General features: G+C 65.1%; 53 protein-coding genes and 1 tRNA gene (2 of these 54 cut by a window edge). 37 read left to right on the plus strand and 17 right to left on the minus strand.

Translation table 11 applies throughout. The features are described from left to right. The 5 genes from ACYQ4T_RS22110 to ACYQ4T_RS22130 form a co-directional block, all read left to right on the plus strand. Nucleotides 1–1,096, plus strand: partial view of an FAD-dependent oxidoreductase gene (locus tag ACYQ4T_RS22110; protein WP_459858768.1) — the 3' portion only. 161 nt of this gene lie to the left of the window's left edge; 1,096 of the gene's 1,257 nt are visible here — the last part of the coding sequence; its start codon lies off the left edge, out of view; the stop codon is at nt 1,094–1,096. Nucleotides 1,097–1,098: 2 nt separating this feature from the next. Beyond that, nucleotides 1,099–1,389: a sarcosine oxidase subunit delta gene (locus ACYQ4T_RS22115; RefSeq protein WP_459858769.1), complete on the plus strand. Its 291-nt coding sequence runs from the start codon at nt 1,099–1,101 to the stop codon at nt 1,387–1,389. Then, entirely contained in the window at nt 1,386–4,313 is a 2,928-nt protein-coding gene (locus ACYQ4T_RS22120; RefSeq protein ID WP_459858770.1) for a 2Fe-2S iron-sulfur cluster-binding protein, read from the plus strand. Before ACYQ4T_RS22115 ends, ACYQ4T_RS22120 begins: the two co-directional genes overlap by 4 nt. Before the next feature lie 2 nt (nt 4,314–4,315). Further along, entirely contained in the window at nt 4,316–5,047 is a 732-nt protein-coding gene (locus ACYQ4T_RS22125; protein WP_459858771.1) for a hypothetical protein, read from the plus strand. Between the two features lie 169 nt (nt 5,048–5,216). Then, the gene (locus tag ACYQ4T_RS22130) at nt 5,217–6,896 is read left to right on the plus strand and encodes a formate--tetrahydrofolate ligase (protein ID WP_459858772.1); all 1,680 of its coding nucleotides are present in this window, start codon (nt 5,217–5,219) and stop codon (nt 6,894–6,896) included. Here the strand turns inward: ACYQ4T_RS22130 and ACYQ4T_RS22135 are convergent. The 5 genes from ACYQ4T_RS22135 to hutC form a co-directional block, all read right to left on the minus strand. Continuing rightward, nucleotides 6,893–7,243 carry a hypothetical protein gene (locus tag ACYQ4T_RS22135; RefSeq protein WP_459858773.1) on the minus strand — a complete coding sequence of 117 codons (351 nt, stop codon included), beginning with the start codon at nt 7,241–7,243 and terminating at the stop codon, nt 6,893–6,895. The genes ACYQ4T_RS22130 and ACYQ4T_RS22135 overlap by 4 nt on opposite strands. Continuing rightward, nucleotides 7,240–8,730 carry a GMC oxidoreductase gene (locus tag ACYQ4T_RS22140; RefSeq protein WP_459858774.1) on the minus strand — a complete coding sequence of 497 codons (1,491 nt, stop codon included), beginning with the start codon at nt 8,728–8,730 and terminating at the stop codon, nt 7,240–7,242. Before ACYQ4T_RS22140 ends, ACYQ4T_RS22135 begins: the two co-directional genes overlap by 4 nt. Before the next feature lie 115 nt (nt 8,731–8,845). After that, nucleotides 8,846–10,714: a PAS domain S-box protein gene (locus ACYQ4T_RS22145; RefSeq protein ID WP_459858775.1), complete on the minus strand. Its 1,869-nt coding sequence runs from the start codon at nt 10,712–10,714 to the stop codon at nt 8,846–8,848. Nucleotides 10,715–10,808: 94 nt separating this feature from the next. Then, entirely contained in the window at nt 10,809–11,429 is a 621-nt protein-coding gene (locus ACYQ4T_RS22150; RefSeq protein WP_459858776.1) for a hypothetical protein, read from the minus strand. 180 nt (nt 11,430–11,609) lie between these two features. Next, nucleotides 11,610–12,329, minus strand: a complete 720-nt coding sequence (gene hutC / locus ACYQ4T_RS22155; RefSeq protein WP_459858777.1) for a histidine utilization repressor — start codon at nt 12,327–12,329, stop codon at nt 11,610–11,612. Nucleotides 12,330–12,415: 86 nt separating this feature from the next. Between hutC and ACYQ4T_RS22160 the strand changes: the two genes are divergently transcribed. Continuing rightward, complete coding sequence (locus tag ACYQ4T_RS22160) at nt 12,416–13,780, plus strand: formimidoylglutamate deiminase (protein ID WP_459858778.1); 1,365 nt, start codon at nt 12,416–12,418, stop codon at nt 13,778–13,780. A 284-nt stretch (nt 13,781–14,064) separates the two neighbouring features. On the opposite strand, the gene hutG is transcribed toward ACYQ4T_RS22160, so the two are convergent. The 4 genes from hutG to hutU form a co-directional block, all read right to left on the minus strand. Further along, a complete protein-coding gene (gene hutG / locus ACYQ4T_RS22165) occupies nt 14,065–14,862 on the minus strand; it encodes an N-formylglutamate deformylase (RefSeq protein WP_459858779.1) in 798 nt (265 codons plus the stop codon). Continuing rightward, entirely contained in the window at nt 14,859–15,425 is a 567-nt protein-coding gene (locus tag ACYQ4T_RS22170; protein ID WP_459858780.1) for a HutD/Ves family protein, read from the minus strand. Before ACYQ4T_RS22170 ends, hutG begins: the two co-directional genes overlap by 4 nt. Then, entirely contained in the window at nt 15,422–16,633 is a 1,212-nt protein-coding gene (gene hutI, locus ACYQ4T_RS22175) for an imidazolonepropionase (protein WP_459858781.1), read from the minus strand. The genes ACYQ4T_RS22170 and hutI overlap by 4 nt, the downstream gene beginning before the upstream one ends. Before the next feature lie 145 nt (nt 16,634–16,778). Next, a complete protein-coding gene (hutU, locus tag ACYQ4T_RS22180; RefSeq protein WP_459858782.1) occupies nt 16,779–18,449 on the minus strand; it encodes a urocanate hydratase in 1,671 nt (556 codons plus the stop codon). A 190-nt stretch (nt 18,450–18,639) separates the two neighbouring features. Here hutU and ACYQ4T_RS22185 point away from each other — a divergent pair, with 190 nt between their 5' ends. Further along, nucleotides 18,640–19,005 carry a hypothetical protein gene (locus ACYQ4T_RS22185; protein ID WP_459858783.1) on the plus strand — a complete coding sequence of 122 codons (366 nt, stop codon included), beginning with the start codon at nt 18,640–18,642 and terminating at the stop codon, nt 19,003–19,005. A 6-nt stretch (nt 19,006–19,011) separates the two neighbouring features. Here the strand turns inward: ACYQ4T_RS22185 and ACYQ4T_RS22190 are convergent, their stop codons facing one another. Continuing rightward, entirely contained in the window at nt 19,012–19,176 is a 165-nt protein-coding gene (locus ACYQ4T_RS22190) for a hypothetical protein (RefSeq protein WP_459858784.1), read from the minus strand. 326 nt (nt 19,177–19,502) lie between these two features. On the opposite strand from ACYQ4T_RS22190, the gene ACYQ4T_RS22195 reads away from it, so the two are divergent. Beyond that, nucleotides 19,503–19,637, plus strand: coding sequence for a hypothetical protein (locus ACYQ4T_RS22195; RefSeq protein ID WP_459858785.1), 135 nt, complete (start codon nt 19,503–19,505; stop codon nt 19,635–19,637). Between the two features lie 261 nt (nt 19,638–19,898). Here ACYQ4T_RS22195 and ACYQ4T_RS22200 read toward each other — a convergent pair whose 3' ends face one another. From ACYQ4T_RS22200 to ACYQ4T_RS22225, 6 genes are all read right to left on the minus strand, one after another. Next, nucleotides 19,899–22,973 carry a MexW/MexI family multidrug efflux RND transporter permease subunit gene (locus ACYQ4T_RS22200; RefSeq protein ID WP_459858786.1) on the minus strand — a complete coding sequence of 1,025 codons (3,075 nt, stop codon included), beginning with the start codon at nt 22,971–22,973 and terminating at the stop codon, nt 19,899–19,901. A gap of 59 nt (nt 22,974–23,032) precedes the next feature. After that, nucleotides 23,033–24,187 carry an efflux RND transporter periplasmic adaptor subunit gene (locus ACYQ4T_RS22205; RefSeq protein ID WP_459859200.1) on the minus strand — a complete coding sequence of 385 codons (1,155 nt, stop codon included), beginning with the start codon at nt 24,185–24,187 and terminating at the stop codon, nt 23,033–23,035. A gap of 336 nt (nt 24,188–24,523) precedes the next feature. Beyond that, a complete protein-coding gene (locus ACYQ4T_RS22210; protein WP_395022529.1) occupies nt 24,524–24,760 on the minus strand; it encodes a hypothetical protein in 237 nt (78 codons plus the stop codon). Between the two features lie 87 nt (nt 24,761–24,847). Continuing rightward, nucleotides 24,848–25,057 (minus strand): hypothetical protein, encoded by a 210-nt coding sequence (locus ACYQ4T_RS22215; protein ID WP_459858787.1) that lies wholly within the window; start codon nt 25,055–25,057, stop codon nt 24,848–24,850. A 2-nt stretch (nt 25,058–25,059) separates the two neighbouring features. Beyond that, nucleotides 25,060–25,650 carry a hypothetical protein gene (locus tag ACYQ4T_RS22220; RefSeq protein ID WP_459858788.1) on the minus strand — a complete coding sequence of 197 codons (591 nt, stop codon included), beginning with the start codon at nt 25,648–25,650 and terminating at the stop codon, nt 25,060–25,062. 89 nt (nt 25,651–25,739) lie between these two features. Then, on the minus strand, nt 25,740–25,964 hold the full coding sequence (locus ACYQ4T_RS22225; RefSeq protein WP_459858789.1) for a hypothetical protein: 225 nt from the start codon (nt 25,962–25,964) through the stop codon (nt 25,740–25,742). Nucleotides 25,965–26,121: 157 nt separating this feature from the next. Here ACYQ4T_RS22225 and ACYQ4T_RS22230 point away from each other — a divergent pair, with 157 nt between their 5' ends. Next, nucleotides 26,122–26,454 carry a hypothetical protein gene (locus ACYQ4T_RS22230; protein ID WP_459858790.1) on the plus strand — a complete coding sequence of 111 codons (333 nt, stop codon included), beginning with the start codon at nt 26,122–26,124 and terminating at the stop codon, nt 26,452–26,454. A 3-nt stretch (nt 26,455–26,457) separates the two neighbouring features. Here ACYQ4T_RS22230 and ACYQ4T_RS22235 read toward each other — a convergent pair whose 3' ends face one another. Next, a complete protein-coding gene (locus ACYQ4T_RS22235; RefSeq protein ID WP_459858791.1) occupies nt 26,458–26,847 on the minus strand; it encodes a GFA family protein in 390 nt (129 codons plus the stop codon). 142 nt (nt 26,848–26,989) lie between these two features. On the opposite strand from ACYQ4T_RS22235, the gene ACYQ4T_RS22240 reads away from it, so the two are divergent. The 28 genes from ACYQ4T_RS22240 to ACYQ4T_RS22375 form a co-directional block, all read left to right on the plus strand. Continuing rightward, nucleotides 26,990–27,066, plus strand: a tRNA-Asp gene (locus ACYQ4T_RS22240). Between the two features lie 260 nt (nt 27,067–27,326). Continuing rightward, the gene (locus ACYQ4T_RS22245) at nt 27,327–27,692 is read left to right on the plus strand and encodes an NADH-quinone oxidoreductase subunit A (RefSeq protein WP_459858792.1); all 366 of its coding nucleotides are present in this window, start codon (nt 27,327–27,329) and stop codon (nt 27,690–27,692) included. Further along, a complete protein-coding gene (locus ACYQ4T_RS22250; RefSeq protein WP_459858793.1) occupies nt 27,662–28,222 on the plus strand; it encodes a NuoB/complex I 20 kDa subunit family protein in 561 nt (186 codons plus the stop codon). The genes ACYQ4T_RS22245 and ACYQ4T_RS22250 overlap by 31 nt, the downstream gene beginning before the upstream one ends. Nucleotides 28,223–28,240: 18 nt before the next feature. After that, on the plus strand, nt 28,241–28,957 hold the full coding sequence (locus ACYQ4T_RS22255) for an NADH-quinone oxidoreductase subunit C (protein WP_459858794.1): 717 nt from the start codon (nt 28,241–28,243) through the stop codon (nt 28,955–28,957). A 2-nt stretch (nt 28,958–28,959) separates the two neighbouring features. Continuing rightward, nucleotides 28,960–30,138 carry an NADH-quinone oxidoreductase subunit D gene (locus ACYQ4T_RS22260; protein ID WP_459858795.1) on the plus strand — a complete coding sequence of 393 codons (1,179 nt, stop codon included), beginning with the start codon at nt 28,960–28,962 and terminating at the stop codon, nt 30,136–30,138. Then, nucleotides 30,135–30,755, plus strand: a complete 621-nt coding sequence (nuoE, locus tag ACYQ4T_RS22265) for an NADH-quinone oxidoreductase subunit NuoE (protein ID WP_459858796.1) — start codon at nt 30,135–30,137, stop codon at nt 30,753–30,755. The genes ACYQ4T_RS22260 and nuoE overlap by 4 nt, the downstream gene beginning before the upstream one ends. Nucleotides 30,756–30,757: 2 nt before the next feature. Further along, on the plus strand, nt 30,758–32,044 hold the full coding sequence (gene nuoF / locus ACYQ4T_RS22270; protein ID WP_459858797.1) for an NADH-quinone oxidoreductase subunit NuoF: 1,287 nt from the start codon (nt 30,758–30,760) through the stop codon (nt 32,042–32,044). A gap of 4 nt (nt 32,045–32,048) precedes the next feature. After that, a complete protein-coding gene (gene nuoG / locus ACYQ4T_RS22275) occupies nt 32,049–34,127 on the plus strand; it encodes an NADH-quinone oxidoreductase subunit NuoG (protein ID WP_459858798.1) in 2,079 nt (692 codons plus the stop codon). Continuing rightward, nucleotides 34,120–35,214 (plus strand): NADH-quinone oxidoreductase subunit NuoH, encoded by a 1,095-nt coding sequence (nuoH, locus tag ACYQ4T_RS22280; protein ID WP_459858799.1) that lies wholly within the window; start codon nt 34,120–34,122, stop codon nt 35,212–35,214. The genes nuoG and nuoH overlap by 8 nt, the downstream gene beginning before the upstream one ends. Then, complete coding sequence (gene nuoI / locus ACYQ4T_RS22285; protein ID WP_459858800.1) at nt 35,211–35,699, plus strand: NADH-quinone oxidoreductase subunit NuoI; 489 nt, start codon at nt 35,211–35,213, stop codon at nt 35,697–35,699. Before nuoH ends, nuoI begins: the two co-directional genes overlap by 4 nt. 19 nt (nt 35,700–35,718) lie before the next feature. Next, nucleotides 35,719–36,330 (plus strand): NADH-quinone oxidoreductase subunit J, encoded by a 612-nt coding sequence (locus ACYQ4T_RS22290; RefSeq protein ID WP_459858801.1) that lies wholly within the window; start codon nt 35,719–35,721, stop codon nt 36,328–36,330. Nucleotides 36,331–36,334: 4 nt separating this feature from the next. Beyond that, complete coding sequence (gene nuoK, locus ACYQ4T_RS22295) at nt 36,335–36,643, plus strand: NADH-quinone oxidoreductase subunit NuoK (protein ID WP_459858802.1); 309 nt, start codon at nt 36,335–36,337, stop codon at nt 36,641–36,643. 7 nt (nt 36,644–36,650) lie between these two features. Then, nucleotides 36,651–38,588 (plus strand): NADH-quinone oxidoreductase subunit L, encoded by a 1,938-nt coding sequence (nuoL, locus tag ACYQ4T_RS22300; RefSeq protein ID WP_459858803.1) that lies wholly within the window; start codon nt 36,651–36,653, stop codon nt 38,586–38,588. A 7-nt stretch (nt 38,589–38,595) separates the two neighbouring features. After that, a complete protein-coding gene (locus tag ACYQ4T_RS22305) occupies nt 38,596–40,131 on the plus strand; it encodes an NADH-quinone oxidoreductase subunit M (protein WP_459858804.1) in 1,536 nt (511 codons plus the stop codon). Nucleotide 40,132: 1 nt separating this feature from the next. Beyond that, entirely contained in the window at nt 40,133–41,584 is a 1,452-nt protein-coding gene (gene nuoN / locus ACYQ4T_RS22310; RefSeq protein WP_459858805.1) for an NADH-quinone oxidoreductase subunit NuoN, read from the plus strand. Continuing rightward, a complete protein-coding gene (locus ACYQ4T_RS22315) occupies nt 41,581–42,324 on the plus strand; it encodes a biotin--[acetyl-CoA-carboxylase] ligase (protein ID WP_459858806.1) in 744 nt (247 codons plus the stop codon). The genes nuoN and ACYQ4T_RS22315 overlap by 4 nt, the downstream gene beginning before the upstream one ends. Nucleotide 42,325: 1 nt before the next feature. Beyond that, nucleotides 42,326–43,099, plus strand: a complete 774-nt coding sequence (locus tag ACYQ4T_RS22320; RefSeq protein WP_459858807.1) for a type III pantothenate kinase — start codon at nt 42,326–42,328, stop codon at nt 43,097–43,099. An 86-nt stretch (nt 43,100–43,185) separates the two neighbouring features. Then, complete coding sequence (locus ACYQ4T_RS22325; RefSeq protein ID WP_459859201.1) at nt 43,186–44,781, plus strand: ribonuclease J; 1,596 nt, start codon at nt 43,186–43,188, stop codon at nt 44,779–44,781. Between the two features lie 35 nt (nt 44,782–44,816). After that, nucleotides 44,817–45,230 (plus strand): hypothetical protein, encoded by a 414-nt coding sequence (locus ACYQ4T_RS22330; RefSeq protein ID WP_459858808.1) that lies wholly within the window; start codon nt 44,817–44,819, stop codon nt 45,228–45,230. A 287-nt stretch (nt 45,231–45,517) separates the two neighbouring features. After that, on the plus strand, nt 45,518–46,837 hold the full coding sequence (proS, locus tag ACYQ4T_RS22335) for a proline--tRNA ligase (protein WP_459858809.1): 1,320 nt from the start codon (nt 45,518–45,520) through the stop codon (nt 46,835–46,837). After that, nucleotides 46,834–48,144, plus strand: coding sequence for a lipoprotein-releasing ABC transporter permease subunit (locus ACYQ4T_RS22340; RefSeq protein WP_459858810.1), 1,311 nt, complete (start codon nt 46,834–46,836; stop codon nt 48,142–48,144). The genes proS and ACYQ4T_RS22340 overlap by 4 nt, the downstream gene beginning before the upstream one ends. Beyond that, nucleotides 48,137–48,844, plus strand: a complete 708-nt coding sequence (locus tag ACYQ4T_RS22345; protein ID WP_459858811.1) for an ABC transporter ATP-binding protein — start codon at nt 48,137–48,139, stop codon at nt 48,842–48,844. Before ACYQ4T_RS22340 ends, ACYQ4T_RS22345 begins: the two co-directional genes overlap by 8 nt. Nucleotides 48,845–49,098: 254 nt before the next feature. After that, nucleotides 49,099–50,967 carry a PhoX family protein gene (locus ACYQ4T_RS22350; RefSeq protein WP_459858812.1) on the plus strand — a complete coding sequence of 623 codons (1,869 nt, stop codon included), beginning with the start codon at nt 49,099–49,101 and terminating at the stop codon, nt 50,965–50,967. A 158-nt stretch (nt 50,968–51,125) separates the two neighbouring features. Next, complete coding sequence (locus ACYQ4T_RS22355; protein ID WP_459858813.1) at nt 51,126–53,069, plus strand: PhoX family protein; 1,944 nt, start codon at nt 51,126–51,128, stop codon at nt 53,067–53,069. Nucleotides 53,070–53,241: 172 nt separating this feature from the next. Beyond that, nucleotides 53,242–54,462 (plus strand): DUF3047 domain-containing protein, encoded by a 1,221-nt coding sequence (locus ACYQ4T_RS22360; protein WP_459858814.1) that lies wholly within the window; start codon nt 53,242–53,244, stop codon nt 54,460–54,462. A 77-nt stretch (nt 54,463–54,539) separates the two neighbouring features. After that, nucleotides 54,540–54,989 (plus strand): DUF411 domain-containing protein, encoded by a 450-nt coding sequence (locus ACYQ4T_RS22365; protein WP_459858815.1) that lies wholly within the window; start codon nt 54,540–54,542, stop codon nt 54,987–54,989. Between the two features lie 80 nt (nt 54,990–55,069). After that, nucleotides 55,070–55,603, plus strand: a complete 534-nt coding sequence (locus ACYQ4T_RS22370) for a DUF488 domain-containing protein (protein ID WP_459858816.1) — start codon at nt 55,070–55,072, stop codon at nt 55,601–55,603. A 170-nt stretch (nt 55,604–55,773) separates the two neighbouring features. Continuing rightward, nucleotides 55,774–56,736, plus strand: the 5' portion of a protein-coding gene (locus tag ACYQ4T_RS22375) for a circularly permuted type 2 ATP-grasp protein (RefSeq protein ID WP_459858817.1). It continues 450 nt past the right edge of the window; 963 of the gene's 1,413 nt are visible here — the first part of the coding sequence; the start codon lies at nt 55,774–55,776; its stop codon lies beyond the right edge, outside the window.

The following is a 56,736-nucleotide window of genomic DNA, read 5'->3' on the forward strand; positions in this document are numbered from 1 at the left end:
CCGCAACCACGGGATCACCAATGTCTGCGTGCTGGAACGCGGCTATCTCGCCGGCGGAAACACCGCGCGCAACACCGCGATCATCCGCTCGAACTATCTGACGCCGGAAGGCGTCCGGTTCTACGAGGAATCACTTCGGCTCTACCGCGATCTCTCCCAGGACCTCGACTTCAACATCCTCTATTCCGAGCGCGGGCATTTCACCCTGGCGCATACCGATGCCGCCATGCGCACCAGCCGCTGGCGCGCCGAGGTGAACAAGCATCTCGGCGTTGATTCGGAGCTGATCTATCCGGACGACATCGCCAAGCTCTGTCCCTCGCTGAACATGAGCGACGACGTGCGCTACCCGATCCTCGGTGCGCTCTACCACCCGCCGGGATCGATCGCGCGGCATGACGCGGTCGCCTGGGGCTACGCCGCCCGCGCCAGCCAGATGGGCGTCGAGATCCACCAGCAGACCGGCGTCACCGGCCTCGTCATCGAAGGCGGCAAGGTGAAGGGCGTCGAAACGACGCGGGGCACGATCGGGGCGGGGCAGGTGATGCAGGCGGTCGCCGGCATGACTTCGGTCGTCGCCAAGATGGCCGGCTTCAAGCTGCCGATCCGCACCATCCCGCTGCAGGCCTGCGTCTCGGTGCCGCTGAAGCCCTTCCTGGACCAGATCATCGTCTCCGGCAGCCTGCACGTCTACGTCTCGCAATCCTCCCGCGGCGAGCTGGTCATGGGCGGCTCGACGGATCCTTACGGTCTCTATTCCACCCGCTCGACCCTCGACTTCAAGGAGGGCCTGCTCGGCCATATGCTGGAATTGCTGCCGATGCTGGGCGAGGTGAAGATCCTGCGGCAATGGGCAGGCATGGCCGACATGACCCCGGATTTCTCGCCGATCATGGGCCTGACGCCGGTTGAGAATTATTACATCGACAGCGGCTGGGGCACCTGGGGCTTCAAGGCGACGCCGGTCTGCGGCAAGACCATGGCCTACACCATCGCCAACAACAGACCGCACGAACTGATTGAGCCCTTCTCCTACGAGCGCTTTCTCACCTACAGCCAGGTGGGTGAAAAAGGCGCCGCTTCGGTGGGGCATTAGCCATGAAGATCATGAACTGTCCGCTGAACGGTCCACGCAACATCAGCGAGTTCGTCTGGGGCGGCGAAGTGAAGCCGATGCCCGACGACAGCAAGCTCAGCGACCGCGACTGGGCCGACTATGTCTTTCTTGAGAACAACACGGCGGGCGTGGTGCGCGAGTGGTGGTGCCATGTCCCCACCTCCTTCTGGTTCATCGCCGAGCGCAACACCGTGACCGATGAGATCGTGAAGACCTATCCGGCTTCCGAGGTCTTCAAGTCGCGCGTCGACTTTGCGGGAGCGAAACCATGAATGCGCCCGTATCCTATGGCGGCATGAACCGCCTGCCCAATCGCGGCCAGTTCATCGACCGGACGAAGCCGGTCACCTTCAGCTTCGAAGGCGCCTTCGTCGAAGGCTATGAAGGCGACACCATTGCCAGCGCGCTCTGCGCCAACGGCCAATGGATCGTCTCGCGCAGCTTCAAATACCACCGGCCGCGCGGCGTGCTGACCATGATCGGCCAGGACGCCAACACCCTGGTCCAAGTCGCCGACGAGCCGAACTGTCTCGCCGACAAGCGCAAGATCGCGCCGGGCCTGGTGGTCGAGGGCCAGAATTACTTCGGCTCCTTCGAGAGCGATGCCGGCCGCTTCGTCGAATGGGTCTCGAAATTCCTCCCCGTGGGCTTCTATTACAAGACCTTCCACGAGAAGCGCAGCTCCTGGAAATTCTGGGAACCGATCGTCCGCAGGATGGCGGGCCTCGGCAAGATCGACCCGCACGCGCACCATGGCTATTACGACAAGCAGTATCTCTTCGCCGATGTCGCGGTGATCGGTGGCGGGCCGGCCGGCATGGCCGCAGCAATCGAGGCTGCGAAGGCCGGCGGCGAAGTCATCCTGATCGACGAGAATCCGAAACTCGGCGGCTGCCTCAACTACGCGCGCTTCGACGAGAGCGGCGAGGCGGCCTGTAAGGCCGACGGCGACCTGCTCGGCGCGGTCAAGGCCGCGGCCAACATCAAGGTCATGACCGATGCGGTGGTGACCGGCCTCTTTGCCGATAACTGGATCCCGATCGTCCGCGGCCACCGCTTTTACAAGTTACGCGCCAAATCGGTGGTGGTGGCAACCGGGTCGATCGAGCAGCCGGCCGTGTTCCGCAACAACGACCTGCCCGGCATCATGCTGGGCTCGGCGGCGCAACGGCTGATCCATTTCTACGGCGTCCGGCCGGGCAAGCGGGCCGTGGTCCTCACCGCCAATGACGACGGCTATGCCCAGGCGATCGACCTGCTGAAGATCGGCAGCGAGGTCGCCGCCGTTGTCGATCTCCGCGAGGTGCCACCGGTGACGCCGCTGTCCTTTGCGGTGCGCAAGGCCGGCGTGCCGGTAGTGACCGGCTCGGCGATCCAGGAGGCCTACCACCACAACAAGGAACATGTGATTGGCGTCGCGGTGGCGCCGATCGTCGCCGAAGGCCAGCTCGGCGATCCGACCGCGAGCTACGACTGCGACTTGGTGCTGATGTCGACCGGCTATAGCCCGGCGGCGCATCTGCTGCTCCATGCCGGCGCCAAGTTTCAATACTGCGTCGAAAGCGCGATGTTCCAGCTCGACCATCTGCCGGCCGGCATCTATGCGGCGGGCTCGGTCGGCGGCGTGTTCAGCCTAGACCAGGTGTGCGCGGACGGCGCCCGGGCCGGCTGGCAGGCGGCGAAGCAGGCGGGGCTTTCGGTCGGCGCGGAACCAGCCAGTCCCGGTGAGATCTGCGCCGGCAACCAGACCCATCCCTGGCCGATCTTCCCGCATGCCAAAGGCGGCGAGTTCGTCGATTTCGACGAGGACCTCAAGTACGAGGACCTGATCAACGGCATCGCCGATGGCTTCGACAATGTCGAGCTGTTGAAGCGCTATTCCACCGTCGGCATGGGCCCGTCGCAAGGCAAGCACTCGGCCGTGGCCGCGGTGCGCATCGTGGCCCGCGAGACGGGGCGCGACCTGGCCTCGATGACGGTGACCACCCAGCGTCCGCCTTACACGCCGGAAAAATTCGGCCATCTCGCCGGCCGGATCTTCGATCCCGAGCGCCGCACGGCGATGCACCACCGCCACCTGGAGCTGGGCGCGCAGATGATGCCGGCCGGTATCTGGTGGCGCCCGGCCTATTACGGCAAGAAGGCCGACCGCGACAAGGCGATCCGCGAGGAAGTCCAGGCGGTTCGCAACAATGTCGGCCTGATCGACGTCTCGACCCTGGGCGGCCTCGACGTGCGCGGGCCGGATGCGGCCGAGTTCCTGAACCGAATGTACACTTTCACCTACACCAAGCTCGCGGTCGGCAAGTCGCGCTACGTGCTGATGACCGACCAGGCCGGCGTCATCACCGATGACGGTGTGGCCTGCCGCTTCTCGGAAGAGCATTTCTACGTCACCGCCACCACCAGCGGGGTCGATGCGGTCTACCGCTCGATGCTGCAATGGAACGCGCAGTGGCGGCTGGACGTCGATGTCGCCAACGTCACGGCCGCTTACGCCGGCGTGAACATCGCCGGGCCGAAATCCCGGCAGGTGCTGCAGAAGGTTTGCACTGGCATCGACCTCTCGGCCGAGGCCTTCCCCTATCTCGGCGTCCGCATGGGCACCGTCGCCGGCATTCCGGCACGGCTGCTGCGCGTCGGCTTCGTCGGCGAACTCGGCTACGAGATCCACGTGCCCTACGGCTATGGCGAGGCGCTTTGGGATGCGCTGATGGAGGCGGGCGCCGCCGAGGGCATCCGCCCCTTCGGCGTCGAGGCGCAGCGCGTGCTGCGCCTGGAGAAGGGCCATATCATCGTCAGCCAGGATACCGACGGCCTCACCAATGTCTGGGAAGCCGACATGCCCTGGGCTGTGGCGAAGACCAAGCCCTTCTTCGTGGGGGGCCGCTCGACCCAGATCATGGCGAAGATGCCGCTCATTCGGAAGCTGGTCGGCTTCACCCTGGACGATCCGTCGCTGCCCTGTCCGGAGGAATGCCATCTGGTGATCCGTGACGGCGCAATCGTCGGCCGGGTCACCTCCGCGGTGCATTCGCCCAATCTCGGCAAGGTCGTGGGCTTGGCCTATGTGCATCCCGATGATGCCAAGCCGGATGCGAAGATCGCGATCAAGATAGACGGCGGGCGGATGATCGAGGCGCGGGTCGTCGCGCTGCCTTTCTATGATTCCGAAGCCAAGCGGCAGGAGATGTGATCATGGCCCTGCCGAAAGTCTTCGCTCAGAATCAGATCCGCCGCTCGCCGATCTACCGCGAGACCCAGGCCGCCGGCGCCTTCTGCGAAGTGATCAACAACGCCGCCGTGCCGATGCACTATGGCAGCCCGGAATCCGAGCTGGTGAGGGCGCAGAAGATGGCGATCGCCGATCTTTCCGGCCTCCCGCGGACCGGCTTCAAGGGTGCAGGCACGGTCGACTGGCTGCAAGGGCAGGGGCTCGCCATCGGGCCCGACAGCAACATGGCCTACCGCCAGGAGGGCGGCGCCTTGGCGGCGCGCCTGGCGCCGACCGAGATCTTCCTGATCGACGGGTTGGATGCGACCGGTGCCCTGATCGAGAAGCTTAACGGCGCCTGGGCTTGGGGCACGGAAAGGCCCAGGACGCTGATCGGCTATCCGATGCCGCGGCAGGACAGCCATGCCTGGTTCATGATCACCGGTTCGGCGGCGCCGGAGATGTTCGCCAAGATCTGCGGAGTCGACCTGCGGCCGCACAAGTTCCGGCCCGGCCAAATTGCGCAAACCTCGCTGGCGAAGATGAGCGGCATCGTCATTAGGGATGATCGGGGGGCGATTCCAGGCTTCCACCTCTTGGCAGACGTCGCTTCCGCCGAGTATCTCTGGGGCGCCGTCCTCGACGCCATGTCCGAGTTCGGCGGTGCGCCGGTCGGGCTCCAGGCCCTGCGCCGGTTGGGCGAGGCCCAAACGTGACGAAGCCCTCATAGGGCTTTGCCATGATGGAATGGGCTGTGGCGGAAAAGCGACGGGAAACAGTCGCGGCCAGGCAAAAAAGGGTCACTAAAGCCCACTAATCTCTCGGCAATTTAATCGGCCGACCCGCCCCCAAATCGGCCCCATAGGGAAGTCAGGAGCGCATTCCATGAGCAAGAAAGTCGGCAGCGACATCGAGATCGCACGCCAGGCCAAGATGAAGCCGATCCGCGAGATCGCGTCGAAGCTCGGCATTCCCGAGGAGCATCTCATTCCCTACGGCCATACCAAGGCCAAGATCGGGATGGATTTCATCAAGTCGCTGGCCTCGAAGCCGGACGGCAAGCTGATCCTGGTGACCGCGATCAACCCGACGCCGGCGGGCGAGGGCAAGACCACCACCACCGTGGGCCTCGGCGACGGCCTCAACCGGATCGGCAAGAAGACCATGATCTGCCTGCGCGAACCCTCGCTCGGGCCCTGCTTCGGCGTGAAGGGCGGTGCGGCCGGCGGCGGCTATGCCCAGGTCGTGCCGATGGAAGACATCAATCTCCATTTCACCGGCGACTTCCACGCGATCGGCACCGCGCATAACCTCCTCTCCGCCTTGATCGACAACCACATCTACTGGGGCAACGAGCTCGGCTTCGACAGCCGCCGAATCCAGTGGCGCCGGGTCATGGACATGAACGACCGCGCGCTGCGCTCGATTGTCGGTTCGCTCGGCGGCACCGCCAACGGCTTCCCGCGCGAGGACGGCTTCGACATCACCGTCGCCTCGGAAGTCATGGCGATCTTCTGCCTTTCGACCGACATCAACGATCTCACCAAGCGGCTCGGCAATATCATCGTCGGCTATACCCGCGAGAAGAAGCCGATCTATGCCCGCGACCTCAAGGCCGACGGCCCGATGACCGTGCTGCTGAAGGACGCGATCGCGCCCAACCTGGTGCAGACGCTGGAGAACAACCCGGCCTTCATCCATGGCGGCCCCTTCGCCAACATCGCCCATGGCTGCAACACGGCGATCGCCACCAAGGCGGCGCTGAAGCTCGCCGACTACGTGGTGACCGAGGCCGGCTTCGGCGCCGATCTCGGCGCCGAGAAGTTCTTCGACATCAAGTGCCGCAAGGCGGGCCTGAAGCCCAATGCCGTGGTCATCGTCGGCACCATTCGCGCGCTGAAGATGCATGGCGGGGTGGCGAAGGAAGATCTCGGCAAGGAGAATGTCGAGGCGCTGAAGAAGGGCGCGGCGAATCTCGCCCGCCATATCGAGAACGTGAAGAAGTTCGGCGTGACCCCGATCGTGGCCTTGAACCGCTTCGTCGCCGACACCGATGCGGAACTGGCGGCGATCCGCCAGCTCTGCGCCGAGCTGGGCACCGAAGCATTCGAGTGCAACCACTGGGCCGAAGGCGGCGCCGGCACTGAGAAGCTGGCCCATGCAGTCGTGGCGCTCTGCGAGAAGCCAAACAAGTTCGCGCCGCTCTATCCGGACGAGATGCCGCTCTGGGACAAGGTCCGCACCATCGCCCAGAACCTATACGGGGCCCAGGGCATCATCGCCGACAAGGTGGTCCGCGACCGCTTCGCCGAGTTCGAGAAGATGGGCTTCGGCAAATATCCGGTCTGCATGGCGAAGACCCAGTACAGCTTCTCGACGGACCCGAATCTCAAGGGCGCTCCCTCGAACCACGTGGTGCCGATCCGCGAGATTCGTCTCTCGGCCGGAGCCGAGTTCATCGTCGTCATCTGCGGCGAGATCATGACCATGCCCGGACTGCCGCGCGTCCCCTCGGCCAACCACATCAAGCTCAACGAGCGCGGCGAGGTCGAGGGGCTGTTCTAGAGGCTACCCATTAGCGCGAAATAAGCGAGGGCGCAGAGCTCGGCCTGCGTCTTCGCGATCTGCCAGCCTTCGATCGTCACCACGGCGCCATTGCGGAAATCCTCTGCAATGGCGTCTTGCAGTTTATTGGAACCGCCGCCGAGGCGCTGCTGCAGGCTGCGCAAAACCGCCTCCGGTCGCTGTAGCGTCTGCTGCACCCAGGCCGCGCCCAGTCGGGCGGTGGCGTTGCGGTCCGCCAGTAGGGCCAGCAACGCTTCGCGGGCATCCGCCTCGTCCGCAAGGGTCTGCCGCGGCAGCGCCGCCAGCGCCGCGGCGCCGGCCAGGAGATGGCGTCGGGTGAGCGTCATCCGAACGAGCCTCCTTTGATGTGGTCCGCCATGCGGAGCGCCAGCGCCACGATGGTGAAGGTCGGGTTGACCGCGCCGCAGGAGGGAAAGACCGAGCTGCCGGCGATCAGCAGGTTGCCAATCCCGTGCACTCTGCCATTGGCGTCGACCACGCCTTGCCTGGGATCTTCGGCCATGCGGGTGGTGCCCATATGGTGGTTGCCCCAGCCGATCTCGTCATCGGTCCAGTTGGCGCCTTCCGGCAGCAGCAGCTTCACGGCGCCGCCCCAGGCGCCGAAGCCGCGCGCGAGAGCGCCGAGGTTGCGGGTCAGTGCGTCGCGCTCGGTGCGCGTCGGGCGCCAGGTCAGGCGCGACCGCGGCAGGCCCAAGGCATCGCGGTCCTGGCTCAACGTTACGCGGTTCTCCGCGGCGGGCACGGGCTCCAAGGCGCAGGCGACACCATAGATCATGCCCGTCCGCTCCGCATTCCCGCCGAGGCCCTTCAGCATGGCGATGATCGCGGGCTCGAGCGGCTCGGCGCCGGGCTTATGCGCTTCGTAGAGCGAGAGGCTGATGCCGAGGCCGTTGCTGCGCTGGAGATAGGCGTCCGAGGGCATCAGGATGGCGCGCATGCTGGCCTGATCCACGTCCGGCGTGTGGACGTAGTAGTAGGGAATGCGCGTCTCGTCGGCGAGGGCGATCGCGGCCACGTCGCCCGGCGCCGTCAGGTGCTCCATAAAGTAACGGCCGACCAGGTCGTTACCATTGCCCAGGCCCGCCGCCTGCACGCTGTTCGAGGCCAGCAGCAGTCGCGCGTTCTCGATCCCGCCGACCGCCAGGATGCAGAGCTTCGGCCGGATCTCGAAGTCGTTGCCGCCGAGGGTCGCGACCCTCAGCCGCTCGATCCGGTTCGCCGCTTCGTTCGGCAGAATCTCGACCACGTTGGTGTTGAGATAGGTCTGGACGTTCGCCGCCTTGGCGACGTCGTCGCGATAGACCGCGCCGAAGCGAGTGGGCGGGCTGTAGATGAAGAAGCGCGTCACCAGGTCATCGCCGGGCAAGGCGATCGGGGCGAGACCGGTGCGGGCTTCCCAGGGCTCCGGGTCGTCGAAATCGAAGGCGCCCAATTGGCAGATCGACTGAGCCCGACGGTAATAGGGCTCGAGATCGGCGCGGGTGATGGGCCAGGCGGGGATGCCCAGCGTGTCGCGGCCCTCGAAATCGAGCGGCAGCAGCGGCCGGCACCAGCCGCCCCAGTGGTTGGTGGTGCCGCCGAAATAACGCAGGCGCGATTCCGCCAGCGGATATTCCACGCCGACGCTCTCGCCTTCATAGAGCGCCTGGGTGTCGGCTTCGAGCTCCAGGCCTCCGCTCTCGATCAGCGTTACCGCGCGGCCGCTGTCGCGCAGCTCGCGGGCAAGCGTGATGCCGGCGGCACCGGCACCGATGATGGCGATGTCGGTCTCGATCACGCTGCCGGTGGGGAGTGTCCGTCCGTCGATGAACATCGCTGGAAGTCCGCTGCTGAATCAGCTCGGGACCTTAAGTCGATTCCATGACAGCCCGGTTGCAGCGGCGCGTTGCCGCAGCATGGCGTCCATGCCGTCGCAACATGGAACCGCGCTACTCCGCGGCGTCAAGCGTGGAGCGCAGGCGTTCCGCGAGCTCGGTCTTGCGATAGGGCTTGCTGAGCAGATTCTTCAGATAGGCGCTGGTCGCCCCATCCTGGATCGAGGCGCGGGCGAAGCCGGAGGTGAGCAGGATCTTGAGGCCGGGACGCAGCGCGGTCGCGGCCTCGGCAAGCTGGGTTCCATCCATGCCGCCCGGCATCACCACGTCGCTGAACAGCAGATCGACGCGCTCGTCGGTGATGAGGATGTCGATCGCTTCCTGGCCGCCCGGCGCTTCCAGCGTGTCGTAACCAAGATCGCGCAGCTGCCGCACCACGGTCTCGCGCACCTCGGTATTGTCCTCGACCACCAGGATCCGCTCGTTCGGCCGGGCCGCCGGCAGTTGGTCCGGTTTGCGCGTGCCGGCAGTGCCGGATTTGGCGAGCGCGCGCGGCAGATAGAGCCGGATCGTCGTGCCGCGGCCGGGCTCGCTGTAGATCTTCACATGACCCTTCGACTGCCGGGCGAAGCCGTAGACCATGCTCAAGCCCAGGCCCGTGCCTTTCGACGCCTTGGTGGTGAAGAAGGGCTCGAAGGCGCGGGCCAGCACCTCCGCGGTCATGCCGCTGCCGGTATCGGAGACGCAGAGCACCGCGTAGTCGCCGACCGCGACTTCCGGGTTGCGGCGGACGTAATCCTCATCGAGATGGGTGTTGGCGGTCTCGACGGTGAGGCGCCCGCTCTGTTCCATGGCGTCGCGCGCATTGATCGCGAGGTTGACCAAGGCGGATTCGAACTGGCTGGGGTCGGCCATGGCTGGCCAGAGATCAGGTTCGAGCACCAGCTTGATCTCGACCTGTTCGCCGAGGGTCCGGTGCAGCAGGTCGACGGTGGCTGTCACGCGGTCGTTGAGGCTGAAGGATTGCGGCACCAGCGCCTGGCTCCGGGCGAAGGCGACCAGCCGTCGCGTGAGGTCGGCGCCGCGCAAGGCGGCGTTCAGGGCAAGGTCGATCGACTGCATGGCCGACGGCGGGACCTTCGGCAGCTCCTTCATCAGGTCGAGATTGCAGACGATGATGGTCAGCAGGTTGTTGAAATCGTGGGCGATGCCGCCGGTCAGCTGGCCCACGGCCTCGAGCTTCTGCGACTGCCGCAGCTGCTCCTCGAGGCGGATGCGTTCGGTGACGTCGCGGCCGATCGCGACGATCGACGGCTGGCCTTCATACTCGATCGGCGAGGCCTGCACTTCCAGCAGGACCGGCGTGCCGTCGGCGCGCTGGAACTTCATCACCGTGAGCGGCGCCCGCTTGCCGGTGCTGCGCATCATCTTGCGTCGCTCCAGCGCCCGGGCGCGTTCATCAGGATGGATGATGTCGTCCACCGGCCGGCCGAGCAGCTCGGCCGGATCGGCGGCGCCGAATATCCGCACCGCTTCCGGATTGAGGTAGACGAGCTTGTCGCCGGTATGCATCCAGATCGCGTCGAGGGTGAACTCGACCAGCTGGCGGTAGCGCGTCTCGCTGGCGCGCATGGCCGTCGTCTGGCGACGCACGGCGCTCAGCGCGTAACCCAGCAGGGCGATCGCCGTGCCGTCGATGAAGTAGCGGAGGATGCCCCAGATTTGCTGCTCGTTTTCGAGCGAGAATGAACCGCGCGGGACGAGGATGAAGTAGCGCGTGCCCAGGGCGCCCAGGATGAGCGCAAGGACGGCGGGCCCGAAGCCGCCATACCAGGCGACGAAGGCGAGGGCGACATACTGGAAGGCAAAGGGGAGCCGGTCCTCGATCCAGGGATCGAGCAGTTGCCGAGCAAGGATCGCGAGGATCACGGCGGCTACGGCGGAGCCGTAGCGGAGCAGGGGCGTCGGTGACCGCAGGTTCATTCGGCACGCAGGATCGGCGCCCCGGCGAGGGGCCTTCCGCCGGATTATATTCCGGACCCGCGCCTAGTGTAACGCTCTTTGTGCGTGTAGGCGATTAATCCAAGGCGTTGGTGGTGACCGCCGGAATCCTCGGCGAAAGCCGGAAGCCGTGTTCCATCGTCAGGGCCGCGGTGAAGTCAGGATCGGAGAACAAGGCCCGCAGATTGGCGGCGGTCAGGCTGCCCTTGATCTCGTCATGCGCATCGTCGAACGCAACCGCGCTGGCGCCATGGCGCATCAGTGCATCGCGCAAGGTCCGGTCGCGGCGTTCCGGATTGAACTCGACATTGCGGAACACCCAGCCGCCGTTCGAGGCTTGCGAGGCGATCGTGTAGAGCGCGCCCTTGGCCGGATCGGGATCGGTGAACACGCCGAGCAGCCGGCCATCGTTGAGCTTCAGCATGCGCAGCAGAACCGGCGCATCCTTGCGCTCGCCCTCGATGAAGGTGATGCGATAGCTGCGCTCGCCGATCGCCTCGACCTGGGCGTCGAGGGTACCGGTCTCGTTGTCCGACGGATCGTAGGGGAAGGCGCTCGCGAAATAGGCGCCGCCGAAACCCGCCGGCTCGACGAGATCTCCGGCGGAGAGATTGGGCGCGTCGCTGGAGAGGCAGGCGGTCGGGCCGAAGACCAGGACCAGGCCCAAGATGACGGCGCGCAGAGCGGAGGACTTCACGGGGCGACTCCCTTGAAAGGCATATTCCTGTCGGATGGTCGCGCAACCCCATGCTCTGGTTCAAGAACCGATCGCCGGGGAGGCGCGTTCAAGTTCCGTTAAGAAAGCGGGCGCAGAGTCCTTGAGACGCATGCTCTCGAGAAGTTTAGGCAAATGCCGCAAGCCGCAACCAGATCGCGCTTACGCTCGGAAGCGCCCGCTCAGCCGATAGCGGCTGCCGGGATAGGTGAGATCGACGCAGGAGACCAGCTTGCCGTCGCTCCAGGTGCGGCGATGCAGGCGGATGCAGGGTTCCTTGGCCGGGATCTTGAGCAGGCGCCGTTCCTCCGCCTCGGGGAGCACGGCTTCGATGACGTGCTCGGCCTCGGAGATCGGCGCCACCTCGGTCAGGTAGACGAAGGGCGTGATCCGGGTGAAGTCCTGCTGCAGATAGTCCTTAGCCATGCGCGGATCGACCAGCCGGTCCTCAATCTGGATCGGCACGTCGTTCTCGAGATGCAGCAGCGTCGAATGATAGACCTCGTCGCCGGGCTTCATTTCGAAGAGCCGCGCGGTCTGCTCGCTGGCAGCCTCGCGCCGCAGGAGAATAACCCTGGCTTCGTGGCGGCTGCCGCGGGCGTGGATCTCGTCGGCGATGTTCTTGACCTCGAACAGGGCCGACTGGGCCTTGCTTTCGGCGACGAAGGTGCCGACGCCCTGGACCCGGATCAGCTGGCCCTCGAGAGTGAGCTCACGCAGGGCCCGGTTGATGGTCATCCGGCTGACGCCGATGTCGCGGACAAGCTCGGCCTCGGAGGCGATGCGGTCGCCGGGGCGCCAGTCGCCGGACTGGATCCGGGACGAGATCATCCGCTTGATCTGACTGTAGCGCGGCAGCGCGGAAGGCGTGTCGGCGTTCACGAAACCTCATCCACAGACAAGAAATGTAGATATAGACAACTTCCTAGACTTCTATACATGTACAGACAAATGAGTGGAAGCTGCTGATGGCAACTCTCTTCGCCGAACAGGCGCTGCTCCCGGACGGCTGGGCTCGGAATGTCGCGATCGACGTCGCGCCGGACGGCACGATCGCCAAGGTCGCGGCGGGCGCCTCCGCCGACGGCAAGCAGCGGGTGAACGGCCCCGTCCTGCCGGGCATGATCAACCTGCATTCGCATGCCTTCCAGCGCGCGATGGCGGGCCTTACCGAAGTGGCGCTCGATCCCGACGACAGTTTCTGGTCCTGGCGCGAGCTGATGTATCGCCTGGTCGGACGATTGCAGCCGGACCAGGTCGGCGCGATCGCGGCCTTCCTCTATATCGAGATGCTGAAGGGCGGCTATACCTCGGTCGCCGAGTTCCATTACCTGCATCACGATGTCGACGGCCGGCCTTATGCCGACCCCGCGGAGATGTCGCGCTGCATTCTCAACGCCGCGGAAGCGACCGGCATCCGCGTCACCCTGCTGCCGGTGATGTATGCCCATGGCGGCTTCGGCGGGAAGGATCCGAGCGCCGCTCAGCGCCGCTTCATCCATGACCCGGAGGCCTATCTCGGCCTGCTCGAAAGCCTGGAATCGGACTGCGTCGACGGTCGCGCGGCCCTGGGCGCGAGCTTCCACTCGCTGCGCGCCGTGACCCCCGAGGAGATGACTGGCGTGCTGCAGGGCATGCGGCCGGGTCAGCCGATCCACATCCACATCGCCGAGCAGCAGAAGGAAGTGGACGACTGCGTCGCCTGGAGCGGCAAGCGGCCGATCCAGTTCCTCTACGACAAATGGCCGATCGACCAGCGCTGGTGCCTGGTCCACGCCACCCATGCCGACGAGGCCGAAGTCACGGCGATGGCCAAGAGCGGCGCCGTGGTCGGCCTCTGTCCCACCACCGAAGCCAATCTCGGCGACGGTCTTTTTCCGGCGGTCGCCTACCTGGAGCAGCGCGGGCGCTTCGGCATCGGCTCCGACAGCCATGTCTCGGTCACGGCCTTGGAGGAGCTGCGCTGGCTGGAATACGGCCAGCGGCTGAAGCATGAGCGGCGCAACCGCTTGCATGGCGGCAACCAGGCCAATATCGGCACCTTCCTCTATGAAGCCGCTCTCGAAGGCGGCGCGCTCGCGCTCGGGCAGAAAGTCGGCCGCATCGAGGCGGGGGCCAAGGCGGATCTGCTGGTGCTCGACAGCCGTCATCCCTTGCTCGCGAATGTGAAAGCCGACGACATCCTCGGCCGATGGATCTTTGCCGGCGCCAGCCGGATGATCCGCGACGTCATGGTCGCCGGGGACTGGGTGATCCAGGACGGCCGCCATCCCGACGAGATCGAAGCCGGCCGCGCCTTCGCCGCGGCGATGCGGCCGCTGTTCGAGGATTAGTGCGAGGCGCAGCGGCCCCTTCTCAAGCGGTCAATGCATAGCAACCGGTGCGGCCCATGCGAGAACTGCAACCGATCGCGATTCTGTAAACTGATCGCGATTCTGTACATGCACTGTCTATGCAAACGCATGATCGGCGGGTGGAATGGCATGCGAAGCACAGCCACGGCGGCTTGCTCGCGGTAACCTGGGTTTCGCGATCTGGGCCGATCTAGCGATTATAGTTCTCTTTGCGTTCCCAAGCAACGCCGTTGCTCGAATTCACGAATATTCTTCGCCGAGACCTAAGGCTTCCAAGCGATGAGCGTTTCCACAAACTTGCGAAGCACCGGCCGCACCTTCTCCGCCTGCGCCTCGAGGTAATCGAAGGGCAGCGCTTCGCGCATGTAGGTGCGCTGCGCGAGCTCGAGTTGCACGGCATGAATTCCGTTAGCGGGATTGCCGTAGTTGCGCGTGATGTATCCGCCCTTGAACCGGCCGTTCACGACATGACGATAGCCGGGTGCGGAACAGACAGCCGCAAGACTTGACGTCAGATCCGCCGCCGCGCTCCTGCCCTCGTTGGTCCCGATATTGAAGTCGGGGAGCTCGCCATCGAACAGCCGCGGGATGCTGCCGCGGATTGAATGGGCGTCAAACAGAACAGCATAGCCGAAGCGCTGCTTGATGCGCCGGAGCTCGTCACCGATCTTCTCGTGATAGGGCCGCCAGATCTCGGAGAGATAGAAGGCGCGCCGCTCGGCGCTGGGTGCGGCGCCCGGCTTGAACGCCGGCGTGCCGTCGAACAGGATGTCGGGATAGAGGCCGGTCGTCGCCGTGGCGTAGAGCGGCTTGTCATCGGGCGGACGATTGAGGTCGATGGTGAAGCGCGAATAGCGAGCGCCGAGCACGCTTGCCCCCATCGCGCCGGCGAAATCATAGAGCCGGGTCAGGTGCCAGTCGGTGTCGGGCAGGGGCCGCGCCGCATCGCTCAAGCCCGCTTCCACCTCCGGCGGCAAGTCGGTGCCGACATGGGGAATGGAGATCAGCAGCGGCGTCTGACCCTGGAAGAAGTGGTAGGGACGGGGCAGAGCGGTGGTCATGCGGGGCCGCCGATCCGGATCGCGGCCAGGATCGAGGGCCGCAAGGCCATCAGCTCCAGGCCGTCGGAGGCGTTGTCGATGCGGAGGCTGTCGCCGGCGACCAGGTCGCGGTCGGCGGCGGTGACCTGGCCGCGGAAGAGATGCAGCACGGTGGTGCGTGCCGGCGCGAGCGTCTCCGTCGCCGTCACGCGCAGCACCTCCAGCACGGCATGCACGTTCTTTCGGGCGATCAGGTTGAAGTCTTTCACCGGACCGTCGATCAAGGTGCACTCGGCATGCCACGCGCCGTCGAAGCGCAGAGGCTCGAAGCTCCGCACCAGGTGATGCGTCCCGGCCTCGGCGAATTCCAGGGTGAAGCCCTTGCCCTCGACCAGCATGATGCTGCGGTCATAGCCGCTGAAATCGGAGAACGGGCCGGATGCCGAGACCGTCGCGATGCTCAAGCGCCAGTCATAGCCTTCCGCACCGCCGGCATTCTCCGCCATGAGTTCGGTCGTGGTGCCGCCGCCGTTCTTCCACGGCATCACCTTGTAGTCGGCGGAGGTGAGATGGGTGAGCTTCACGGCTGGCGGCTCCATTGGCCGGCGCGCATGACGGCCGCGGTCGGTGTGCCGCCGATCCAATAGGCGAGCTCCGCGGGCCGCGCGATGTCGAACACGACCAAGTCGGCCGCCTTGCCGGCCTCGATCGTGCCATGGGTCTTGGAAAGTCCAAGCGCCTTCGCGGCGTTCACCGTGACGCCGCGCAAAGCTTCCTCCGGCGTGAAGCGGAAGAAGGTGCAGGCCATGCTGAGCATCAGCAGCAAGGAGAGAGCGGGGGAGCTGCCCGGATTGCTGTCGGTCGCCAGCGCCATGTTGACCCCATGCTTGCGGAAACCGTCGATCGGCGGCAGCTTGGTCTCGCGCAGCGCGTAGAAGGCGCCGGGCAGCAGGACCGCGACGGTGCCGGCCTTGGCCATGGCGGCGATTCCGGCGTCGTTGGCCCATTCCAGATGCTCGGCCGAGAGCGCGCCGTATTCGGCCGCCAGCGCCGCGCCATTGAGATCGGAGAGCTGCTCGGCATGGAGCTTCACCGGGATGCCGAGGTTCTTTGCGACGTCGAAGACGCGACGGGTCTGTTCGGCGGAGAAGGCTATCTTCTCGCAGAACACATCGACCGCATCGACCAGGCCTTCTTTCGCCAAGGTCGGCGTGATCTCGTTGCAGACCAGGTCGATATAAGCGTCGGAACGGTACTGGTATTCCGGCGGCAAGGCATGGGCGGCGAGGCAGGTCGCGCGGGTGGTGACCGGCAGCGTCCTGCCGAGGGTCCGCGCGGCTCTGAGCATCCGCCGCTCGGTCTCGAGGTCGAGACCGTAGCCGGACTTGATCTCGATCGTGGTGACGCCTTCCGTCAGCAGCGGCGCCAGGCGTTTCGCGGCGCCGGCGACGAGTTCTTCCTCGCTGGCGGCGCGGGTCGCCTTCACCGTCGAGACGATGCCGCCGCCGGCCTTGGCGATCTCTTCATAGGTGGCGCCCTTGAGCCGGAGCTCGAACTCGTTGGCGCGGTCGCCGCCGTAGACGATATGGGTGTGACAGTCGATCAGGCCCGGGGTGACCCAGCGGTTCTTGAGGTCGATGCGCTGTCTGGCCGCGCCCGCTTCTTTGCGCGAGCCGATAAAGGTGATGCGGTCGGCGGTGATGCCGATCGCGGCATCCTCGATCGCGCCGTAGGGCGCGTCGCCGGCCATTGTAGCGGCGTTGCAGTTTTCGAGGAGGAGGTCGTGGGTCATTTGCGTCTGGCAAAAGCGAGTTTGCGGCACCCCCACCCCAACCCTCCCCCGAAGACGGGGGAGGGAGAAGTAAGCGCGGTGCAAAGGCCTCCCCCAACTTTGGGGGAGGATTGGGTGGGGGTGCCACATACTGAATGCACGACGATCACTTCCCCAGCATCGGCAGGTTCAGGCCCTTCTCGCGGGCGAAGTCTTGGGCGATCTGGTAGCCGGCGTCGGCGTGGCGCATAACACCGGTGCCGGGGTCGTTGGTGAGGACGCGCTCCAGTCGTGCGGCCGCTTCCTTTGAGCCGTCGCAGACGATCACCATGCCGGCATGTTGCGAGAAGCCCATGCCGACGCCGCCGCCGTGATGGAGACTGACCCAGGTGGCGCCGGAGGCCGTGTTCAGCAGCGCGTTCAAGAGCGGCCAGTCGGAGACCGCGTCGGAGCCGTCCTGCATGCCTTCGGTTTCGCGGTTGGGCGAGGCGACCGAGCCACTGTCGAGGTGATCTCGGCCGATCACGATCGGCGCCTTCAGCTCGCCCTTGGCGACCATCTCGTTGAAGGCGAGTCCGAGGCGGGCGCGATCGCCGAGGCCGACCCAGCAGATGCGGGCGGGCAGGCCTTGGAACTTGATCCGCTGCTTCGCCATGTCGAGCCAGTTGTGCAGATGCTGGTCGTGCGGCATCAGCTCCTTGACCTTGGCATCGGTCTTCCAGATGTCGTCGGCCTCGCCCGAGAGCGCGGCCCAGCGGAACGGACCGACGCCCTTGCAGAACAGCGGGCGGATATAGGCGGGGACGAAGCCGGGGAAATCGAAGGCGTTCGCGACGCCGGCTTCCATTGCCATCTGGCGGATGTTGTTGCCGTAGTCGAAGGTGGGGATACCGAGCTTCTGGAAGCCGAGCATCGCCTTGACCTGGAGGGCCATCGACTCTTTCGCGGCCTTCACCGTGCCGGCGGGATCCTTCACCCGCATCTCCGCGGCCTTGGCGAGGCTCCAGCCGGCGGGGAGATAACCGTTCAGCGGATCATGGGCGCTGGTCTGGTCGGTCACCATGTCGGGGCGGATGCCGCGGTTCAGGATTTCCGGGAAGACTTCCGCGGCATTGCCAAGCAGCCCGACCGAGATCGCCTTGCCGTCTTTCTTCGCCTTGTCGAGGATCGCCATCGCCTCGTCGAGGCTCGCGGCCTTGGTGTCGAGATACTGGGTCTCGAGCCGCTTCTCGATCCGCGACGGCTCGCATTCGACCGCCAGCATCGAGGCGCCGGCGAAAACCGCGGCCAGCGGTTGCGCGCCACCCATGCCGCCCAGACCCCCGGTCAGGATCCAGCGGCCCTTCAAGTCGCCGCCGTAATGCTGCACGCCGGCTTCGACGAAAGTCTCGTAGGTGCCCTGCACGATGCCCTGGCTGCCGATGTAGATCCAGGAGCCGGCCGTCATCTGGCCGTACATCATGAGGCCCTTGGCATCCAACTCGCGGAAATGCTCCCAGGTCGCCCAATGGGGGACCAGGTTGGAGTTCGCCAGCAGCACCCGTGGGGCGTCCTTGTGGGTGCGGAAAACGCCGACCGGCTTGCCGGACTGGATAAGCAGGGTCTCGTCCTCGTTCAGCTCCTTCAGCGTGGACACGATCTTGTCGAAGCAGTCCCAGTTGCGGGCGGCCCGGCCGATGCCGCCATAGACCACCAGTTCTGCTGGATTTTCAGCGACTTCCGGGTCGAGGTTATTCATCAGCATGCGCAAGGGCGCCTCGGTCATCCAGGACTTGGCGCTGAGCTGGGTGCCGCGCGGGGCGCGGATCACCCGCTGGTTGGTGACGGGCGCATTCATAGGAGCATCGTCCCTCAACTTGTATATACAAGCTGCCTTGGTATCACTCCGGGAAATCCGTCGCAAGGGTGACACGCCAACGTCATGAATTGACCGCGAATCCATGCAACAACTTGGCCCGCTGCGCTGTTGAGTCGGGCACGGAGATCGGCCTGGGGCCGGTCCCATCGCCGACACCAGGGATGAAACCATGAGAGCCATCCAATCCAGACCCGGTCGCCTGCATGAGGCCTATGCCAAGGACACGACCTTCCTGAAGACGGTGCTGCTGACGCTGCTGCTTGCCTTGATCACCTGCATTCTGATGGCGCCGCCCTCAGGCGCCCAGGAGGCGACGGTCTCGCCGCAACCGGGCAACAACTGCGCGGCGGGCGACAAGATCGACAGCTCGACCGCGGCGCAGGCCAAGGCGAAGCTGGAAGCGGCCGGCTATACCGACATCACCGGCCTGAACAAGGGCTGTGACAATGTCTGGCACGCCCAGGCGCGCAGCGGCGGCAATGCGGTCAACGTGATGGTGGCGCCGGACGGATCCGTCAATCAGGAGACGAACTGAGCGGTCTCAGCCGGCGAGCGTGAGGGCAAGGCCGAGCGCGAAAGCACCGACCAGCCCGCTGATGAAGACGGCGCGCATCCACGGTTTTCTGAGGACAATTTCACCCTGCCCAGCCTTGTCGGCGGGGCTGCCATGCGGGTAGGTGAAATGGTCGGGGCGGGGCGTCTGCATGGGAAATCCGAATCTGGTCGTGGCCCGAATACGGTGTCTCAACGAAATGTGCGCCGGCCCCCGGCGTTCCAACTGAATCTCGTTCAGGCGCACTTTCGTTGATGAAGCGCATTGGATGCCGGGTGAATCTCCACAGTCGTCGTGGTGGTTTCGCTTCGATGACGCCCGCTTGCGACCAAAGAAGGAGCGGGAAAAAGCATGACGACCGTCACTCTTGTTGCAGCGCACTTTGCCAAGCGGTGCTGAGACCGTATGATGACGGGGTGCCGATTGGCGTCCCGGATCGACCGTGGCGCTCTCCCAGAATCGACATGAGGAGGATCGCCATGTTGAACGTCACGACCTGCAACGCGGCCCTGGCCGTCCTGATCGTGCTCGCCGCGCTCGGCCCGGCGATTGTCGACGTCGCGCGCCTTGCCAAATGCGCCATCGTGCCTTGCCGGGACAAAGGCGCGGCCTGAGGCCTCCTCGCGCTTTAGCGCTGGAACTATCGCGCGCGCTTGCTGCGACATCACGGCTGCATCAATCCCCTTCCTAGCCTTCCCCCATCTTGGGGGAAGGGATTCTATGCAGAGGCGGTTCTGCGTGAATGCGAGGATTGCAGCCGGTCGCGATGATTCTTGCCACCTTCCGCCCCCAAGATGGGGGCGGGTGAGGGAGGGGGTTGATGCAGCCTTAGCGATTCAGAAGGCGCGCCGGAAGAAGATCCAACGCTCGGCGTCTTACGACACCGCTTCGATCTCGCTCTTGCGGCCTTCGCGTTTCGCTTCGCGGTGGTCGGTGGCGAGCAGGGTGTAGAAGGTCGGCAGCACGAACAAGGTGAACAGCGTGCCGATGCCCATGCCGAGCACGATGGTGATGCCGATCGCGAAGCGGCTGGCGGCACCGGCGCCGGTCGCCATCAGCAGCGGGATAAGGCCGACCACCATGGCGGCGGTGGTCATCAGGATCGGCCGCAGGCGCACGACCGCGGCCTGCTGGATCGCCGAACGCCGGTCGAGGCCTTCCTTGCGCTGCAGCTGATTGGCGAACTCGGTCATCAGGATGCCGTGCTTGCTGATCAGGCCGATCAGCGTGACCAAACCGACCTGGGTGTAGATGTTCAGGCTTTGCATCCCCAGGAACATCGGCACCATCGCGCCGGTGATCGCCAGCGGCACGCTGACCAGGATCACGATCGGGTCGCGCAGGCTCTCGAATTGCGCCGCCAACACCAGATAGATGATGATCAAGGCGAAAACGAAGGTGATGGCGAGCTGGTTGCCTTCGCGGGTGAACTGCCGCGATTCCGAGAGGAAGTCGCGGTGATAGGAGGCCGGCAGCACCTCGTCGGCGGTCTGGTTCAGGAAATCGACCGCCTGGCCCATGGTAATGCCGATGTTCGGCACCGCCGAGAAGGTCGCCGAGTTGAGCTGGTTGTAGTGGGTGAGGGCGTTGGGGTCGATGCCGCTGCCCACCGACACCACGGTGGAGAGCGGCACCAGGTCGCCGCTGACGGTGCGCACGTAGTAGTCGGTCAGGCGTTCGGGCGTGAGCCGTTCCCCGCGCGGGACCTGGGGAATGACCTCGTAGGAGCGGCCGTTGAGGTTGAAGCGGTTGACGTAGTTGCCGCCGACCATCAGCGCCATGGTGTCGCCGATCGCCTGCATGGTGATGCCCATGTCGCTGGCCTTGGCGCGGTCGATGTTGACCCGGACCATCGGGCTGTTGAAGTTGAGGTCGCTGTCGGTGACCATGAAGAGGCCGCTCGCCTGCGCCTTCTGCTTCAGGACTTCCATGTTCTTGTAGATTTCGGTGAAGTCCTCCGGCGCGCTGATCACCATGGAAACCGGCAGGCCGCCGGTGCCGCCCGGCAGCGACGGCAGGTTGAAGGCGAAGACCTGCATGCCGGTGATCTGGTTGAGCTTGCCCTGGACCTCGGGGAGCATCTGCTGGATGCCGCGGCTGCGGTCCTCCCATTCCTTCACCACCATGCCCGAGATCGAGGAATTGAGGCCGCTGAAGCCGTTCACGATGAAGCGGCTGGTGGTCTCCGGGATGGATGAATAGACCTTGTCGACCTGGTCGCTGAACACCTTGGTGTAGTCGAGATTGGCGTATTGCGGCCCCTTGCCCATGGCGAAGATGACGCCCTGGTCCTCGTCCGGCGCCAGCTCGGCGCGGGCATGCAGGTAGAAGAAGGCGAGCAGCCCCATGATGACCGCGCCGAACAAGGTCACCGCGGCGCGGTGGTTGAGGCTGGCATTCAGTCGCCGCGCATAGAAGCGCTCGGTCGCGCCGAAGGTGCGGTCGACGAGGTGCGGGAACCAACCCTCGTTCATGCCGCGCTTCAGCAGCACCGAGCACATCATCGGCGAGAGTGTCAGCGCCACGATCCCCGAGATGACCACCGTGCCGGCGAGGGTGAAGGCGAACTCGCGGAACAGGGTGCCGGTCAGTCCCGAGAGGAAGCCGATCGGCGCATAGACCGCGGCCAAGGTGATGGTCATGGCGATGACCGGACCCGCGATCTCGCGGGCGCCGAGCAGCGCCGCCTGGACCGGCGTGAGCCCTTCCTCGATATGGCGGTGGATGTTCTCGACGACGACGATCGCGTCGTCGACGACCAAGCCGATCGCCAGCACCATGGCGAGCAGGGTCAGGAGGTTGATGCTGAAGCCGAAGGCCAGCATGATCACGAAGGCGCCGATCAGAGACAATGGAATGGTGACCACCGGGATCACCACCGAGCGGAAGGTGCCGAGGAACAGGAAGATCACCACGATGACGATGCCGACCGCGAGCGCCAGGGTGTGCTCGACCTCGGCGATCGACGACTTGATGAACTTGGTCGAGTCGTAGGCGATGCCCATCGTCACCGTCGGCGGCAGGCTGCGCTCGAGGTCGGGCGCCATGGCGCGGATGTCCTCGACGATGTTCAGCGGGTTGCCGGTGGGGGTCGACTGCACGCCGATGAAGACCGCGTGCTGGCCGTTCATCATCACGTTGGAATCGTAGGACTGCGCCGAAAGATCGACCGTGCCGACGTCCTGCAGGCGGATCAGGGTGCCGCCTGCGGCCCGCACCACCATCTTGCGGAACTCGTCCAGCGACTTCAAATCGGTGTTGGCAGTGATGCTGGAGACGGTGAAGTAGCCCTTGGTCTGGCCCGGCGCGGATTGAAAGTTGTTGGCGCGAATGGCATCGGCGACGTCGGAGGCGGTGACGCCGAGCGCCGTCATTCGCGAGGGATCCAGCCAGAGACGCATGGCGAAGGTCTGGCCGCCGAGGATCTCCGCATTGGCGACGCCGTCGATCGTGGCCAGCAGGGGCTGGACGACCCGGCTGAGATGGTCGGTGATCGCCGCCTCGTTCAATTCGCTGGAGGCAAAGCCGATATACATGATCGCGGTGGTGTCGCCGGTCTGCTTGATGATGACCGGGTCGTTCGATTCCTGAGGCAGCAGGTATTTCACCTGCTGCACCTTGGCCATGACGTCGGTCATCGCCTTGTTGGGATCGTAGTTCAGGCGGACATAGACGCTGACCGTGGAGAGGCCCTGGGTCGAGGAGGAGGTCATGTAGTCGATGCCCTCGGCGCTCGAGACCGCCTGCTCGATCGGCTGGGTGATGAAACCCTGCATCAGGTTGGGATCGGCGCCGGGGAAGCTGGTGGTGACCTGGATCACCGTGTTCTGCAGCTCGGGATACTGCCGCACCGTGAGATCGAAGAAGGCGCGGGCGCCGATCAAGAGGATCAGCAGGCTGACCACGGTCGCCAGCACCGGACGGCGGATGAAGATGTCGGTGAAGCGCATCTAGCGATCCTCGGTGAGAGCGGGGGTGCCACAGACTGGGTTCATGGCGGCGCGCACAATCATTCCTTCGGCATTTCGACAGGGTTCTGCAGGCTCTTCTGGTCGGACAGGATCACCTCGGCGCCGTTGTGCAGCTTCAACTGGCCGCCGACCACGACCATCTCGCCTTGGGCGACGCCCTTCAGCACCGCGACCTTGCCGTCGAAACGCGAGCCCAGGGTCACGAAGGTCTGCTCGGCCTTGTAGACCGGCTTGCCGTTCGGGTCTTTCTTGTCCGGCACCGGCGTGAGGCGAAACACGGATTCGCCGTAGACCGTGTAATCCACCGCCGGTTCCGGGATCGTCACCACACCGGGCTGCGGCGGCAGGATCGCGCGGATCCGGGCATACATGCCGGGCTGCAGCTTGTGGTCCGCGTTGCCGAGCGCCGCGCGCACCTTGACCGCGCGCATGTTGGGATCGACCTGCGGGTCGATCGCGGCGACCTCGCCGCGGAACACCTGGTCGGGGAAGGCGTCGAGCCGGAACTCCACCGCCTGGTCGATCGAGATTTCCGCGCGGTTCTGCTCCGGCAGGGAGAAATCCACGTAGAGGGTATCGAGATCGGTCAGGGTCACGATCTCGGTGCCCGGCGCCAGGTACTGCCCGAGATTGACCTGGCGGATGCCGAGCATGCCGCTGAACGGCGCCTTTACCACCATGTGCTCGATGATCGCCTGGGACTTGGCGATGCCGGCATGCGCCTGGTCGAGCTCGCTCTGCAGCTGATCGACCGATTGCTTGGAGCTGTACTGCTTGGCGGCAAGCTCCTTGGTGCGCTTCAAGTTGGCGGCCGCCAGCCGCGCCTGGGCCTGGTAGGTGGCGAGGTCGGCGCGCTGGGTGCTGTCGTCGAGCTGCACCAGCACCTCGCCGGCCTTCACCCATTGCCCGGATTCGAAGTTGATCTTCTCGACCCGGCCGTCGAGCTGCGGCGAGACCGTCACCTGCTGCGCGGCAGTGAGGGTGCCGATGCTCTCGAAGAAGCGCGGCATGTCCTCGGTCTGGGCGATCGCGGTCTCGACCGGCGCGGGCGGCGGCGGCTGGAAGAACTGCGCCATCATCGCCGGCTTGACCGTGTATTCGTAGTAATAGGCGCCGCCGATCAGCAAAGCGGCGATCACCAGCACGAACAGGAACCAGAAACTACGCCGGCCCCAGCCGGGCGGCGGCGGCATCCGGTTCACGCCCGAAGGGCTCGCATGAGGCTCGCCCGCCCGAAGTCCTTGGGGGTCGCCCGGATGAACGCTGTCCATAGATGGTCCTTGGGATGATCTTGGTCTAAATTCTTCAAGCGCCGGCTGATCGACCGGCTTCTCCAGCACGTCGTTTGATCCACTGCCGAATCGACAAAACCCGGCGCGTCCCGTGGTGCATTCGGTGGCGCCTTTCGCGCCCGCCGCGAAAGAACCCGGGACGGAGACATGGATATCCCGGGCGGCGGGTAAACTAATCAGTTCACTGGGCGTGTAAAGTAGATTGCCGGTGAGCGCGGCAGAACCCCTCGCTTCCCCTCAATCCCGCCCGTTCCGCACCCGCACCCGATTCCGCTGGTCCGGCCAGCCGCAGCGCTTGCAGAAGCTCTTCCGCGCCAGGGCGTCGATCGGCGTGTCCAGGCTGATGTTGCGGCGGATGAGTTGCAGCAACGTGACCAGTCCGGTCCGATGGCAGCGGCCGCATTCGAACTCCAGCACCTCGCCCTTTTTCAGGCTGGAGAGCGGCTTCCAGTTGCGGATCCTCGGGTTCGGCATGACAGGAACAATAAGAGAACATAGGCGCTCCGGTCCACCAGCCATTCCGAGAGGATTATAGTCGGAAATACAACCGAGTCGGGCTGGTTAGTGCCAGACCACGAGCAGGAGGCCGCCCGCCATCAGGACCACGCCGCCCAGGCCGAAAGTCTGTTCCGGCGTGAGGCCGGGAAACCGGGGCACCGGAGTCTTCGACTCTGCAGCGCCCTTGACGCCTTGCAGGGCAAACATGCCGAACAGGAAGCCGATTATTGCGACCGCAACAACCAACACGATCCAGGTCAGGGCTTCGTCCATGGTCACTCCGGACAGGTGAAGACGTAGACCTGCTTCTTCGGCGTCAAAGCGCAATTCCGGGCGAGCCGGGTGGCGCTCTGGATATCGGCCTGGGCCCGGCCGTCGTCGCGGCGGGCAAGATAGATGCTGGCCCTGAGGGCATAGGCCTGGGCGCTGTTGGGATTGTCGGCGATGATCCGGTCCAGCGTGGCGAGGGCGCCGGCGGTGTCGCCGCGATCCCACGAAGCCTGGGCAGCCTTCAGGGATTGTTGCAGCGCGCCTTTGGCCGTCGTGCGCTGCGTTTCCGCGGCCTGGAAGGCGGCGGCGCTGTTGGGGTCGAGTTGCTGCGCTTCCGCCGCGTCGGCGGCCGCGCGATCCGGGTCGCCGGTTTCCCGATACGCCTTGGCGCGGCCGAGCAGGATCCGGGCCTTGACGGCGGGTGCGGCATCGGCGGGCAGCATCTCCGGCGAGCAAAGATCGATCGCCAGCTCCCAGACGCCGCGCGCGACCGCGTCGTCGCAGCCGGCGCCCAGGGGTGGATCTTCCGCGGCTGCTCGATCGCCTGCCGCAAATGCCGCCAGAACCGCCAGTGCCGCAACGGACAACGCCCGCATGAATCCCCCCGAACCGCTCGCCGGGTGAGATTACCGGTGCTCAAAGGCGCCGAACAGCGGTCTTGTCGCGGGGCGCGCGGCGGGGTCGGTCAGAGCGCCTGCCAGGGGATCATCAACAGCACATTGCCGATGATGAAGGTTGCGGCCGCGAGCGGGATGACGACGACCGGCGTCAGATACCAGGCGGGCAGGGATGGCGTCTGGGGTTGCACTTCGGCAACAGGCCTTGGCGCGGCGGCAACAGGATCGGCGACCGAGGCGAGGCTCGGAGCTTCTTCGAAGACCGCCGGATCGATTTGGAGGACCTGCGCCATGCAGCAAGAAAGCAGCGAGTCGGGCGTTGGTTGCAGCGCGCCGACCGCCGCCGCGAAATTTCCTGGCGCGCCCGGGACCGATGCCCGCCGCGCCGCTTCACCGTCACAACCGCCGGTGTTAGCTTGGACCGATGCGGCGGGACGCGGCGGCGGGGAAATGATTGCAAAAGCGGTGATCGGGGTGCTGGCGGCGATCGTTCTGGTGCTGCTCTACCAGGGCATGCGCCACGAGCGCGCCCGGGTCGACCCGCTGGCGCCGATCGACAACAAGAAGATTTTCGCCACGCTCCGGGCGCAGGATTACCGGTGCGACGCCGTCGATTCATTCACGCCGCTCGGCGAGACCGAGAGCGGTCAATGGGACGCTTACCTCGTGCGCTGCCGCGAAGGCGGTCGCTACCTCTACTTCGAGAGCCGGCCGAAGGGCAGGGTGGACGCGATGAGCTGCCAGGAGCAGTCGTTCAAATACGCCTACCGCTGCCCGGAGTAATCGTCAGGGTCTCGGCGGGATCGCGAGATCGACCCAGGGATGCCGATGTGCCGCGTTCACGCTCTGGGTCGGCGCTGGAAACGTGGGATCGGCAAAGGCGCCGCTCGCCACCGCGACGAGCTCCGGCTTGCGCCGGGGCTCCCACCAGACGGTGCTGCCGCAACCCGGGCAGAAATGATGGGTGACGTCGAAACCGCTGTCGGACGGGCGGGTGAAATCACGCATCTCTCCGGCGACCGTCACGGCCGCGCGGGGAAAGAAGGCGGCGATGCCGTAGCTGCTGCCGGTCCGCCGCTGGCAGGCCAGGCAATGGCAAAGCGAAACCGCGACCGGCTCGCCCCGGCAGGTCACGGTGAGCTGGCCGCAGGCGCAGGCGGCGGTTCGGCTGGTCATGGGCATCGCGGGCAGAATAGCGGCCCGAGACAAACTCCCGATACATTTGTTGACACCACCCCCGGGGACGGGTACATCGGCGCCGCTGCCGGATCGACCCGCTCTGCCGGATCACCGATCTTCTCTTCAAGGCACGAAATGCGCGGGCGTAGCTCAGTTGGTTAGAGCGCCGGCCTGTCACGCCGGAGGCCGCGGGTTCAAGTCCCGTCGCTCGCGCCATTCTTGATTCCGTAACCGGGAATCATCTTTGATAAACAGAGTCTTGGAAGACATTCTTCACGGCCGAGTCGGGCCGAATTTGGCGTTTTTGCGCTTTCGCGGTGTAAAGCCGGGCTCTATAGTACGGCGGCTTTTGAGTCGGGGCCGCCAGCGGCGATTTTGCTGGAGTTTCAATCGGCGCGATGCCACAGAGTGCGGCGCACAAAAGCCTCTCGCGAGCGGATCCAGGGGGTGGATCACGGCGGGAGAGGGAGTTGAGTATGGACGGACTGCTTCGGGAATACCTGCCTATCCTGATCTTTCTGGTGATCGCCGTCGGCCTGACGGTGGTCATGCTCTCGGCCTCTCTGCTTCTGGCCAAGCAGAAGCCGGATTCCGAGAAGCTTTCCCCGTATGAATGCGGTTTTGAAGCCTTCGACGACGCGCGGCGCCAGTTCGACGTGCGCTTCTACTTGGTCTCGATCCTGTTCATCATCTTCGACCTCGAAGTGGCCTTTCTCTTTCCCTGGGCGGTGACCTTGGGCGAGATCGGCGTGTTCGGTTTCTGGTCGATGATGATCTTCCTCGGCGTCCTGACCGTCGGCTTCATCTACGAATGGAAGAAGGGAGCGCTGGAATGGGAGTGAGCACCAACCTTCAGCCGCTGCCCCCGGGTGCCGCACAGGACCAGGCGATTCGCCAGGTGACCGACGAGCTCCAGGACAAGGGCTTCGTCGTCGCGCAGATGGACAAGTTGGTCAATTGGGCGCGCACCGGCTCGCTCTGGCCGATGACCTTCGGTCTCGCCTGCTGCGCGGTCGAGATGATGCACGCCTACATGGCGCGCTATGACCTCGACCGATTCGGCGTGGTACCGCGCGGCAGCCCGCGCCAGTCCGACGTGATGATCGTGGCCGGCACGCTCACCAACAAGATGGCCCCGGCCTTGCGCAAGGTCTACGACCAGATGGCCGAGCCGCGCTGGGTGATCTCGATGGGCTCCTGCGCCAACGGCGGCGGCTACTATCACTATTCCTATTCCGTGGTGCGTGGCTGCGACCGCATCGTGCCGGTCGATATCTACGTGCCGGGCTGCCCGCCGACCGCCGAGGCGCTGGTCTACGGCATCCTGCAGCTTCAGAAGAAGATCAAGCGCACCTCCACCATCGCGCGCTAGACGAGGATCTCCACGCACATGAGCGACAGCCTGCGCGAACTGGGCGATTACATCGCGGGCGCATTGGGCCAGGCGGTGATCGGCACGAGCGTGACGCTCGGCGAGCTGACCGTCGAAGTCCGCCCTTCGGACATCGTGAAGGCGTCGAAGTTCCTGCGCGACGATCCGAACTGCCTGTTCAAGATGCTGATCGACGTCGCCGGTGTCGATTACCCGGAGCGCGAGAAGCGCTTCGACGTCGTCTATCACCTCTTGAGCCTGAAGAAGAACATCCGCGTCCGGGTCCGCGCCAAGCTGGGCGAGGAGGAGGCGATCGCTTCCGTCAACGACATCTGGCCGAGCGCCCAGTGGTTCGAGCGCGAAGCCTACGACATGTACGGCATCTTCTTCAGCGACAACCCGGACCTCCGCCGGATCCTGACCGATTACGGCTTCGAGGGGCATCCCTTCCGCAAGGACTTCCCGCTCACCGGCTATATCGAAGTCCGCTACGACGAGTCGCAGAAGCGCGTGATCTACGAGCCGGTCGAGCTCCGCCAGGAATTCCGCTCCTTCGATTTCCTCTCGCCCTGGGAAGGCATGCTGCAGCCGCGCGTGCTCCCCGGCGACGAGAAGGCGACTCCGGGTCCGAAGGACCCGACTCCGGCCAACCCGCAGCCGGGTGCTTCTTCGCCAAGCCCGACCGCCAATCCCACCAACAATCCCGGCGCCTCCGGTGCGCCGAAGGCGCCGTAATCATGGCCGAGACCCAGATCAAGCCGATGACCATGAACTTCGGGCCGCAGCATCCTGCGGCCCACGGGGTTCTGCGCATGGTCATGGAGATGGACGGCGAGGTGGTGCGCCGCGTGGATCCCCACATTGGGCTCCTGCACCGCGGCACCGAGAAGCTGATCGAGTACAAGACCTATCTGCAGGCGATCCCGTATTTCGACCGTCTCGATTACGTCAGCCCGATGTGCCAGGAGCACGCCTTCGTGCTCGCGGTCGAGAAGCTGATGGGCATCGAGGTGCCGGAGCGTGGCCTCTATATCCGCACCTTGTTCGACGAGATCACGCGCATCCTCAACCACCTGCTGAACGTCCCGGCCTATGCCATGGACGTCGGCGCGGTGACGCCCTTCCTCTGGTCCTTCGAGGAGCGCGAGCTGCTGATGGAGTTCTACGAGCGCGTCTCCGGCGCGCGTCTCCATGCGGCTTACTATCGTCCGGGCGGCGTCCACCAGGATCTGCCGGCGGGCATTCTCGACGACATCTGGGCCTGGAGTGAGAAATTCCCCAAGGTGCTGCAGGATGTTGAAGGCCTGCTGACCGAGAACCGCATCTTCAAGCAGCGCCTGGTCGATATCGCGCCGGTCTCGGCCGAGGACGCGATCGCCTGGGGCTTTACCGGCCCGGTGATCCGCGCCTCCGGCGTTCCCTGGGATCTCCGCAAGTCGCAGCCTTACGCGGCCTATGACAAGGTGCAGTTCGGCATCCCGGTCGGCAAGAACGGCGACTGCTACGACCGCTATCTCATCCGCGTCGAGGAGATGAAGCAGTCGAACGAGATCATCCGCCAGTGCATCAAGGCGATGCCGGGCGGCCCGGCCAGCTCGATCGACCGCAAGGTCGCCCCGCCGAAGCGCGGCGAGATGAAGCATTCGATGGAAGCCCTGATCCATCACTTCAAGCTCTACACCGAAGGCTTCCATGTCCCCGAAGGCGAGGCTTACGCCGCCGTCGAAGCGCCCAAGGGCGAGTTCGGCGTCTATCTCGTCTCCGACGGCACCAATCGCCCGTATCGTTGCAAGATCCGCGCGCCGGGCTTCCCGCATCTCGCGGCCATGGATTTCCTCTGCAAGGGCTACATGCTCGCGGATTCAGTGGCGATCCTCGGCTCCCTCGACATCGTTTTCGGTGAGATCGACCGATGAGCGCTGCTGCCAGCAACTCCGACTTCGTGCAACCGACGAGCTTTGCTTTCAGCGAAGCCAATCTCGCCGAAGCCAAGAAGCATATCGCGAAATACCCGAAGGGCCGCCAGGCCTCGGCCGTCATGCCGCTGCTCTGGCTGGCGCAGTACCAGGAGGGCTGGGTCTCCCGCGTCGCCATGGACGTGATCGCGGAGATGCTGGAGATGGCGCCGATCCGCGTCTACGAGGTCGCGACCTTCTATACGATGTACAACCTCAAGCCCGTCGGGAAGCACCTGGTGCAGATCTGCCGCACCACGCCCTGCTGGTTGCGCGGCTCGGATGGCTTGACCGAGATGTGCAAGAAGAAGCTCGGCGTCGACCTTCACGGCACCAGCGCCGACGGCAAGTTCACCATCATGGAAGTCGAATGCCTCGGCGCCTGCGTGAACGCACCGATGGTCCAGATCAACGACGACTTCTACGAGGACCTGACTCCGGCGAGCCTGGAGAAGATCCTCGACGAGCTCGCCGCCGGGAAGCAGCCGAAGATCGGCCCGCAGGTCGATCGCCTGAACTCTGCGCCGGAAGGCGGCATGACGACGCTCAAAGATTTGCCGAAGGGGGCGGGGCAGTAATCATGGCGCTCCAGGACAAAGACCGCATCTTCACCAACCTCTACGGCCAGGACGACTGGAAGCTCGCCGGCGCCAGGCGCCGCGGCATCTGGGACAACACCAAGGACATCCTGGCCAAGGGCCGCGACGCCATCGTCAACGAGATCAAGGCTTCGGACCTGCGCGGCCGCGGCGGCGCCGGATTCCCGACCGGGTTGAAGTGGTCCTTCATGCCGAAGGCCTCCGACGGCCGCCCCGCTTATCTCGTCGTCAATGCCGACGAGTCCGAGCCCGGCACCTGCAAGGACCGCGAGATCATGCGCTTCGACCCGCATACGCTGGTCGAGGGTTGCCTGGTCGCCGGCTTCGCCATGGGCTGCACCGCGGCCTATATCTACATCCGCGGCGAGTTCCCGCTGGAATGCAAGCATCTCCAGACCGCGATCGACGAGGCCTATGCGGCGGGCCTGATCGGCAAGAATGCCTGCGGCTCCGGCTATGATTACGACGTCTTCCTGCATCGCGGCGCCGGCGCCTATATCTGCGGCGAAGAGACCGCGCTGATCGAGAGTCTTGAGGGCAAAAAGGGCCAGCCGCGCCTGAAGCCGCCATTCCCGGCGGCCTGCGGCCTCTATGGCTGCCCCTCGACCGTGAACAATGTCGAGACCATCGCCGTCACGCCGACCATCATGCGCCGCGGCGCCGCCTGGTTCGGCGCGCTCGGCCGGCCGAAGAACACCGGCACCAAGCTCTTCTGCATCTCGGGCCATGTGAACAAGCCCTGCAATGTCGAAGAGGAAATGGGCATTCCGCTCAAAGAGCTGATCGAGCGTCATTGCGGCGGCGTGCGCGGCGGCTGGGACAACCTGCTGGCAGTCATCCCGGGCGGCGCCTCGGTGCCGCTGCTGCCGAAATCGATCTGCGACGAAGTCCTGATGGACTTCGACAGCCTGCGCGCCGTGCAGTCCGGCCTCGGCACCGCGGCGGTCATCGTCATGGACAAGAGCACCGATCTCATCGAGGCGATCGCTCGGCTCTCGCATTTCTACCAGCATGAGAGCTGCGGCCAGTGCACGCCCTGCCGCGAAGGCACCGGCTGGATGTACCGCATCATGCAGCGTTTCGTGCGCGGCGAGGGCAAGCCCGCCGAGATCGACATGCTGCAGGACATCACCAAGCAGGTCGAAGGCCACACCATCTGCGCGCTCGGCGACGCGGCGGCCTGGCCGATCCAGGGTCTGATCCGGCATTTCCGTCCGGTGATCGAGGAACGCATGTCGCAGTACGCAACGCGCCGGGCGGCGGAGTAAGCCCATGCCGAAGATGACGATTGACGGCATCGAGATCGAGGTCCCGGCGGGCATCACCGTGCTGCAGGCCTGCGAACTGGCCGGCAAGGAAATCCCGCGCTTCTGCTACCACGAGCGCTTGTCCGTGGCGGGCAATTGCCGCATGTGCCTGGTCGAGCAGGAGAAGGCGCCGAAGCCGATCGCCAGCTGCGCCATGCCGGTCGCCGAAGGCATGGTGATCAAGACCGACACGCCCGCCGTCAAGAAGGCGCGCAACGGCGTCATGGAATTCCTGCTGATCAACCATCCGCTCGACTGCCCGATCTGCGACCAGGGCGGCGAATGCGACCTGCAGGACCAGGCCATGGCCTATGGCCGCGGCTTCTCGCGCTATTCGGAAGAGAAGCGCGCCGTCACCGACAAGGATTTCGGGCCCCTGGTGAAGACCGTGATGACGCGCTGCATCCAGTGCACGCGCTGCATCCGCTTCTCGACCGAGATCGCCGGCGTCGAGGTGCTGGGCGGCACCAGCCGCGGCGAGCATCTCGAGATCACCACGTATGTCGAGAAGACCATCGACAGCGAGCTCTCCGGCAACCTGATCGACGTCTGTCCGGTCGGTGCGCTCACGTCGAAGCCCTACGCCTTCACCGCGCGGCCTTGGGAGCTCACCAAGACCGACAGCATCGACGTCGCCGATGCCTGCGGAACCAACATCCGCCTCGACACCCGCGGCCGCGAAGTCTTGCGCGTGCTGCCGCGCCTCAACGAGGACGTGAACGAGGAATGGATGGCCGACAAGGGCCGCTTCAATGTCGACGGGCTGATGCGCCAGCGCCTCGACCGCCCGTATATCCGGGTCGACGGCAAGCTGAAGCCCGCCAGCTGGGCCGAGGCGCTCGACGCCGTCGCCGCCAAGCTCAAGGGGCTCGACGGCAAGAAGATCGCGGCCCTGGCCGGCGACCTCTGCGACGCGGAATCCATGTTCGCGTTGAAAGAGGTCATGACCTCTTTGGGCTCCGGCAATCTCGACTGCCGCCAGGACGGCGCCGCGGTCGATCCGAAGGTGCGTGCCTCCTATCTCTTCAACACCACGATCGCCGGCATCGAGAAGGCCGACGCGATCCTGCTGATCGGCACCAACCCGCGCTGGGAAGCGCCGATGGTCAATGCCCGGATCCGCAAGCGTTATCTGAAGGGCGGCCTCAAGGTCGCCGCGATCGGTGCGAAATATGATCTCACCTATCCGGTGGAGATGCTCGGCGCCGGCGCCGATACGCTCGGCCAGATCGCCAACGGCAGCCATGCCTTCGCCGAAGTGCTGAAGAATGCCAAGGCGCCGATGCTGATCGTTGGCATGGGCGCGCTGGCCCGGCCCGACGGTGCCGCGATCCTGGCGCAGGCCAAAGCGGTCGCGGATTCCTGCGGCCTGATCAAGGACGGCTGGAACGGCTTCAACGTGCTGCAGACCGCCGCGGGCCGCGTTGCCGGTCTCGAGCTCGGCTTCGTCCCGCAGTCCGGTGGCCGCGACATTACCGGCATCCTCGACGGCGCATCCAAGGGCGAGATCGACTTCGTCTATTTGCTGGGCGCCGACGAGATCGACCCCAGCCATCTCGGCAAGGCCTTCGTGGTCTACCAGGGCCATCACGGCGACCGCGGCGCGCACCGTGCCGACGTCGTGCTGCCGGGTGCCGCCTATACCGAGAAGGACGGCACCTACATGAACCTGGAGGGCAGGGCGCAGCTCGCCATGCTCGCGATCTTCCCGCCGGGAGAAGCCAAGGAAGACTGGGCGATCCTGCGCGCGCTGTCCGAGAAGCTCGGCAAGCCGCTCCCCTATGACAATCTCGACCAGCTCCGGGCGAAGCTCTATCAGGCGAACAAGCGCTTCCAGCGCCTGAACACAGTCGAGGCGGCCGCCTGGGAGTCGTTTGGCAAGGCTGGCGCGACGGATGCGAAGCCCTTCGCTTCGCCGATCGCCAACTACTACATGACCGACCCGATCAGCCGCGCCTCTGCGACCATGGCGGAATGCACCGAGGCCTTCGTCAGCCCCAAGAAGAAGCCATCCACTGATTTGAAGAGTGGCACCCATGGCTAGCAACTGGTTCATCGAGCAGATGGGGCCGTATCTCGGCACGGCGGTGTTCACGATCATCATGATCGTCTGCATCATCCTGCCGCTGCTTTTGGCCGTGGCCTATCTCACCTACGCCGAGCGCAAGGTGATGGCGGCGATGCAGATCCGCCGCGGCCCCAACGTGGTCGGCCCGTTCGGCCTGCTGCAGCCGATCGCCGACGGCGTGAAGCTGCTGTTCAAGGAAACCATCATCCCCAGCGGCGCCAGCCGCGTGACCTTCATCGTGGCGCCGATGATCACCTTCGTGCTCAGCCTGGTGGCCTGGGCGGTGATTCCCTTTGCCGACGGGGTGGTGCTCGCCAACATCAATGTCGGCGTGCTCTATCTCTTCGCGATCTCCTCGCTCGGCGTCTACGGCATCATCCTGGCCGGCTGGGCCTCGAACTCGAAATACCCGTTCCTCGGCGCGCTCCGCTCGGCGGCGCAGATGGTGTCCTACGAAGTCTCGATCGGCTTCGTCATGGTGACCGTGCTGATGTGCGTGGGTTCCCTGAACATCAACGATATCGTCAAGGCGCAGGCCTCGATCTGGTTCTGCATCCCGCTGCTGCCGATGTTCGTCGTGTTCTTCATCTCGGCTCTGGCGGAAACCAACCGGCCGCCCTTCGACCTGCCGGAAGCGGAATCCGAGCTGGTCGCCGGCTATTTCTCGGAATATTCGGCCTTCACCTTCGCGCTCTTCTTCCTCGGCGAATACGCCAACATCTGGCTGATGAGCTCGATGACCGCGATCCTGTTCCTCGGCGGCTGGCAGCCGATCCTGGGCTGGGAGCCGTTCGACTCCGCGATCCTGACCGGCATCTGGCAAGCGCTCTGGTTCGCCGCCAAGGTCGCCTTCGTCGCCTTCTGCTTCCTCTGGGTGCGCGCTACCTTCCCGCGCTACCGCTATGACCAGCTGATGCGTCTCGGCTGGAAGGTCTTCCTGCCGCTCAGCCTCGCCATGGTCGTGTTCTATTCCGCGGTCCTGGTCTACGGACCCTTCGACTGGCTGCCGAACGCCACCGCCGGCAACGCGGCCCCTGCTGTTACCACGGGAGCATCCCAATGAGCGCGATCGACCGCACGATCCGCAGCTTCTTCCTCAAGGAACTGGTCAAGGGCATGGCCCTGACCTTTTCCTATGTCTTCAAGGAAAAAGTGACCATCAACTACCCGTATCAAAAGGGCCCGCTCTCGCCCCGCTTCCGCGGCGAGCATGCGCTGCGCCGCTATCCGAACGGCGAAGAGCGCTGCATCGCCTGCAAGCTCTGCGAGGCGATCTGCCCGGCCCAGGCGATCACCATCGAGGCGGAGCCGCGCGCCGACGGCAGCCGTCGCACCACGCGCTACGACATCGACATGACCAAGTGCATCTATTGCGGCTTCTGCCAGGAAGCCTGCCCGGTCGATGCGATCGTCGAGGGGCCGAATTTCGAGTTCGCGACCGAGACCCGCGAGGAGCTGTTCTACAACAAGGACAAGCTGCTGGCGAACGGCGAGCGCTGGGAAGCCGAGCTCGCCGGCAACATCAACGCCGACGCGCCGTACCGGTGAGGCCCAGGGGACATCTGAGATGATCATCCAAGCCATCGCCTTCTGGATCTTCGCCGTGGTCGCCGTGATTTCCGGCGTGCTGGTCGTGGCGAACCGCAACCCGGTCTATTCGGTGCTGTTCCTGATCCTGACCTTCTTCAACGCCGCGGGCCTCTTCGTGCTGATGGGCGCCGAGTTCCTGGCGATGATGCTGGTCGTCGTCTATGTCGGCGCCGTCGCCGTGCTGTTCCTGTTCGTCGTCATGATGCTGGACATCAACTTCGTGGCGCTCCGGCAGGGCTTCGTGCGCTACCTGCCGATCGGCGCGATCATCGGCGTGATTCTGGTGGCCGAGCTCATCTTCATCTTCGGCGGCTGGGTGGCCCCCACCGCCAGCAGCGGCGTCCTTGGGGCGCCCACGCCGGCCTTGGAGCAGGCCAGCAACACCAAGGCGCTCGGGCAGCTGCTCTACACCCAGTATTTCTACCTGTTCCAGGCGGCCGGCATGGTGCTGCTGGTGGCGATGATCGGCGCCATCGTGCTGACCCATCGCGAGCGCGCCGGCGTCAAGCGCCAGCGGATCGCGACCCAGCTCGAGCGCAACGCGAGCTCGGTGGAAATCAAGAACGTGCCGACCGGGAGCGGGGTGTAACGCCATGGAAATCGGCCTGACGCATTACCTGACCGTCGCGGCGATCCTGTTCACCATCGGGATCTTCGGCATCTTCCTCAATCGGAAGAACGTCATCATCATCCTGATGTCGGTCGAATTGATGCTGCTCGCGGTCAACATCAACCTGGTCGCCTTCTCGCATTTCCTGGGCGACATGGTGGGGCAGGTTTTCGCCATGTTCGTGCTGACGGTTGCTGCTGCTGAAGCGGCGATCGGGCTGGCGATCCTGGTGGTCTATTTCCGCAACCGCGGCTCGATCGCGGTCGAAGACATCAACATGATGAACGGCTGAGGCAGAGATGGACGCCTGGATCGTATTGCTGCCTCTGATCGGCGCGCTCATCGCGGGCCTCGGCAACCGCATGATCGGCGACAAGCCGGCGATGTACATCACCTCCGGCCTGCTGCTGCTCTGCGCCGTCATGTCCTGGATCGTGTTCTTCGACGTCAATTTCGGCGGCACCCCGCGCACCACGACCCTGCTCACTTGGTTCAACACCGGTGGGTTCAAGGCCGACTGGGCGGTGCGGGTGGACCAGCTCTCCGCCGTCATGCTGGTGGTGGTGACCACGGTCTCAGCCATGGTCCATGTCTATTCGATCGGCTACATGGGCCACGACCATTCGAAGCCGCGATTCTTCGCTTATCTGTCGCTGTTCACCTTCTGCATGCTCATGCTGGTGACCGCCGACAACTTCATCCAGATGTTCTTCGGCTGGGAAGGCGTGGGCTTGTGCTCATACCTGCTGATCGGCTTCTGGTTCCACCGCCCAAGCGCCAATGCCGCGGCGATCAAGGCCTTCGTGGTCAACCGGGTCGGCGACTTCGGCTTCGCGCTCGGCATCATGGGCGTGTTCCTGATCTTCGGCTCGGTGCATTTCGAGACGGTGTTCCAGCTGGTGCCGGACCAGGTCGGCAAGACCTTCCATTTCCTCTCCTGGAACCCGGATGTCCTGACCACGCTCTGCATCCTTCTCTTCATCGGTGCCATGGGCAAGTCGGCCCAGGTGCCGCTGCACACCTGGCTGCCGGACGCGATGGAAGGCCCGACCCCGGTCTCGGCGCTGATCCATGCCGCGACCATGGTGACCGCCGGCGTGTTCATGGTTTGCCGGCTCTCGCCGATGTTCGAGTTCGCGCCCGACGCCAAGATGGTGGTGACCGTGATCGGCGCCTCGACCGCCTTCTTCGCGGCGACGATCGGCCTCACCCAGTACGACATCAAGCGGGTGATCGCCTATTCGACCTGCTCGCAGCTCGGCTACATGTTCTTCGCGGCCGGCGTTGGGGCTTACGGCGCCGCCATGTTCCACCTCCTCACCCATGCCTTCTTCAAGGCGCTGCTGTTCCTCTGCTCGGGCTCGGTGATCCACGCCATGTCCGACGAGCAGGACATGCGCAAGATGGGCGGCATCTACAAGCTCATACCGATCACCTACGCGCTGATGTGGATCGGGAGCCTGGCCTTGGCCGGCATCCCGATCTTCGCCGGCTACTATTCCAAGGACGCGATCCTGGAATCCGCCTTCGCCGCGCATAGCGGGGTGGGGCAGTACGCCTTCTGGCTCGGCATCGCTGCCGCGGTGATGACCGCCTTCTATTCCTGGCGCCTGTTGTTCATGACCTTCCATGGCAAACCGCGCGCCGACCATCACACCATGGAACACGTGCACGAGAGTCCCTGGGTCATGCTGGCGCCGCTGGTCGTGCTGGCGGTGGGCGCCGTGGTCGCCGGTATTGCCTTCGCTCCTTACTTCGTCGGCGAGCATATGGAAGAGTTCTGGGGCTCGGCGATCTTCTTTGCGCCGGATAACCACGTGCCGCACGAGGCGCATGAAGTGCCGACCTGGGTCAAGCTGCTGCCGCTCGCCATGGGCATCATCGGCATCGGCTTCGCCTTCATCGCCTATATGAAGCGCACCGACCTGCCGGCGAAGATCGCCAAGGGCTTCGGCCCGATCTACACTTTCGTCTATCGCAAGTGGATGTTCGACGAGCTGTTCGACGCCACCCTGGTGCGTCCCGCGATCAAGCTCGGCCGGATCTTCTGGAAGGGCGGGGACGGGGCGATCATCGACGGGCTCGGGCCCGACGGCATCTCCAAGCTCACTGTCAAGCTCGCCGGCCGCGCCAGCAAGCTGCAGACCGGCTACCTCTATCACTATGCCTTTGTCATGATGATCGGCGTGGTCGCGCTGGTCACCTGGTACTGGTACCAGTTCGTGTTCCGAGGCTGAGGCTGCAATGACCGCTTTCCCGATCCTCTCCCTCACGACCTTCCTGCCGCTGGTCGGCGCGCTGCTGATCTTCATCACCCGCGGCGATGAGGCTTTCGTCGCCAAGAGCGCGCGCTGGCTGGCACTGATCACCTCCAGCGTGGTCTTCCTGCTGTCGCTTGCCATCTGGTTCGACTTCGACCGCAGCAACCCGGGCTTCCAGTTCGAGGAAAACGCGGCGTGGATGCCGAGCCTGAAGATCGGCTACCGGATGGGCGTCGACGGCATCTCGATGACCTTCGTGCTGCTCTCGACCCTGCTGACGCCGATCTGCATCCTGGCGAGCTGGGAAGCGATCACCACCCGGGTCAAGGAGTACATGATCGCCTTCCTGGTGCTCGAGACCCTGATGGTCGGCACCTTCTGCGCGCTCGACTTCCTGGCCTTCTACGTCTTCTTCGAGGGCGTGCTGATCCCGATGTACCTGATCATCGGCGTCTGGGGCGGGGCGCGGCGGGTCTACTCGGCCTTCAAGTTCTTCCTCTACACCTTGCTCGGCTCGGTGCTGATGCTGCTGGCGATCCTCTACATGTATGGCGAAGCCGGCACCACCGACATCCCGACCCTGATGCAGACCGCCTTCGATCCCGGCGCGCAGAAGTGGCTCTGGCTCGCCTTCCTGGCGTCCTTCGCGGTCAAGGTGCCGATGTGGCCGGTCCACACCTGGCTGCCCGACGCGCATGTGGAAGCGCCGACCGCGGGTTCGGTGATCCTGGCCGGCGTGCTGCTGAAGATCGGCGGCTACGGCTTCCTGCGCTTCTCGCTGCCGATGCTGCCCGATGCCTCGGTCTATTTCACGCCGCTGATCTACACGCTCAGCATCGTCGCGGTGATCTACACCTCGCTGGTGGCGCTCGCGCAAGAAGACATGAAGAAGCTGATCGCGTACTCGTCGGTTGCCCATATGGGCTTCGTGACCGCCGGCATCTTCAGCCTGAACCAGCAGGGCATCGAGGGCGCGCTGTTCCAGATGCTCAGCCACGGCATCGTCTCCGGCGCGCTCTTCCTTTGCGTCGGCGTGGTCTATGACCGGCTGCACACCCGCGAGATCGGCCGCTACGGCGGACTGGTCAACAACATGCCGCGCTATGCCTTCGCCTTCATGATCTTCACCATGGCCTCGGTCGGCCTGCCGGGCACCAGCGGCTTCATCGGCGAGTTCCTGGTCATGGTCGGCGTCTTCAAGGACAACACCTGGGCGGCCTTCTTCATTGCCTTCGGCGTGATCCTGGGTGCGGCCTACATGCTCTGGCTCTATCGCCGGGTGATCTTCGGCAAGCTGGAGAAGCCGGACCTCAAGGGTCTGCTGGATCTCTCGCCCCGCGAGATCGCGCTCTTCGTGCCGCTGATCGCGATCGTGATGTGGATGGGGATCTATCCCAGCTCCTTCACCGCAATCTTCGGCCCCTCGGTCGATAACCTGATCAAGACGCACCAGACCGCTTTGCTGCACAGCCATCAGCAGAGCGTGGCCCAATCGGATATTTCTGGCGCGGGAGAGTAAGATGAGCTTCGCCGAACTCAACCTCGCCGCCGCGACGCCGGAAATCTTCCTGGCAATCGCCGCCATGGTGCTGCTGATCCTGGGCGTGTTCCAGGGCGACAAGGCGACGCGCCTCGTCTCATGGCTGGCGGCAGCAGCACTCTGCGTCGCGGCCTATCTGGCCGTGCATGTGGCGCCGGCGTCCGGCGCCGAGCCCGCCTTCGGCGGCCAGTTCATCGTCGATGGCTTCGCCGGCTTCATGAAGGTGCTGAGCCTGGTGGCGACCGCCGCGGCGATCCTGATTTCCTTGGGCTATGCGGCGCGCAACGACATGATGCGCTTCGAATTCCCGATCCTCATGACCATCGCCGCTTTGGGCATGAGCATGATGATCTCGGCCAACAATCTCATTTCGCTCTATGTCGGCCTGGAGCTGCAGTCCCTCGCGCTCTACGTCACCGCCGCCTTCCGCCGCGACACCATCAAGTCCACCGAGGCGGGACTGAAGTACTTTGTCCTCGGCGCGCTCAGCTCGGGCATGCTGCTCTACGGCGCTTCGATGATCTACGGCTTCACCGGCTCGACCGATTTCACCGTGCTGGCGAAGTCGCTGGGCTCCGACGGCCAGCCCAGCGTCGGCCTGATCGTCGGCCTGGTGTTCCTGAGCGCTGGCCTCGCCTTCAAGATCTCGGCCGTGCCGTTCCATATGTGGACGCCGGACGTGTATGAGGGCGCGCCGACGCCGGTCACCGCCTTCTTCGCGGCGGCCCCGAAGGTGGCGGCGATCGCGCTGTTCACCCGGGTGCTGATCGGCCCGTTCGGCCCGCTGCTCGGCCAGTGGCAGCAGATCATCGTGGTGATCTCGGTGCTCTCGATGGTGCTGGGCGCAGTCGCGGCGATCAACCAGCACAACATCAAGCGCCTGATGGCCTACAGCTCGATCGGCAACATCGGCTACGCCCTGGTCGGCCTCGCCTCGGGCACCGAGCTCGGCGTGCAGAGCGTGCTGGTCTTCATGGCGATCTACATCGTCACCACGATCGGCGCCTTCGGCGTCATCCTCGCCATGCGCCGCAAGGGCGAGATGGTGGAGGAGATCGCCGATCTCACCGGTCTAGCCAAGAGCCAGCCGCTGCTCGCTTATTCCTTCATCGTCTTCCTGTTCTCGATGGCGGGCATCCCGCCCTTCGCCGGATTCTTCGGCAAGCTCTTCGTCTTCAACGCCGCGATCGACGCGCATCTCTACGTGCTGGCGGTGATCGGCGTGGTCGCCTCGGTGGTGAGCTGCTTCTATTACATCCGGGTCATCAAGGTGATGTGCTTCGACAAGGGCGAGGGCGTGTTCGACCGGCCCGACCCGACCTTGCGCGTCGTGCTGCTGGTCTGCGCGGTCTTCGTCCTGCTCGGTGTCTTCGTGCCCGGCCCGGTGGCCGAGGCCGCAACCAGCGCCGCGGCGAGCCTGTTCCCTGGATGACGATCGCCTTCCGGATCACGGAAGTCCCGTCCATCGACAGCACCAACGCGGCCCTGCGTGCGGACGCCGGCGCGGGCGCCTTGGAAGGTCTCGTGCTCCGTGCCGACGAGCAGACCTCGGGGCGCGGAAGGCGGGGCCGGGGCTGGGATTCGCCGGTGGGCAATCTCTATGTCTCCCTGCTGCTCCGCCCGGACTGCAAGCCGGCAGAAGGCGCCACGGTCGGCTTCGTCGCCGCAGTGGCGCTCGGCCGGGTGTTGCGCGACCTGACGCCCGCCGAGGTGCTGCACAAATGGCCGAACGATCTGCTGATCGACGGCAAGAAGATGACCGGGGTGCTGCTGGAAGCCGGCACCAAGCCGGACGGCCGGCTCGACTGGCTGGTGCTGGGCATGGGTGTCAACATCCGTTCCCATCCGGAGACCGGTCTCTATCCGACCACCGATCTGGTCGCCTCCGGCGGCCCCTCGATTGCGCCCCAAGATTTGCTGACGCGCTTCCTCGCCGTCTTCGGCCCGTATTACGACGCCTGGGTGGCGGGCGGCTTCCAGGCGATCCGCGCCGACTGGCTGGCCTTCGCCGCCGGAATCGGCGAGCGTGTCGTGGCGCGCCTGGAGCGCGAGGAAGTGGCCGGCAGCTTCGCCGACCTCGACCCGGACGGCGCGCTGGTCATGCAGCTGGATTCCGGCCAGCAGCGCCGCATCGCCGCCGGCGACATCTTCTTTCCGAACCTGGTGCGCTGACATGCTCCTCTGCATCAACGCCAACAACACCAATGTGAAATTCGCGGTCTATGACGGCGAGAAGCCGGTCGGCGACTGGCGGCTGAAGACCGAGGCCGCGCGCACCGCCGACCAGTATATCGTCTGGCTCGACCAGCTGATGCGCATGGCGGGTCTGGAGCTCAAGGCCATCACCGGCGCCATCATCGCCAGCGTGGTGCCGACCTCGGTGTTCCACCTGACCATGCTCTGCGAGCAGCACCTGAAGACCAAGCCCCTCATCGTCGGCGATCCGGCGGTGAAGCTCGGCATCCAGGTGAAGATGGATATCCCCGTGAGCACCGTCGGCGCCGACCGCCTCGCCAATGCCGTCGGCGGCCATATCACCTATCGGAAGCCGCTGATCATCGTCGATTTCGGCACCGCCACCACCTTCGACGTGGCGGACGGGGAGGGCAACTATCTGGGCGGCGCGATCTCGCCCGGCATCAACCTCTCGGTCGAGATCCTGCACAGCGCCACCGCCATGCTGCCCCGCATCGCCGTCGAGCGCCCGGCGCGGGTGATCGGCAAGAGCACCACCGAGGCCATGCAATCCGGCATCTTTTGGGGCTATGTCGGGTTGGTGGAGGGCATGGTCCAGCGCATCACCACCGAGTTCGGCTCCGACCTCGCCGTGGTCGCCACCGGCGGCCTGGCGCCGCTCTTCGTCGGCGTCACCCCTGTCATCCACCACCTCGACCCCGACATCACCATGCGCGGCCTGGTCGAGATCTATCGACGGAACAAGAATTGAACGACGCCACCCCCACCAGCGACTTCCACAAGCCGACCGCCGATGAGCTGTTGTTCCTGCCCTTGGGCGGGGCGGGCGAGATCGGGATGAATCTCAATCTCTACGGCCATGCCGGGAAGTGGCTGATGGTCGATCTCGGCGTCACCTTCGGCGGCGACGAGACACCGTCGATCGAGGTCATCATGCCGGACCCGAGCTTCATCACCGAACGGGTGCAGGATCTGGCCGGCCTGGTGCTGACCCACGCCCATGAGGACCATATCGGCGCGGTGCCCTATCTCTGGCCGAAGCTCCGCTGCCCGATGTACGCGACCCCTTTCACCGCTTCGGTGCTGCGGCGCAAGCTGAAAGAGGCCGGGCTGGAGGGTAAGGCCAAGGTCACCGAGATCCCGATGTCGGGCACGTTCAAGATCGGCCCGTTCGAGCTCGAGCTGATCACGCTGACCCATTCGATCCCGGAGCCCAATGCCGTCGTCGTGCGCACCAAGCTCGGCACCGTGCTGCATACCGGCGACTGGAAGCTGGATCCCGACCCGGTCATCGGCGAGACCACCGACGAGAAGGCCTTGCGCCGTCTTGGTGACGGCAATGTCCTCGCCATGGTCTGTGATTCGACCAACGTCTTCGTCCCCGGCACCTCCGGCTCTGAGGCCGACATCCTGCCGTCGATGACCAAGATCATCGGCGAGCGCAAGGGCAGAGTGGCGGTCGGCTGCTTCGCCAGCAACGTCGCGCGGCTGGAGACCATCACCCGGGCCGCCATGGCCAACGACCGCCAGGTGGCGCTGGTCGGCCGCTCCTTGTGGCGGATGACCGAGGCGGCGCGGGAGAACGGCTATCTGACCGATCTCCCGGAATTCATCGAGGAGCACGATGTCGGCTTCTTCCCCAAGGACAAGATCGTGATGATCTGCACCGGCAGCCAAGGCGAGGCCCGCGCGGCGCTGGCGCGCATCGCCAAGGGCGAGCATCCGCATGTGCACCTGGAGGCCGGCGATGCGGTGATCTTTTCCTCCCGCGTCATCCCGGGCAACGAGAAGTCGATCTCGCTGCTGCAGAACAACCTCATTCACCGCGACGTCGAGGTCATCACCGACCATGACGAGATGATCCACGTCTCCGGCCATCCGGCGCGCGCGGAGCTGACCGAGATGTATCAATGGGTCCGCCCGCAGATCGCGATCCCGGTCCATGGCGAGGCGCGCCATATCCGCGCCCATGCCGAGCTGGCGCGCGAATGCCAGGTCCCGCAGGCGGTCGAGGCGGCGAACGGCGCCATCATCCGCCTGGCGCCCGGCCCGGCCGAGATCGTGGCCCGCGTGACCCATGGCCGTTGGGGCCTCGACGGCAAGGCGCTGGTGCCGATGACCAGCGAGGTGGTGCGCCACCGCCATCGGCTCGGTTTCAACGGCGTCATCCTGATCTCCCTGGTGATGAACTGGCGCGGCGACCTGATCACCGATCCCCAGGTCACATTGGAGGGCCTGCTCGACGGCGACCCGGAGGCGGATGCCAAGGAAGACATCGCCGACGCCGTGGCGGACGCAATCGAGGATCTCTCCGCCGGCAAGCTGGAGAATGACGGCGAAGTCGCCGAATGCGCGCGCCTGGCCGCCCGCCGCTGGTTTCACAAGAACCACGACAAGAAGCCGATCACGCGCGTTCACGTGATCCGGGTCTGATTGATTCCGCCGGCTGAAGTGCCCATCTTAGCGGTATGGACGTCCGCCGCACCGCGTTAACCATCGCGTTGATCCTCGCCACCGGACCGGCTCTGGCGGAGAGTTCCGTCGCCGTCACCCGCCAGGACTGCGACCGTATCGTCGAATACCAGCAGCCGCCGGGCGTCGAATACCAGCCTGGGGTCAACGCCCATGGCGAAACCGTGGTCCCGGCCGACCTCAATGGCGGCTACAACTTGAAGCTCCCGGAAACGATCGTCATCCCGCTCGAGGTCGACCTCCAGGACAAGTACGGCATCCCCGCCAACTCGGTGCTGTTTCAGGGCGACGCCCAGGTCGGCACCGTGACGGTCCATGGCGACCGGGTCTACTACAACGGGCAGGAACTCAGCGACCCTGAGGAAGCCGCCCTGGCCGATCTCTGCCGCCAGCAGATTCCGTACAAGTAGCTTTGGCGCCGCCGCGCAGCGGAACCGTCAACCCCCTTCCTAGCCTTCCCCCATCTTGGGGGAAGGGACTCTTCTGAACACGCTGTGGCAACTGACGGCTCTATCCGACCCCCGCCCCCAAGATGGGGGCGGGTTGGGGTGGGGGTTGACGGTTCCGCTACTCGGAGCCGCCACCACACGCCCCAATCTCCGCAAACCGCCGCCCTCGACAGGCCACAATCCCTCGCCTAAATTCGCCCACCGACCCCGCACTAACCTGCCGTGATTCCTTAAGGATTCCCCACCACATGCGTTCGTCCCGTTTCTTCCTGCCGACACTCCGGGAAAATCCCACCGAGGCGCAGATCGTCTCCCACCGGCTGATGCTGCGCGCCGGCCTGGTGCGCCAGACCGCGGCTGGCATCTACGCCTGGCTGCCGCTGGGCTTCAAAGTGCTGAAGAAGATCGAGCAGATCGTGCGCGAGGAGCAGGACGCGACCGGCTGCCAGGAAGTGCTGATGCCGACCATCCAGTCGGCCGACCTCTGGAAGGAATCCGGTCGCTACGAGGCCTACGGCAAGGAGATGCTGCGCATCACCGACCGCCATGAGCGCGAGATGCTCTATGGGCCCACCAACGAAGAGGTCATCACCGACATCTTCAGGAACGGCGCCAAGAGCTACCGCGACGTGCCGGCCTTGCTTTATCACATCCAGTGGAAATTCCGCGACGAGGTCCGCCCGCGTTTCGGCGTGATGCGCGGCCGCGAATTCCTGATGAAGGACGCCTATTCCTTCGACCTCGACTATGCGGGGGCGAAGCGCGCCTATAACAAGATGTTCGTCGCCTACCTCAGGACCTTCGCCCGGATGGGGCTGAAGGCGATCCCGATGGCGGCCGATACCGGGCCGATCGGCGGTGACTTGAGCCACGAGTTCATCATCCTGGCCGAGACTGGAGAGAGCGCGGTCTTCTGCGACAAGAGCTTCATCGAGCGCGATGTGCTTTCGATGGGCATCGACTACGAGAGCGATCTCGAGCCGATCGTCAAGGCCTGGACCACCGACTACGCCGCGACCGACGAGAAGCACGACCCGGCGAAGTTCGACAAGGTGCCCGCCGACCGGCAGGTCCAGGCGCGCGGCATCGAGGTCGGCCATATCTTCTATTTCGGCACCAAGTATTCCGAACCCTTGAAGGCCCAGGTGCAAGGCCAGGACGGCCAGAACGTCACGCTCCACATGGGCTCCTACGGCATCGGTGTCTCGCGCCTGGTGGGCGCGGTGATCGAGGCCAGCCATGACCCGAAGGGCATCATCTGGCCGGAGAGCATCGCGCCGTTCAAAGTCGGCCTGATCAACCTCAAGGTCGCCGACGCCGCCTGCGGCAAGCTCTGCGAGGATCTCTACGCCAAGCTGCAGCAGGCCGGGGTCGAGGTGCTGTATGACGACCGCGACATCCGCGCCGGCGAGAAATTCGCCGAGATGGACCTGATCGGCCTGCCCTGGCAGGCGGTGATCGGGCCTCGCGGTGCGGCACAGGGCAAGGTCGAGTTCGCCAACCGCAAGACCGGCGAGAAGCAGGAGATTTCCGCGGAAGAAGCCCTCAACCGGCTCACCGCAAAATGATCTTCAACGCCTTCGAGCGCATGGTGGCGATGCGCTATCTGCGCGCCCGCCGCCAGGAAGGGTTCGTTTCGGTCATCGCCGTGTTCTCGCTGCTCGGCATCACGATCGGTGTTGGTGTGCTCATCGTCGTGATGTCGGTAATGAACGGCTTCCATGTCGAGCTGCTGAACAAGATCCTCGGCTTCAACGCGCATCTGACGCTATCCAGCAGTACCGGCCCCGGGGTGGTCACCGATTTCGACGCCATCACCGAGAAGCTGCGCAAGGTGCCGGGCGTGGCCTCCGTCACGCCCACCGTGCAGGGCCAGGTCTTCGCCACCGGCGCCCGCAGCGGCGGCGCCGGCGCGCTGATCAAGGCGGTGCGCCAGGACGACCTGCAGTCGCGCAAGCTGATCGCCGCCAACATCGTCGCCGGCTCCCTGCAGGACTTCGTGCCCGACGATGACGTCGCGGTCATGGGCGCCAAGCTCGCCCAGTCGATCGGCGCCGGCATCGGCAGCGAGATCACCGCGATCACGCCGATCGTCCAGACCACCATGGCCGGCCCGATCCCGCGCATGAAGTCGCTGCGGGTGGTGGCACTGTTCGATGTCGGCATGTACCAGTATGACAACAGCATCATCTTCATGCCGCTGGAGACGGGCCAGGTCCTGTTCCAGAAGAAGGGCGGGGTGACCGATGTCGAGATCATGGCCGACAACATCCAGGACGTGCCGGCGCTGAAGCCGCAGATCTGTGCCGCCCTCGACACCAAGCTCGACTTCGACGGCGGCCGCGCGGCTTATTGCATGGGCGACAAGCAGAGCTACGTGATCGGCGACTGGGAACAGGCCAATGCCGACTTCTTCACCGCGGTCGAGGTCGAGCGCAACGTGATGTTCCTGATCCTGACGCTGATCATCATCGTCGCCGCCTTCAACATCATCTCCGGCCAGATCATGATGGTGAAGGACAAGGGACGGAACATCGCCATCATGCGCACCATGGGCGCCAGCCGCGGCACGATCCTGCGGATCTTCCTGCTGTCCGGCGCCAGCATCGGTATCATCGGCACGGCGCTCGGCTGCCTGTTGGGCACCGCCTTCGCCTATAACATCGAGACTATCCGGCGCTTCCTGGAGAACATTTCCGGCACCGACCTCTTCAATCCGACGATCTACTTTCTCTCGAAGCTCCCGGCGATCGTGGACCCGATGGAGGTTCTGCTGATCTCGCTCATGTCCCTGGCGCTGACCTTGCTCGCCTCGCTCTATCCGGCTTGGCGCGCGGCCCGGCTCGATCCGGTGGAGGCGCTCCGCTATGAGTGACCCCGTAAACCCTGGGCCGGTTCTCGAGCTGAAAGGCATCCAGCAGAGCTTCAAGGAAGCGGGCGGGGGACGGCTCGACGTCATCAAGTCGGCCGAGCTTGCGCTCTATCCCGGCCAGATGGTGGCGCTGATCGGCCCGTCGGGCGCCGGCAAGTCCACCTTGCTGCACATCACCGGCATGCTGGAGAAGCCGATCGCCGGCGAGGTGATCGTCTCCGGCCAGTCCAGCCGCGACATGTCGGACGACCGCCGTACCGCGCTCCGCCGCGGCACCATGGGCTTCGTCTACCAGTATCACCACCTGCTGCCGGAATTCTCCGCGCTGGAGAACGTGATCGTCCCGCAGATGATCGCCGGCAAGTCGCGCAAGGCCGCGCGCCCGCGCGCGGTCGAGCTGCTGACTCGCGTCGGCCTGGCCGCCCGCCTGGAGCACCGTCCCGGCAAGCTCTCCGGCGGCGAGCAGCAACGGGTCGCCATCGCAAGAGCCTTGGCCAACGCGCCGAAGGTGCTGCTGGCCGACGAGCCGACCGGCAACCTCGATCTCCACACCGCGGACGACGTCTTCGCCATGCTGACCGAGCTGGTGAAGGGCTTCGGCGTCGCCTGCCTGATCGCCACCCACAACCTCGAGATCGCCAGGCGCATGGACCGCGTCGTGACGATCCGCGAAGGCGTGCTGGAGGAGGTTTCGGTCGGATAGACCGAGCGACCCCTCACCCCAGCCCTCTCCCGCAAGGGGAGAGGGGGATTCTCTTCGCTGCGCGGTGTGAGGGGTTCCTAAAGGCTATCACCACAGCGTCCCCTCTCCCCTTTGCGGGAGAGGGACAGGGTGAGGGGTCGACGGCTCTCTCCACAGCTTTCCAAGCGCGTCACAAATCCATCACCTTCCTGTCCGCGCCCTGACGCAGGCTCAGCCCCATAAGCCTCTCCTCAGCCAAACGGGAGGCCTGCCAGATGAATGCCGATTCGCGCGCTTATGCCGATCTTGTCGATACACGTCTCAGCCGTCGCGCCGCTCTGCTCGGCCTGACCAGCGTCGCCGCGCTGGCGGGCATCGGCGGCCTCGGCCGCCCAGCCGTCGCCGCGCAGGCCAGCTCGTCGCTCACCTTTGTCGAACTCACCAAGGTCTATGACGACAGCCACCACGTGCCCGCCGGCTACAAGGCCGAGCCGCTGGTGCGCTGGGGCGATCCGATCCTCGCCGGCGCCAAGCCCTTCGATCCGAAGGCGCTCTCCGTGGAATCCCAGGCCGGCCAGTTCGGCTACAACTGCGATTTCATCGGCTACATGCCGCTGCCAATGGGTTCGAAGAGCAGCGAGCACGGCCTGCTCTGCGTCAACAACGAATATGCCAACCCGCATGTCATGTTCCCCGGCATGACCGAGGACGACGCGGGCCAGAAAGTCTCGGCGGAACAGGCCGGCATCTTGAGCGCCGCCTGGGGCCATTCGATCGTCGAGGTCAAGAAGACCGGCGGCCAATGGGCGATCGTCGCCGACAGCAAATACAACCGCCGCATCACCGGCTTGACCGCGTTCGCGGTCAGCGGACCCGCCGCCGGCCATAAGCTGTTGCAGACCAGCGCCGATCCCAGCGGCACGAATGTGATGGGCACCGGCTACAACTGCTCCGGCGGGGTCACGCCCTGGGGCACGATCCTGTCCTGCGAGGAAGGCCTCTCCGACACCTTCGGCGGCGACGCCGCGAAGGCGGCGAACGCCGATCTGCTCGACCGCTACGGCTATGACGGATCGGACTTCTACGGTTTGGCCCGGTTCGAGGATCGGCTCCAGCTTGACAAGGAGCCGAACGAGCCCAACCGCTTCGACTGGGTCTGGGAGCTGGATCCCTACGATCCGGCCGCGAAGCCGGTGAAGCGCACCGCCCTCGGCCGCTTCTCGCATGAGGCGGCGAACTCGATCGTCAACAAGGACGGCCGGGTCGTGGTCTATCTCGGCGACGACGACTATTTCGAATACCTCTACCGCTTCGTCACTGCGGCCAAGTTCAACCCGACCGACCGCGCCGCCAACATGAACCTGCTCGACGAAGGCGAGCTCTCGGTGGCCAAGCTCGATGCCGACGGCACGCTGACCTGGATCCCGCTGGTCCATGGATCGAACGGCCTCACCGCGGAAAACGGCTTCGCCGACCAAGGCGAGGTGCTGATCAAGGCGCGGCTCGCCGGCGACACGGTCGGCGCGACCAAGATGGACCGGCCGGAAGACTTCGAGCCGGATCCCGTGAGCGGCAAGGTCTATGCCGTCATGACCAAGAACAAGAAGCGGAAGGCCGACCAGGTCGATGCCGCCAACCCGCGGGCGGAGAATGCCTGGGGCCATATCCTCGAGCTGCTGCCGCCGGATGGCGACCATGCAGCGGCCAGCTTCAAATGGGATGTGTTCCTGCTGGCTGGTAACCCCGTTAAGGCCGAGCAGGGTGCCAAGCTCAACCCGGGCACCAGCGCCAACGGCTGGTTCGTCTGCCCGGACAACATCGCCTTCGACCCCAAGGGCCGGATCTGGATCGGCAGCGACGGCGCCAACGACTTCGACATCGCCGACGGCCTCTATGCCGCCGACGTGGACGGCGAGGGCCGGGCGCTGACCCGGATGTTCCTGGCTTGTCCGACCGGCGCGGAATTGACCGGTCCCTGCTTCACGCCGGACGGCAAGACGCTGTTCGTCTCGATCCAGCATCCCGGCGAGAACTCGGAGACCTTGGAGAAGCTGACCTCGCATTGGCCGGACGGCGGCGACAGCCTGCCCCGGCCCACCGTCCTCGCCATCACCAAGGACGACGGCGGCGAGATCGGTTCGTAACAACGCGAATCAGGGACGACATCATTCTGTCACAGACGGGCAGTAAACCCGTCACGGACGCCTTCTAGTCTCCGGGACGCGCGCCTCCTGATTCCCCCTCGAGTGCCGCGCGTCCCGCCCAGAACCTGCCGCTGCCAGACATAGGGAGTGCACCTGTCATGAACCAGCCGATCCAAGCCACCCGCCGCCAGGCCTTGAAAGCCCTGGCCTACGCGCCGCTGCTGCCGCTCGCCGGCTCCGCCGCTTCCGCGCTGTTCTCGAGCACCGCCTCGGCCGCCATGCCGGCGATCGCCTCGGCCAAGTTCATCCCGATGCCGGCGCCGGGCCTCGACAACCCCGCGGCCATGTCGACGGTCACCGTCGGCTCCTCGATGCAGGTGAAATATGCCGACGGCACCGAGCAGCTGTTCAAGCTGCAGTATCAGCCGTTCTTCGTGACCGGCGCGGCAGTGCCGGACGGCAAGGGTGGCACGGTGATCGCCGGCGGCTATTACGACATCAACGGCAGACCGATACTGGACCCGAGCTCCGCGGAAGCCACCAAGCCGCAATTCTTCTCCGACGCGCCCGACGGCATGAGCCTGATCAAGCTCGACTCCCCGAAGGTCGATGGCGTGAAGGGCAACCCGCTCTTCGCCGTGGTGCAGTTCGAATACTGCTCTTATGACGCGGCGGGCGGCGACATGTACGGCAAGCTGCCGTCGCAATATGCCGTACTGACCCTCGACCAGGACCCGAAGACCGGCAAGCTCAGCCTGGTTAAGTACAGCCATGTGGACACCGCGCCGGTCAACGGCGTCTGGATCACCTGCGGCGCCAGCCTCTCGCCCTGGAACACCCATCTCTCCAGCGAGGAATACGAGCCGGACGCGACCAAGAGCGAGGACGAGGAGTTCACGGCCTTCAGCCAAAACCTCTATGGCGACCCGAAAAAGGCCAATCCTTATCACTACGGCCACCTGCCGGAAGTGACCGTCAATGCCGACGGCACCGGCACGGTCGTGAAGCATTACAACCTCGGCCGCATCTCGCATGAGCTGATCCAGGTGATGCCGGACGAGCGCACCGCGCTGATGGGCGACGACGCGACCAACGGCGGCCTCTTCTTGTTCGTCGCCGACAAGCCGCGCGATCTCTCCGCCGGCACGCTCTATGTCGCCAAGTGGGACCAGAAGACCAAGGAGAATGGCGGCTCGGCCGATCTCACCTGGATCAATCTCGGCCATGCCACCAGCGACGAGATCAAGGCGCTGGCCGACAAGCTGACCGCCAAGGATATCCTCGAGGTGAAGAAGGAGGACCCGAACGACGCGACCTTCACCAGGATCATGTTCAACGGCAAGCCGAGCTGGGTGAAGATTCTGCCCGGCCAGGAGAAGGCGGCGGCCTTCCTCGAGACCCATCGCTACGCCGCGGTCAAGGGCGGCAGCCTGGGCTTCACCAAGATGGAAGGCACCACGGTCAACGTGAAGGACAAGATCGCCTATTCGGCGATGAGCGCCGTCCGCAAGGCGATGACCGAGGGCACCGGCGGCGTCGCGGTCGACAAGATCGAGGCCGGCGTGGTCTATGCGCATAACCTGAGCGGCGGCCAGAAGGACGATACCGGCGCCGCGATCGACAGCGAATGGGTCCCCGTGCACATGGCCGGCCTGATCGCCGGCGAGGACCTGAAGGAGCCGGATGCGCTGGGCAACCTCGCCCATGCCGACAAGATCGGCAACCCGGACAACATCAAGTTCTCGGAGAAGCTCCGCACCCTCTTCATCGGCGAGGACAGCGGCATGCACGTGAACAACTTTCTCTGGGCCTACAACGTGGACACCAAGGAGCTCTCGCGCATCCTCTCGACCCCGTCGGGCGCGGAATCGACCGGCCTGCACGCGGTCGATGAAGTGAACGGCTTCACCTACATCATGTCCAACTTCCAGCATGCCGGCGATTGGGAGCTGAAGAAGGACGACGCCGGCAACGTGACCAGCGGCCTCCACATCAAGGTCTACAAGGAACTGGAGCCGCTGATCGCCAAGAACTACGGCGACGCCCGCGGCAAACTGGGCGGCGCGGTCGGCTATCTCACCGGCCTGCCGGCAACGGCCTGATCCGTTCTTATCCCCTAGACTGAAGGGCCCGGTCAGACGACCGGGCCCGCTTTGTCTTCGCGGGAAGACTTCCCGGTCCGATCCGGGAAACCGGCTCTAACCGGCAACCCCAGGCTGTGGCCTATTCTGCCCCGCGTCCATTGCCGACATTCATAACGTCGAGGGGGTCACCATGTGCACATTGCCTCACCATGCCGGCTGTTCCCACAATCCTGCCGAGGGCAGCAACCGCCGCGAGATGATGAAGCGGCTCGCGGCGCTCGGGCTCACGGCGCCGCTCGCCACGCTCATCCTCGATCGCCGGGCGATGGGCATGAGCTTTCTCGACCGCGCGGAGTTCATCGACGGGCTGCAGGCGCTGGTCGCTCGGGCAAAGTCGCCGGAGCTCCGCGAGGTCCGGGTCTTCGAGCTCACCGGCAGCGAGCTGCCGTGGAAGGATCTCGGGCTTAGCCTGGAGAAGGGCCAGGCGGCGACCTTCCTGCTCGGCGGCCGGGTGTGGCTCGCACGGGAGCAAGACCTCTGGGTCGAGCCGGGGGTTGCCTTTCACGTGCGCACCCGCGGCAGCCGCCCGATGTTCAATCCGATGGCCAATACGGGAACCATGACCGCGGTCGCCAGCGGTCCGCTGGAGATGGCGCGCTCGCTGGTCGAGTTCCAGGACGACAAGGGCGAGCTCGCGGTGCCCAAGGAGGCCTATGCCAAGGCCGACGCGCATATCTACGGCATGGCGCTGGTCTGGCGCGGCAGCGCGCAGGCGGGGCTGGAAAGCCTGCTCGGCCATGGCGACGTCGATGGCGTGGTCGCGGCGGAACTGGCGCGCCTGCGTTCGCCGCGCAAGCTGCCGGCGAACTGGCACAACTTCTTCATGCTGGGCGGCGGCCCGGTCATCTTCAACGACGTCGGCAACGGCACGATCGCCGTCGAGCCGCTGAAGAATGCCGGGATCCTGCAGCGCCAGGTCGATATCGCGCTGCAGCCGGGGACAAAACTCAGCTGGGACTGGATCGTCGAGGAGCTGCCGTCGCGGCTGCCGGAAAACCAGCTGACCTCGCACGACTATCTCTCGATCGCCGCCGAGTTCGACGACGGCCAGGACCTGACCTATTTCTGGAGCTGCAGCCTGCCGGTCGGCGAGGCCTTCCGCTGCCCGATCCCGCGCTGGACGCCGCTGGAATCGCATATGGCGGTCCGCAGCGGCCAGGCCGATCTCGGCAAATGGGTCAGCGACGAGCGCGACATCTACGAAGACTACAAGCAGCATATCGGCGGCGCGGCCAAGACCGTAACCAGGATCTGGCTGCTGGGAGTTTCGCTGTTCCAGCGCCATCCGGGCTCGGCCCGTTTCGGCGCTATGCAGATCTCCCAGCCGGGGGCGACGACGTTGAAACTTTGAAAACGTGATGCTGCCAGCGCGCGGCGCGGTTTGCCGCCGCATGGACCCGCGCGGCGAAGGATGCTAGCAAGAACGCCGTGAACGGGAACCGCAGGTATCTGCTCCAGGCCTTTTTGGGAATGGTCGCGCTCGGTGGGCTGCTGCCGGCGAAGGCATCGGCTGGACCCTCGCTGCGACTCATCAAGCACCCGAGCTGCGCCTGCTGCGAGGGGCACGCGGCCTATCTCCGGGAGCACGGCTACACCGTCAACGTGGAGCACGCGGCCGATCTCGACGCCTTCCGCCAGGCGCTCGGCATTCCGCGGCACCTCTTCGGCTGCCATACGATCCTCGGCGGCGACTATGTGATCGAAGGCCATGTGCCGGCGGCAGCGGTCGCAAAGCTCTTCGCCGAACGACCCGGCATCAAAGGCATCTCGGTGCCGGGCATGCCCATGGGCTCCCCCGGCATGAGCGGGCAGAAGACGGCGCCCCTGGTGGTCTATGAGCTCGCCGAGGGCGCACCCGTGGTATTTCTGGCCGAGTAGGCCTGCGATCTTCCAGCCTGCGCCGCGTCGCAACCCGCCTGCCGGACGGGCGTTGGTCCGTTTCAACGGGAAGGTGAGAGATGGCGGATCATTTGCCCGTATTCACTATCGGGCATTCCACACGCACGATTCCGGAATTCGTGACATTGCTTCGGGCCGGCGAGGCACGGCTTGTCGTCGATATCCGCCGTATGCCGCGTTCGCGCACCAATCCGCAATACAACGAGGACCGCCTGCCGCAGGCACTGAAGCACTTTCAAATCGGCTACCTGCGCATGGGCGAACTGGGCGGCCTGCGCAAGAAGTCCGAAGTCGCGCCGGACGTCAACGGCTTCTGGACCAATGTCAGTTTCCACAATTATGCGGACTATGCCCTGTCTGCGGCGTTCCAAGCGGGCTTCGAGCGTTTGCTCCAGGTTTCCGCGGAACGGCGCACGGCCATCATGTGCGCGGAAGCGGTCTGGTGGCGGTGCCATCGCCGCATCGTCGCCGACTATCTCCTCAACGCCGGTCGAAGCGTCTATCACCTGATGGCCAATGACCGCGTTGAACCGGCAAGGCTGAGCGACGGCGCGGTACCAGCCGGAGCGCGGATTCAGTATCCGGTACAGTAGACCGTGCCGGCCAATTCGATGGCCGCCGGTGGGTTTCCGGTGCACAATGCCCAAAAATGCAGCAGTCCCTCCGGGGCGTGGAGACTGTCAACCCACTGACAATAAAAGATAATGAGTTCGGCACGGGGCATGCTACATGGCCGAAGGACTGACGCGGAGGGGAAGCGCGGGTGGCCTTTGACGAGATGACGGAAGCCGCGGGGAAGGTCCGCGCGCCCTACGAAAAGATCGCGGCCTGGCTGGATGCCGTGCCGCGCGAGCAGCTGCAGCAGCGCCGGCTCGAGGCCGAGCTGTTCTTTCGCCGCGGCGGCATCACCTTCGCGGTCTACGGCGACGCCCAGGGCGAAGAGCGCATCATCCCCTATGACATCGTGCCCCGCGTGATCTCGCGCGCGGAATGGGAACATCTCGCCCGGGGCCTCGAGCAGCGGGTGAAGACCCTCAACCTCTATCTCGCCGACGTCTATGGCGCGCAGAGCGCGATCAAGGCCGGCATCGTGCCGCCGGACCTGGTGTGGCAGAACCCGGCCTATCGCCCGGAGATGGCCGGCATCGAGGTGCCGCACGGGGTCTATGTGCATATCGGCGGCATCGACGTGGTTAGGGTCGATGCCGAGGATTTCTACGTTCTGGAGGACAATGCCCGGACACCGTCTGGCGTGTCCTACATGCTGGAAGGGCGGGAGATCTCGATCCGCCTGATGCCCGAGCTGTTCGGCCAGCACCGCGTGGCGCCGATCGAAAACTATGCCAATGAGCTGCTGTCCTCGCTGCGCTCGGTGGCGCCGCGCAATTCCGCTTCCGATCCGACCGTCGCCCTGCTGACGCCCGGCCAGTACAACTCGGCCTATTACGAGCACTCCTTCCTCGCCGACAAGATGGGCGTCGAGCTGGTGGAGGGCAGGGATCTTCAAGTGAAGGACGAAGTCGTCTATATGCGGACGACCGAGGGGCCGAAGCGGGTCGACGTAATTTACCGCCGCATCGACGACGAATTCATCGATCCGCTGACCTTCCGCCCCGACAGTGCGCTCGGCGTGCCCGGGCTGTTCGCCGCCTACGCGGCCGGCAACGTGACGCTGGCGAATGCGATCGGCACCGGGGCGGCCGACGACAAGGTGATCTACAGCTAC

The organism is Dongia sp. agr-C8 (assembly GCF_054658695.1).

Excerpts from the sequence above, each read along its gene's own strand:
- ACYQ4T_RS22115 (WP_459858769.1), top strand. The coding sequence starts at position 1,099 with ATGAAGATCATGAACTGTCCGCTGAACGGTCCACGCAACATCAGCGAG.
- ACYQ4T_RS22120 (WP_459858770.1), top strand. The coding sequence starts at position 1,386 with ATGAATGCGCCCGTATCCTATGGCGGCATGAACCGCCTGCCCAATCGC.
- ACYQ4T_RS22125 (WP_459858771.1), top strand. The coding sequence starts at position 4,316 with ATGGCCCTGCCGAAAGTCTTCGCTCAGAATCAGATCCGCCGCTCGCCG.
- ACYQ4T_RS22130 (WP_459858772.1), top strand. The coding sequence starts at position 5,217 with ATGAGCAAGAAAGTCGGCAGCGACATCGAGATCGCACGCCAGGCCAAG.
- ACYQ4T_RS22135 (WP_459858773.1), bottom strand. The coding sequence starts at position 7,243 with ATGACGCTCACCCGACGCCATCTCCTGGCCGGCGCCGCGGCGCTGGCG.
- ACYQ4T_RS22140 (WP_459858774.1), bottom strand. The coding sequence starts at position 8,730 with ATGTTCATCGACGGACGGACACTCCCCACCGGCAGCGTGATCGAGACC.
- ACYQ4T_RS22145 (WP_459858775.1), bottom strand. The coding sequence starts at position 10,714 with ATGAACCTGCGGTCACCGACGCCCCTGCTCCGCTACGGCTCCGCCGTA.
- ACYQ4T_RS22160 (WP_459858778.1), top strand. The coding sequence starts at position 12,416 with ATGGCAACTCTCTTCGCCGAACAGGCGCTGCTCCCGGACGGCTGGGCT.
- hutG (WP_459858779.1), bottom strand. The coding sequence starts at position 14,862 with ATGACCACCGCTCTGCCCCGTCCCTACCACTTCTTCCAGGGTCAGACG.
- hutI (WP_459858781.1), bottom strand. The coding sequence starts at position 16,633 with ATGACCCACGACCTCCTCCTCGAAAACTGCAACGCCGCTACAATGGCC.
- hutU (WP_459858782.1), bottom strand. The coding sequence starts at position 18,449 with ATGAATGCGCCCGTCACCAACCAGCGGGTGATCCGCGCCCCGCGCGGC.
- ACYQ4T_RS22185 (WP_459858783.1), top strand. The coding sequence starts at position 18,640 with ATGAGAGCCATCCAATCCAGACCCGGTCGCCTGCATGAGGCCTATGCC.
- ACYQ4T_RS22190 (WP_459858784.1), bottom strand. The coding sequence starts at position 19,176 with ATGCAGACGCCCCGCCCCGACCATTTCACCTACCCGCATGGCAGCCCC.
- ACYQ4T_RS22195 (WP_459858785.1), top strand. The coding sequence starts at position 19,503 with ATGTTGAACGTCACGACCTGCAACGCGGCCCTGGCCGTCCTGATCGTG.
- ACYQ4T_RS22200 (WP_459858786.1), bottom strand. The coding sequence starts at position 22,973 with ATGCGCTTCACCGACATCTTCATCCGCCGTCCGGTGCTGGCGACCGTG.
- ACYQ4T_RS22205 (WP_459859200.1), bottom strand. The coding sequence starts at position 24,187 with ATGCCGCCGCCGCCCGGCTGGGGCCGGCGTAGTTTCTGGTTCCTGTTC.
- ACYQ4T_RS22210 (WP_395022529.1), bottom strand. The coding sequence starts at position 24,760 with ATGCCGAACCCGAGGATCCGCAACTGGAAGCCGCTCTCCAGCCTGAAA.
- ACYQ4T_RS22215 (WP_459858787.1), bottom strand. The coding sequence starts at position 25,057 with ATGGACGAAGCCCTGACCTGGATCGTGTTGGTTGTTGCGGTCGCAATA.
- ACYQ4T_RS22220 (WP_459858788.1), bottom strand. The coding sequence starts at position 25,650 with ATGCGGGCGTTGTCCGTTGCGGCACTGGCGGTTCTGGCGGCATTTGCG.
- ACYQ4T_RS22225 (WP_459858789.1), bottom strand. The coding sequence starts at position 25,964 with ATGGCGCAGGTCCTCCAAATCGATCCGGCGGTCTTCGAAGAAGCTCCG.
- ACYQ4T_RS22230 (WP_459858790.1), top strand. The coding sequence starts at position 26,122 with ATGATTGCAAAAGCGGTGATCGGGGTGCTGGCGGCGATCGTTCTGGTG.
- ACYQ4T_RS22235 (WP_459858791.1), bottom strand. The coding sequence starts at position 26,847 with ATGACCAGCCGAACCGCCGCCTGCGCCTGCGGCCAGCTCACCGTGACC.
- ACYQ4T_RS22245 (WP_459858792.1), top strand. The coding sequence starts at position 27,327 with ATGGACGGACTGCTTCGGGAATACCTGCCTATCCTGATCTTTCTGGTG.
- ACYQ4T_RS22250 (WP_459858793.1), top strand. The coding sequence starts at position 27,662 with ATGGAAGAAGGGAGCGCTGGAATGGGAGTGAGCACCAACCTTCAGCCG.
- ACYQ4T_RS22255 (WP_459858794.1), top strand. The coding sequence starts at position 28,241 with ATGAGCGACAGCCTGCGCGAACTGGGCGATTACATCGCGGGCGCATTG.
- ACYQ4T_RS22260 (WP_459858795.1), top strand. The coding sequence starts at position 28,960 with ATGGCCGAGACCCAGATCAAGCCGATGACCATGAACTTCGGGCCGCAG.
- nuoE (WP_459858796.1), top strand. The coding sequence starts at position 30,135 with ATGAGCGCTGCTGCCAGCAACTCCGACTTCGTGCAACCGACGAGCTTT.
- nuoF (WP_459858797.1), top strand. The coding sequence starts at position 30,758 with ATGGCGCTCCAGGACAAAGACCGCATCTTCACCAACCTCTACGGCCAG.
- nuoG (WP_459858798.1), top strand. The coding sequence starts at position 32,049 with ATGCCGAAGATGACGATTGACGGCATCGAGATCGAGGTCCCGGCGGGC.
- nuoH (WP_459858799.1), top strand. The coding sequence starts at position 34,120 with ATGGCTAGCAACTGGTTCATCGAGCAGATGGGGCCGTATCTCGGCACG.
- nuoI (WP_459858800.1), top strand. The coding sequence starts at position 35,211 with ATGAGCGCGATCGACCGCACGATCCGCAGCTTCTTCCTCAAGGAACTG.
- ACYQ4T_RS22290 (WP_459858801.1), top strand. The coding sequence starts at position 35,719 with ATGATCATCCAAGCCATCGCCTTCTGGATCTTCGCCGTGGTCGCCGTG.
- nuoK (WP_459858802.1), top strand. The coding sequence starts at position 36,335 with ATGGAAATCGGCCTGACGCATTACCTGACCGTCGCGGCGATCCTGTTC.
- nuoL (WP_459858803.1), top strand. The coding sequence starts at position 36,651 with ATGGACGCCTGGATCGTATTGCTGCCTCTGATCGGCGCGCTCATCGCG.
- ACYQ4T_RS22305 (WP_459858804.1), top strand. The coding sequence starts at position 38,596 with ATGACCGCTTTCCCGATCCTCTCCCTCACGACCTTCCTGCCGCTGGTC.
- nuoN (WP_459858805.1), top strand. The coding sequence starts at position 40,133 with ATGAGCTTCGCCGAACTCAACCTCGCCGCCGCGACGCCGGAAATCTTC.
- ACYQ4T_RS22315 (WP_459858806.1), top strand. The coding sequence starts at position 41,581 with ATGACGATCGCCTTCCGGATCACGGAAGTCCCGTCCATCGACAGCACC.
- ACYQ4T_RS22320 (WP_459858807.1), top strand. The coding sequence starts at position 42,326 with ATGCTCCTCTGCATCAACGCCAACAACACCAATGTGAAATTCGCGGTC.
- ACYQ4T_RS22325 (WP_459859201.1), top strand. The coding sequence starts at position 43,186 with ATGAATCTCAATCTCTACGGCCATGCCGGGAAGTGGCTGATGGTCGAT.
- ACYQ4T_RS22330 (WP_459858808.1), top strand. The coding sequence starts at position 44,817 with ATGGACGTCCGCCGCACCGCGTTAACCATCGCGTTGATCCTCGCCACC.
- proS (WP_459858809.1), top strand. The coding sequence starts at position 45,518 with ATGCGTTCGTCCCGTTTCTTCCTGCCGACACTCCGGGAAAATCCCACC.
- ACYQ4T_RS22340 (WP_459858810.1), top strand. The coding sequence starts at position 46,834 with ATGATCTTCAACGCCTTCGAGCGCATGGTGGCGATGCGCTATCTGCGC.
- ACYQ4T_RS22345 (WP_459858811.1), top strand. The coding sequence starts at position 48,137 with ATGAGTGACCCCGTAAACCCTGGGCCGGTTCTCGAGCTGAAAGGCATC.
- ACYQ4T_RS22350 (WP_459858812.1), top strand. The coding sequence starts at position 49,099 with ATGAATGCCGATTCGCGCGCTTATGCCGATCTTGTCGATACACGTCTC.
- ACYQ4T_RS22355 (WP_459858813.1), top strand. The coding sequence starts at position 51,126 with ATGAACCAGCCGATCCAAGCCACCCGCCGCCAGGCCTTGAAAGCCCTG.
- ACYQ4T_RS22360 (WP_459858814.1), top strand. The coding sequence starts at position 53,242 with ATGTGCACATTGCCTCACCATGCCGGCTGTTCCCACAATCCTGCCGAG.
- ACYQ4T_RS22370 (WP_459858816.1), top strand. The coding sequence starts at position 55,070 with ATGGCGGATCATTTGCCCGTATTCACTATCGGGCATTCCACACGCACG.